The sequence below is a fragment of the Nonomuraea salmonea genome (genome assembly GCF_042428605.1).
Taxonomy (GTDB): domain Bacteria; phylum Actinomycetota; class Actinomycetes; order Streptosporangiales; family Streptosporangiaceae; genus Nonomuraea; species Nonomuraea salmonea.
In genome coordinates, this window is sequence record NZ_JBHMCF010000028.1 from 1 (window position 1) to 55,709 (window position 55,709).

52 protein-coding genes, 2 tRNA genes, 1 rRNA gene, 4 pseudogenes and 1 riboswitch (1 of these 60 running past the window's edge) are annotated in these 55,709 nt (G+C 70.2%); of the genes and pseudogenes, 27 read left to right on the top strand and 32 right to left on the bottom strand.

What is annotated here, in order from left to right:
- The 7 genes from ACFFR3_RS23780 to ACFFR3_RS23810 all read right to left on the bottom strand — a co-directional run.
- Window positions 1–62 (bottom strand): 16S ribosomal RNA (locus ACFFR3_RS23780); the annotation flags it as partial.
- Between the two features lie 454 nt (window positions 63–516).
- Entirely contained in the window at window positions 517–3,090 is a 2,574-nt protein-coding gene (locus ACFFR3_RS23785; protein ID WP_379483871.1) for a valine--tRNA ligase, read from the bottom strand.
- Window positions 3,091–3,163: 73 nt separating this feature from the next.
- Window positions 3,164–4,447: an ATP-dependent Clp protease ATP-binding subunit ClpX gene (clpX, locus tag ACFFR3_RS23790; protein WP_043640058.1), complete on the bottom strand. Its 1,284-nt coding sequence runs from the start codon at window positions 4,445–4,447 to the stop codon at window positions 3,164–3,166.
- Window positions 4,448–4,631: 184 nt separating this feature from the next.
- Window positions 4,632–5,255, bottom strand: a complete 624-nt coding sequence (locus tag ACFFR3_RS23795; RefSeq protein ID WP_364381435.1) for an ATP-dependent Clp protease proteolytic subunit — start codon at window positions 5,253–5,255, stop codon at window positions 4,632–4,634.
- An 11-nt stretch (window positions 5,256–5,266) separates the two neighbouring features.
- Entirely contained in the window at window positions 5,267–5,899 is a 633-nt protein-coding gene (locus ACFFR3_RS23800; RefSeq protein ID WP_043640066.1) for a ClpP family protease, read from the bottom strand.
- A 340-nt stretch (window positions 5,900–6,239) separates the two neighbouring features.
- Complete coding sequence (gene tig / locus ACFFR3_RS23805; RefSeq protein ID WP_345387976.1) at window positions 6,240–7,625, bottom strand: trigger factor; 1,386 nt, start codon at window positions 7,623–7,625, stop codon at window positions 6,240–6,242.
- Between the two features lie 179 nt (window positions 7,626–7,804).
- Entirely contained in the window at window positions 7,805–8,671 is an 867-nt protein-coding gene (locus ACFFR3_RS23810; RefSeq protein ID WP_345387979.1) for a Sco1979 family transcriptional regulator, read from the bottom strand.
- A gap of 234 nt (window positions 8,672–8,905) precedes the next feature.
- Here ACFFR3_RS23810 and ACFFR3_RS23815 point away from each other — a divergent pair, with 234 nt between their 5' ends.
- On the top strand, window positions 8,906–9,382 hold the full coding sequence (locus ACFFR3_RS23815; RefSeq protein WP_355420232.1) for an ATP-binding protein: 477 nt from the start codon (window positions 8,906–8,908) through the stop codon (window positions 9,380–9,382).
- A 16-nt stretch (window positions 9,383–9,398) separates the two neighbouring features.
- Here ACFFR3_RS23815 and ACFFR3_RS23820 read toward each other — a convergent pair whose 3' ends face one another.
- The 4 genes from ACFFR3_RS23820 to ACFFR3_RS23835 form a co-directional block, all read right to left on the bottom strand.
- A complete protein-coding gene (locus ACFFR3_RS23820) occupies window positions 9,399–9,899 on the bottom strand; it encodes a DinB family protein (protein WP_345387987.1) in 501 nt (166 codons plus the stop codon).
- 24 nt (window positions 9,900–9,923) lie between these two features.
- Window positions 9,924–10,616, bottom strand: coding sequence for a hypothetical protein (locus ACFFR3_RS23825; protein WP_379483872.1), 693 nt, complete (start codon window positions 10,614–10,616; stop codon window positions 9,924–9,926).
- 7 nt (window positions 10,617–10,623) lie between these two features.
- Window positions 10,624–11,025, bottom strand: coding sequence for a DoxX family protein (locus tag ACFFR3_RS23830; RefSeq protein ID WP_345387995.1), 402 nt, complete (start codon window positions 11,023–11,025; stop codon window positions 10,624–10,626).
- Window positions 11,026–11,192: 167 nt separating this feature from the next.
- Window positions 11,193–11,269: transfer RNA gene (locus ACFFR3_RS23835), tRNA-Pro, on the bottom strand.
- An 89-nt stretch (window positions 11,270–11,358) separates the two neighbouring features.
- Between ACFFR3_RS23835 and ACFFR3_RS23840 the strand changes: the two genes are divergently transcribed.
- The 3 genes from ACFFR3_RS23840 to ACFFR3_RS23850 all read left to right on the top strand — a co-directional run bounded on the left by ACFFR3_RS23840 (window position 11,359) and on the right by ACFFR3_RS23850 (window position 13,525).
- Window positions 11,359–11,429 (top strand) — tRNA-Gly (locus ACFFR3_RS23840).
- Between the two features lie 127 nt (window positions 11,430–11,556).
- Window positions 11,557–12,210 carry a nucleoside/nucleotide kinase family protein gene (locus ACFFR3_RS23845; RefSeq protein WP_364381427.1) on the top strand — a complete coding sequence of 218 codons (654 nt, stop codon included), beginning with the start codon at window positions 11,557–11,559 and terminating at the stop codon, window positions 12,208–12,210.
- A 4-nt stretch (window positions 12,211–12,214) separates the two neighbouring features.
- Window positions 12,215–13,525, top strand: a complete 1,311-nt coding sequence (locus ACFFR3_RS23850) for a TrpB-like pyridoxal phosphate-dependent enzyme (protein WP_379483873.1) — start codon at window positions 12,215–12,217, stop codon at window positions 13,523–13,525.
- A gap of 48 nt (window positions 13,526–13,573) precedes the next feature.
- On the opposite strand, the gene ACFFR3_RS23855 is transcribed toward ACFFR3_RS23850, so the two are convergent.
- Window positions 13,574–13,651, bottom strand: coding sequence for a 50S ribosomal protein bL37 (locus ACFFR3_RS23855; RefSeq protein ID WP_372513659.1), 78 nt, complete (start codon window positions 13,649–13,651; stop codon window positions 13,574–13,576).
- A gap of 154 nt (window positions 13,652–13,805) precedes the next feature.
- On the opposite strand from ACFFR3_RS23855, the gene ACFFR3_RS23860 reads away from it, so the two are divergent.
- The 4 genes from ACFFR3_RS23860 to ACFFR3_RS23875 all read left to right on the top strand — a co-directional run bounded on the left by ACFFR3_RS23860 (window position 13,806) and on the right by ACFFR3_RS23875 (window position 18,741).
- Window positions 13,806–14,582, top strand: a complete 777-nt coding sequence (locus ACFFR3_RS23860; protein WP_345388001.1) for a DeoR/GlpR family DNA-binding transcription regulator — start codon at window positions 13,806–13,808, stop codon at window positions 14,580–14,582.
- A complete protein-coding gene (galT, locus tag ACFFR3_RS23865; RefSeq protein ID WP_379483874.1) occupies window positions 14,579–15,652 on the top strand; it encodes a galactose-1-phosphate uridylyltransferase in 1,074 nt (357 codons plus the stop codon). Before ACFFR3_RS23860 ends, galT begins: the two co-directional genes overlap by 4 nt.
- A 71-nt stretch (window positions 15,653–15,723) precedes the next feature.
- Window positions 15,724–15,862, top strand: a riboswitch (cyclic di-AMP (ydaO/yuaA leader).
- Between the two features lie 5 nt (window positions 15,863–15,867).
- A complete protein-coding gene (locus tag ACFFR3_RS23870; RefSeq protein ID WP_364381417.1) occupies window positions 15,868–16,824 on the top strand; it encodes a coiled-coil domain-containing protein in 957 nt (318 codons plus the stop codon).
- Between the two features lie 600 nt (window positions 16,825–17,424).
- A complete protein-coding gene (locus tag ACFFR3_RS23875) occupies window positions 17,425–18,741 on the top strand; it encodes a DUF2716 domain-containing protein (protein ID WP_379483875.1) in 1,317 nt (438 codons plus the stop codon).
- Window positions 18,742–18,840: 99 nt separating this feature from the next.
- Here ACFFR3_RS23875 and ACFFR3_RS23880 read toward each other — a convergent pair.
- Window positions 18,841–19,273, bottom strand: a pseudogene (locus ACFFR3_RS23880) (LuxR C-terminal-related transcriptional regulator); the annotation flags it as partial.
- A pseudogene (locus ACFFR3_RS23885) lies at window positions 19,271–19,414 on the bottom strand (ATP-binding cassette domain-containing protein); the annotation flags it as partial. The pseudogenes ACFFR3_RS23880 and ACFFR3_RS23885, both read right to left, overlap by 3 nt.
- Window positions 19,415–19,579: 165 nt before the next feature.
- Between ACFFR3_RS23885 and ACFFR3_RS23890 the strand changes: the two are divergent.
- Window positions 19,580–20,368, top strand: a complete 789-nt coding sequence (locus ACFFR3_RS23890; RefSeq protein ID WP_364381411.1) for a hypothetical protein — start codon at window positions 19,580–19,582, stop codon at window positions 20,366–20,368.
- Between the two features lie 22 nt (window positions 20,369–20,390).
- Here ACFFR3_RS23890 and ACFFR3_RS23895 read toward each other — a convergent pair whose 3' ends face one another.
- Window positions 20,391–21,695: a M50 family metallopeptidase gene (locus ACFFR3_RS23895; RefSeq protein ID WP_379483876.1), complete on the bottom strand. Its 1,305-nt coding sequence runs from the start codon at window positions 21,693–21,695 to the stop codon at window positions 20,391–20,393.
- Between the two features lie 153 nt (window positions 21,696–21,848).
- Here ACFFR3_RS23895 and ACFFR3_RS23900 point away from each other — a divergent pair, with 153 nt between their 5' ends.
- Window positions 21,849–22,445 (top strand): LuxR C-terminal-related transcriptional regulator, encoded by a 597-nt coding sequence (locus ACFFR3_RS23900; RefSeq protein ID WP_345388022.1) that lies wholly within the window; start codon window positions 21,849–21,851, stop codon window positions 22,443–22,445.
- 128 nt (window positions 22,446–22,573) lie between these two features.
- Here the strand turns inward: ACFFR3_RS23900 and ACFFR3_RS23905 are convergent, their stop codons facing one another.
- The gene (locus ACFFR3_RS23905) at window positions 22,574–23,689 is read right to left on the bottom strand and encodes a PP2C family protein-serine/threonine phosphatase (RefSeq protein ID WP_345388025.1); all 1,116 of its coding nucleotides are present in this window, start codon (window positions 23,687–23,689) and stop codon (window positions 22,574–22,576) included.
- Between the two features lie 118 nt (window positions 23,690–23,807).
- On the opposite strand from ACFFR3_RS23905, the gene ACFFR3_RS23910 reads away from it, so the two are divergent.
- Window positions 23,808–25,037 carry a GNAT family N-acetyltransferase gene (locus ACFFR3_RS23910; RefSeq protein ID WP_379483877.1) on the top strand — a complete coding sequence of 410 codons (1,230 nt, stop codon included), beginning with the start codon at window positions 23,808–23,810 and terminating at the stop codon, window positions 25,035–25,037.
- A 33-nt stretch (window positions 25,038–25,070) separates the two neighbouring features.
- The gene (locus tag ACFFR3_RS23915; RefSeq protein ID WP_345388027.1) at window positions 25,071–25,217 is read left to right on the top strand and encodes a hypothetical protein; all 147 of its coding nucleotides are present in this window, start codon (window positions 25,071–25,073) and stop codon (window positions 25,215–25,217) included.
- Here ACFFR3_RS23915 and ACFFR3_RS23920 read toward each other — a convergent pair.
- Complete coding sequence (locus ACFFR3_RS23920) at window positions 25,214–25,681, bottom strand: ribose-5-phosphate isomerase (RefSeq protein WP_345388030.1); 468 nt, start codon at window positions 25,679–25,681, stop codon at window positions 25,214–25,216. The genes ACFFR3_RS23915 and ACFFR3_RS23920 overlap by 4 nt on opposite strands.
- Before the next feature lie 98 nt (window positions 25,682–25,779).
- Here ACFFR3_RS23920 and def point away from each other — a divergent pair, with 98 nt between their 5' ends.
- Window positions 25,780–26,265, top strand: a complete 486-nt coding sequence (gene def, locus ACFFR3_RS23925; protein WP_345388033.1) for a peptide deformylase — start codon at window positions 25,780–25,782, stop codon at window positions 26,263–26,265.
- A gap of 9 nt (window positions 26,266–26,274) precedes the next feature.
- Window positions 26,275–27,006: an SDR family oxidoreductase gene (locus tag ACFFR3_RS23930; protein ID WP_364381397.1), complete on the top strand. Its 732-nt coding sequence runs from the start codon at window positions 26,275–26,277 to the stop codon at window positions 27,004–27,006.
- Here ACFFR3_RS23930 and ACFFR3_RS23935 read toward each other — a convergent pair.
- Together ACFFR3_RS23935 and ACFFR3_RS23940 are read right to left on the bottom strand one after the other, a co-directional pair.
- The gene (locus ACFFR3_RS23935; protein ID WP_379483878.1) at window positions 27,003–28,406 is read right to left on the bottom strand and encodes an aldehyde dehydrogenase family protein; all 1,404 of its coding nucleotides are present in this window, start codon (window positions 28,404–28,406) and stop codon (window positions 27,003–27,005) included. The two genes, ACFFR3_RS23930 and ACFFR3_RS23935, sit on opposite strands and share 4 nt — an antisense overlap.
- A gap of 101 nt (window positions 28,407–28,507) precedes the next feature.
- A complete protein-coding gene (locus tag ACFFR3_RS23940; RefSeq protein WP_345388036.1) occupies window positions 28,508–29,128 on the bottom strand; it encodes a mycothiol-dependent nitroreductase Rv2466c family protein in 621 nt (206 codons plus the stop codon).
- A gap of 89 nt (window positions 29,129–29,217) precedes the next feature.
- Between ACFFR3_RS23940 and pepN the strand changes: the two genes are divergently transcribed.
- The 3 genes from pepN (at window position 29,218) to ACFFR3_RS23955 (ending at window position 34,287) form a co-directional block, all read left to right on the top strand.
- Window positions 29,218–31,761: an aminopeptidase N gene (gene pepN / locus ACFFR3_RS23945; protein WP_364381390.1), complete on the top strand. Its 2,544-nt coding sequence runs from the start codon at window positions 29,218–29,220 to the stop codon at window positions 31,759–31,761.
- Window positions 31,762–31,845: 84 nt separating this feature from the next.
- Window positions 31,846–33,135 (top strand): serine/threonine-protein kinase, encoded by a 1,290-nt coding sequence (locus ACFFR3_RS23950; protein ID WP_379483879.1) that lies wholly within the window; start codon window positions 31,846–31,848, stop codon window positions 33,133–33,135.
- Between the two features lie 201 nt (window positions 33,136–33,336).
- A complete protein-coding gene (locus ACFFR3_RS23955; protein WP_345388045.1) occupies window positions 33,337–34,287 on the top strand; it encodes a hypothetical protein in 951 nt (316 codons plus the stop codon).
- Between the two features lie 136 nt (window positions 34,288–34,423).
- Here ACFFR3_RS23955 and ACFFR3_RS23960 read toward each other — a convergent pair whose 3' ends face one another.
- The 3 genes from ACFFR3_RS23960 to ACFFR3_RS23970 all read right to left on the bottom strand — a co-directional run bounded on the left by ACFFR3_RS23960 (window position 34,424) and on the right by ACFFR3_RS23970 (window position 36,624).
- On the bottom strand, window positions 34,424–34,786 hold the full coding sequence (locus tag ACFFR3_RS23960) for a TPM domain-containing protein (RefSeq protein WP_345388048.1): 363 nt from the start codon (window positions 34,784–34,786) through the stop codon (window positions 34,424–34,426).
- A 91-nt stretch (window positions 34,787–34,877) separates the two neighbouring features.
- Entirely contained in the window at window positions 34,878–35,165 is a 288-nt protein-coding gene (locus ACFFR3_RS23965) for a hypothetical protein (RefSeq protein WP_345388051.1), read from the bottom strand.
- A gap of 52 nt (window positions 35,166–35,217) precedes the next feature.
- Window positions 35,218–36,624, bottom strand: coding sequence for an amidase (locus ACFFR3_RS23970; RefSeq protein ID WP_379483880.1), 1,407 nt, complete (start codon window positions 36,622–36,624; stop codon window positions 35,218–35,220).
- A gap of 140 nt (window positions 36,625–36,764) precedes the next feature.
- Here ACFFR3_RS23970 and ACFFR3_RS23975 point away from each other — a divergent pair, with 140 nt between their 5' ends.
- The 5 genes and pseudogenes from ACFFR3_RS23975 to ACFFR3_RS50320 all read left to right on the top strand — a co-directional run.
- Window positions 36,765–37,592 carry a nuclease-related domain-containing protein gene (locus ACFFR3_RS23975; protein WP_364381380.1) on the top strand — a complete coding sequence of 276 codons (828 nt, stop codon included), beginning with the start codon at window positions 36,765–36,767 and terminating at the stop codon, window positions 37,590–37,592.
- Between the two features lie 151 nt (window positions 37,593–37,743).
- Entirely contained in the window at window positions 37,744–39,582 is a 1,839-nt protein-coding gene (gene ilvD, locus ACFFR3_RS23980; RefSeq protein WP_364381377.1) for a dihydroxy-acid dehydratase, read from the top strand.
- A gap of 91 nt (window positions 39,583–39,673) precedes the next feature.
- The gene (locus tag ACFFR3_RS23985; RefSeq protein ID WP_345388059.1) at window positions 39,674–40,117 is read left to right on the top strand and encodes a sunset domain-containing protein; all 444 of its coding nucleotides are present in this window, start codon (window positions 39,674–39,676) and stop codon (window positions 40,115–40,117) included.
- Between the two features lie 64 nt (window positions 40,118–40,181).
- A complete protein-coding gene (locus ACFFR3_RS23990; RefSeq protein ID WP_364381371.1) occupies window positions 40,182–40,685 on the top strand; it encodes a helix-turn-helix transcriptional regulator in 504 nt (167 codons plus the stop codon).
- Window positions 40,686–40,757: 72 nt separating this feature from the next.
- A pseudogene (locus ACFFR3_RS50320) lies at window positions 40,758–41,576 on the top strand (serine hydrolase); the annotation flags it as partial.
- A gap of 48 nt (window positions 41,577–41,624) precedes the next feature.
- On the opposite strand, the gene ACFFR3_RS24000 reads toward ACFFR3_RS50320, so the two are convergent.
- The 3 genes from ACFFR3_RS24000 to ACFFR3_RS24010 form a co-directional block, all read right to left on the bottom strand.
- Window positions 41,625–41,834, bottom strand: a complete 210-nt coding sequence (locus ACFFR3_RS24000; protein WP_345409330.1) for an FmdB family zinc ribbon protein — start codon at window positions 41,832–41,834, stop codon at window positions 41,625–41,627.
- Between the two features lie 18 nt (window positions 41,835–41,852).
- Window positions 41,853–42,650 (bottom strand): GNAT family N-acetyltransferase, encoded by a 798-nt coding sequence (locus ACFFR3_RS24005; protein WP_345388064.1) that lies wholly within the window; start codon window positions 42,648–42,650, stop codon window positions 41,853–41,855.
- A 68-nt stretch (window positions 42,651–42,718) separates the two neighbouring features.
- Window positions 42,719–43,225 carry an HNH endonuclease gene (locus ACFFR3_RS24010; RefSeq protein WP_345409331.1) on the bottom strand — a complete coding sequence of 169 codons (507 nt, stop codon included), beginning with the start codon at window positions 43,223–43,225 and terminating at the stop codon, window positions 42,719–42,721.
- Between the two features lie 283 nt (window positions 43,226–43,508).
- Between ACFFR3_RS24010 and ACFFR3_RS24015 the strand changes: the two genes are divergently transcribed.
- The gene (locus tag ACFFR3_RS24015; RefSeq protein WP_345388066.1) at window positions 43,509–45,566 is read left to right on the top strand and encodes a prolyl oligopeptidase family serine peptidase; all 2,058 of its coding nucleotides are present in this window, start codon (window positions 43,509–43,511) and stop codon (window positions 45,564–45,566) included.
- A gap of 98 nt (window positions 45,567–45,664) precedes the next feature.
- Here the strand turns inward: ACFFR3_RS24015 and purU are convergent.
- Window positions 45,665–46,519, bottom strand: a pseudogene (purU, locus tag ACFFR3_RS24020) (formyltetrahydrofolate deformylase).
- Between the two features lie 175 nt (window positions 46,520–46,694).
- Between purU and ACFFR3_RS24025 the strand changes: the two are divergent.
- Genes ACFFR3_RS24025 through ACFFR3_RS24040 form a run of 4 tightly spaced genes read left to right on the top strand, consistent with a single transcriptional unit; the run spans window position 46,695 to window position 49,180 of the window.
- The gene (locus ACFFR3_RS24025; protein ID WP_345388068.1) at window positions 46,695–47,645 is read left to right on the top strand and encodes an inorganic phosphate transporter; all 951 of its coding nucleotides are present in this window, start codon (window positions 46,695–46,697) and stop codon (window positions 47,643–47,645) included.
- Between the two features lie 23 nt (window positions 47,646–47,668).
- The gene (locus ACFFR3_RS24030; RefSeq protein WP_355420143.1) at window positions 47,669–48,301 is read left to right on the top strand and encodes a DUF47 domain-containing protein; all 633 of its coding nucleotides are present in this window, start codon (window positions 47,669–47,671) and stop codon (window positions 48,299–48,301) included.
- 22 nt (window positions 48,302–48,323) lie between these two features.
- Window positions 48,324–48,662 (top strand): ArsR/SmtB family transcription factor, encoded by a 339-nt coding sequence (locus ACFFR3_RS24035; protein WP_345388072.1) that lies wholly within the window; start codon window positions 48,324–48,326, stop codon window positions 48,660–48,662.
- Window positions 48,659–49,180 carry an NUDIX domain-containing protein gene (locus tag ACFFR3_RS24040; protein WP_345388075.1) on the top strand — a complete coding sequence of 174 codons (522 nt, stop codon included), beginning with the start codon at window positions 48,659–48,661 and terminating at the stop codon, window positions 49,178–49,180. Before ACFFR3_RS24035 ends, ACFFR3_RS24040 begins: the two co-directional genes overlap by 4 nt.
- Window positions 49,181–49,227: 47 nt before the next feature.
- Here the strand turns inward: ACFFR3_RS24040 and ACFFR3_RS24045 are convergent, their stop codons facing one another.
- From ACFFR3_RS24045 to ACFFR3_RS24070, 6 genes are all read right to left on the bottom strand, one after another.
- Entirely contained in the window at window positions 49,228–50,001 is a 774-nt protein-coding gene (locus ACFFR3_RS24045; protein WP_345388077.1) for a hypothetical protein, read from the bottom strand.
- Window positions 50,002–50,155: 154 nt separating this feature from the next.
- The gene (locus ACFFR3_RS24050) at window positions 50,156–51,301 is read right to left on the bottom strand and encodes a pyridoxal phosphate-dependent aminotransferase (RefSeq protein ID WP_379483881.1); all 1,146 of its coding nucleotides are present in this window, start codon (window positions 51,299–51,301) and stop codon (window positions 50,156–50,158) included.
- Between the two features lie 70 nt (window positions 51,302–51,371).
- Window positions 51,372–51,824, bottom strand: a complete 453-nt coding sequence (locus ACFFR3_RS24055; RefSeq protein ID WP_345388082.1) for a hypothetical protein — start codon at window positions 51,822–51,824, stop codon at window positions 51,372–51,374.
- Between the two features lie 31 nt (window positions 51,825–51,855).
- On the bottom strand, window positions 51,856–53,574 hold the full coding sequence (locus tag ACFFR3_RS24060; RefSeq protein WP_345388084.1) for a tetratricopeptide repeat protein: 1,719 nt from the start codon (window positions 53,572–53,574) through the stop codon (window positions 51,856–51,858).
- 197 nt (window positions 53,575–53,771) lie between these two features.
- A complete protein-coding gene (locus ACFFR3_RS24065; RefSeq protein WP_379483882.1) occupies window positions 53,772–55,025 on the bottom strand; it encodes a DMT family transporter in 1,254 nt (417 codons plus the stop codon).
- Between the two features lie 300 nt (window positions 55,026–55,325).
- On the bottom strand, window positions 55,326–55,709 hold the 3' portion of the coding sequence (locus ACFFR3_RS24070) for a GNAT family N-acetyltransferase (RefSeq protein WP_345388090.1). Its footprint extends 105 nt past the window's final position; only the last 384 of its 489 coding nucleotides appear in the window; its start codon lies beyond the right edge, outside the window; its stop codon occupies window positions 55,326–55,328.

Consider the following 55,709-nt stretch of genomic DNA (forward strand, 5'->3'; position numbering starts at 1 on the left):
ACTTGCATGTGTTAAGCACGCCGCCAGCGTTCGTCCTGAGCCAGGATCAAACTCTCCAAAAAATGCTTGAAAAGAAGTCCTGGCCAACACTCATGTCCACATGAATGTCAACCAAAGGAATCCGTCAAAAATATGACGGGGTTGTGCATCATGCACTGGCTTTTAACACACTGTTGAGTTCTCAAGAAACGGACGCGTACATCCGCACCAGAATCTTTGGGGACCCCAGTGCGCGAGGCGCACATTTCGTTTCCTTCAGATTACCAGATCCGGACGAATCTTGTCAAACCGCCCGATCCGGGATCTTCCGGACTTCGCCCCTTCCGAGGCAACCCTGCTAACTTACTCCAACTTTCGGCTCTTGTCCAACCGCGTGGCGGACGCAACCCGAGGGTTGAGGTTCGTTCACTGGGATGTCAGGACCGATCGGCCCTGCGGTTGAAAACTCTAGCAGCCTCTGAGGCGTGGAAGGTCCACTCTCCGGTAACGAATGAACCTTCCCTGCGTGCGTACCGTCTAAACACCGAGAGCGGCGAGCTGCGCCTCGAGGCGGTCGATGTCCGCCGACGCCTGCTCGGCGCGGCTCCTGACCTTGGCCACCACGTTTTCTGGCGCCTTGGCCATGAACTGCTCGTTGCCCAGCTTGGCCGCGACCTGAGCGGCCTCCTTACGGGCGGCCGCGAGGTCCTTCTCCAGCCGCTTGCGCTCGGCCGCGACGTCGATGGCGCCGGCGGTGTCGAGCTCAACGCTCACGCCGCTCACCGTCAGGCGCGCGGTGGTGCTGAACGACTCGCCGGGCTCCGTGAGGCGCAGCAGCGAGCGTACGGCGCTCTCCTGGCCCGCCAGAGACGTGCCGGCCAGCCCCAGCCGCGCAGCCACCTTCTGACCCGGCTTGAGCCCCTGATCGGAGCGGAACCGGCGGACCTCCGTCACCAGCTCCTGCAGCGCCTCGATCTCCGCCTCGGCGGCGGGGTCGGTGTAGCGCGGGTCGGCCGTGGGCCACGGGGCCACCACGATCGACTCGCCCCCGGTGACGGCCCGCCACAACTCCTCGGTCACGAACGGCACCAGCGGATGCAGCAACCGCAGCAGCGCGTCGAGCACGTGACCGAGCACCAGCCGGGTGTGCTCCAGGCCCTCACCGAGCTGGATCTTGGCCAGCTCGAGGTACCAGTCGCACACCTCGTCCCAGGCGAAGTGGTAGAGCAGGTCGGACGCCTTGGCGAACTCGAACTCCTCGAACGCCGCGTCGGCCTGCGTGACCACCGTCTGCAGCCGCGACAGGATCCACCGGTCGGCCGCCGTCAGCTCTGCGCCCTCCAGCGACCCCACTGCCGCGCCGTTCATCAGGGCGAAGCGGGTGGCGTTCCAGATCTTGTTGCAGAAGTTGCGCGAGCCGGCCGCCCACTCCTCGCTCACCGCGACGTCGGCGCCGGGGTTGGCGCCGCGCAGCAGCGTGAAGCGGGTGGCGTCGGCACCGAAGCGATCGACCCAGTCGAGCGGGTCGACCACGTTGCCGAACGACTTCGACATCTTCTTGCCGTATTGGTCGCGGACCATGCCGTGCAGCGCGACGACACGGAACGGCGGCTCGCCGTCCATGGCGTACAGGCCGAACATCATCATCCTGGCGACCCAGAAGAACAGGATGTCGTAGCCCGTCACCAGCACCGAGGTCGGGTAGAAGCGCTCGAGCTCGGGCGTGTGGTCGGGCCAGCCCATCGTGGAGAACGGCCACAGGCCGGAGGAGAACCAGGTGTCGAGGACGTCGGAGTCCTGGACGTAACCGGCGGGCGGCTCCTCGTCGGGGCCGACGCAGACGACCTCGCCGCCGGGGCCGTACCAGACCGGGATGCGATGGCCCCACCACAGCTGGCGGGAGATGCACCAGTCGTGCATGTCGTCGACCCAGTCGAAGTAGCGCTTGGCCATCTCCGGCGGGTGGATGCGGGTGCGCCCGTCGCGTACGGCGTCGCCCGCGGCCTTGGCCAGCGGCGCGACGTTGACGAACCACTGCAGCGACAGCCTCGGCTCGACCACCGTCTTGCAGCGTGAGCAGTGGCCGACGGAGTGGACGTAGGGGCGCTTCTCGGCGACGACGCGGCCCTCGGCGCGCAGCGCGGCCACCACGGCCGGACGCGCCTCGAAGCGGTCGAGCCCCTCGAACGGCCCGTGCGCCGTGATCACGCCGCGCTCGTCCATGACGGTGATCGACGGCAGGTCGTGCCGGCGGCCGATCTCGAAGTCGTTGGGGTCGTGGGCGGGGGTCACCTTGACGGCGCCGGTGCCGAACGACGGATCGACGTGTTCGTCGGCGACCACCGGGATCATGCGCCCAGTCAGCGGCACCTCGACCATGGTGCCGATCAGGTGGGCGTAACGCTCGTCGGACGGATGGACGGCCACGGCGGTGTCGCCGAGCATGGTCTCGGCGCGGGTGGTGGCCACCACGATCTCGTCGGAGTAGCGGATGGAGACGAGCTCGCCTTCGTCCTCGCTGTGCTCGACCTCGATGTCGGACAGCGCGGTCAGGCAGCGCGGGCACCAGTTGATGATGCGCTCGGCGCGGTAGATGAGCCCGTCGTCGAAGAGCTTCTTGAAGATCGTTTGTACGGCCCGCGACAGCCCCGTGTCCATCGTGAACCGCTCGCGCGACCAGTCGACGCCGTCGCCGAGCTTGCGCATCTGGCCGAGGATCCGGCCGCCGGACTCCTCCTTCCACTCCCAGACGCGCTCGACGAACGCCTCGCGCCCGAGGTCGTGCCGCGACTTGCCCTCTTTGGCCAGCTCGCGTTCGACGACGTTCTGGGTGGCGATGCCGGCGTGGTCCATGCCGGGCAGCCAGAGCGTCTCGCGCCCCTGCATGCGGGCGCGGCGCGTCAGCGCGTCCTGGATGGAGTGGTCGAGGGCGTGCCCGATGTGCAGCACGCCCGTCACGTTGGGCGGCGGGAGGACGATGCTGTACGGCTCGCGCGAGCTGCCCGGGTCGGCGCGGAAGTAGCCTTCGGATACCCAGCGCTCGTAGCTGCGGGTCTCGACGTCGGCCGGGGTGTATTGAGTAGGCAGCTCTGGCGTTGTCACAGTGACCAATTCTAGGGAGACGGGAAAGCGGAACGCCCCATGGCCGGTGACCACGGGGCGTTGCCGATCTGACTGGTGGCGCTCAGGCCGACTTCTCGCGTGGTGTGCGCTGCTGCTTGGCGGCGAGCTGGTCGCGCGGGACGAGGGTCGGGATCGCGTGCTCGATGACCGACTCGCGGGTGATGACGACGCGGGCGACGTCCTGCCTGGAGGGCACTTCGTACATGACGGACTGGAGCACCTCCTCCAGGATGGCGCGCAGGCCGCGGGCGCCGGTGCCGCGCAGGATCGCCTGGTCGGCGATGGCCTCGAGGGCGCCGTCGGTGAACTCGAGCTCGACGCCGTCGAGCTCGAGAAGCTTGCGGTATTGCTTGACGAGCGCGTTGCGGGGCTCGGTGAGGATCTGGATGAGCGCCTCGCGGTCGAGGTTGTGCACCGAGGTGATGACCGGGAGCCGGCCGACGAACTCGGGGATCATGCCGAACTTGAGCAGGTCTTCCGGCATCACGTCGCCGAAGATGTCGGCCGTGTCGACCTCTTCCTTCGAGCGGATGATGGCGTTGAAGCCGATGCCCTTCTTGCCGATGCGCGACTCGATGATCTTTTCCAGACCGGCGAACGCCCCACCGCAGATGAACAGCACGTTGGTGGTGTCGATCTGGATGAACTCCTGGTGCGGGTGCTTGCGGCCGCCCTGCGGAGGCACCGAGGCGGTGGTGCCCTCCAGTATCTTCAGCAGCGCCTGCTGCACGCCCTCACCGGACACGTCGCGCGTGATCGACGGGTTTTCGCTCTTACGGGCGATCTTGTCGACCTCGTCGATGTAGATGATGCCGGTCTCGGCCTTCTTGACGTCGTAGTCGGCGGCCTGGATGAGCTTGAGCAGGATGTTCTCGACATCCTCGCCGACGTAGCCGGCCTCCGTGAGCGCGGTGGCGTCGGCGATGGCGAAGGGTACGTTGAGCATCTTCGCCAGGGTCTGCGCCAGCAGCGTCTTGCCCGAACCCGTGGGCCCGAGCAGCAGGATGTTGCTCTTGGCCAGCTCGAGGCCGTCGTCTCTGCCCCGGTCGCCCGACTGCACCCGCTTGTAGTGGTTGTACACCGCCACCGAGAGAGCCTTCTTCGCCTTGTCCTGACCGATGACGTAGGCGTCGAGGAACTCGTAGATCTCCCTCGGCTTGGGCAGGTTGTCCCACTTGAGCTCGGAGGACTCGGACAGCTCCTCCTCGATGATCTCGTTGCAGAGATCGATGCACTCATCGCAGATGTAGACGCCTGGACCGGCAATGAGCTTTTTGACTTGCTTCTGACTCTTTCCGCAGAAAGAGCACTTCAGCAGGTCTCCCCCGTCGCCGATGCGTGCCACCCCAGATACTCCTTTGCGTGGGACCGCCCTGCTCACGAGAGCAGTGTCTCCGGACATTCTCCGGACTAGGCCGAACCGCTCAGGTTTCGACGTTACCGTCTTCTGGGCCCTCAGTGAGCCCCCTAGCGGCGAGTCGCACCGGAACGTGCCCTATTGGGCAGCGCCCCGGTGCGTCACGTCTCGTCTAGGAAGCCACGGCCTGAGCTCGCTTCTTCCTGGACGGGATGATGTCGTCGATCAGACCATACGCCTTTGCCTCGTCCGCGTTGAGAATTTTGTCGCGTTCGATGTCCTTGCGGACGTCGGCGGAGGGCTTGCCCGTGTGCCGGGCCACGATGTCCTCCAGCAGCGTGCGCATGCGGAGGATCTCGCGGGCCTGGATCTCGATGTCGCTTCCCTGGCCGCCGCCCTCGGTGGACGGCTGGTGGATCAGCACCCGGGCGTTGGGCAGCGCGAACCGCTTGCCCGGGGTGCCGCCGGCCAGCAGCACGGCCGCGGCGGACGCGGCCTGGCCGAGGCAGACGGTCTGGATCTCCGGCCGGACGAACTGCATCGTGTCGTAGATCGCCGTCATGGCGGTGAAGGAGCCACCGGGCGAGTTGATGTAGATGCTGATGTCACGGTCGGGGTCGAGCGACTCCAGCGTCAGCAGCTGGGCCATCACGTCGTTGGCCGACGCGTCGTCGATCTGCACTCCGAGGAAGATGATGCGGTCCTCGAAGAGCTTGTTGTACGGGTTCATCTCCTTCACGCCGTATGACGTGCGCTCGACGAAGGAGGGGAGAACGTAACGGCTCTGGATGTTCATGTCAGCTCCCCCTAGGAGACCGGGCCCGCGGAGGGCACCTGACGCGCGCTGCGCACCACGTGGTCGATGAAGCCGTAGTCCTTGGCCTCCTCGGCCGTGAACCAGCGGTCACGGTCGGAGTCGGACTCGATCTGCTCCAGCGGCTGCCCGGTGTGGAACGCGATGCGCTCGGCCAGCGTCTTCTTCACATAGAGCATCTGCTCGGCCTGGATGGCGATGTCGGCGGCGGTGCCACCGATGCCGCCGGACGGCTGGTGCATCATCACCCGGGCGTGCGGCAGAGCGTAGCGCTTGCCCCGCGCCCCGGCCGTGAGCAGGAACTGCCCCATCGATGCCGCCATGCCCATCACCACAGTGGAAACGTCATTGGGCACGTATTCCATCATGTCGTAAATGGCCATGCCGGCACTCACCGAGCCACCCGGCGAGTTGATGTAGAGCGTGATGTCGCGCTCGGGGTCGTCGGCCGCGAGCAGCAGCAGCTCGGCGCAGATGCGGTTGGCGATCTCGTCGTTGACCTCCTGCCCGAGCACGATGATGCGCTCGCGGAGCAGGCGCTGGTAGAGCTGGTCCTCAAGCCGGAAGGCGGAGCCGTTCTCACGGCCTCGAGACTCAGGCTGATAGAAGGTCGGCGGGCTGGTCACAGCGTCACCTTCCGATGCGTCGTAATCGATTGGCTTTGCTTGTGACCTTAACGCGCGCTGCCTACAGCTCATGCCCGGTCCCTGGTGCTGTTCGCTGACGGCGCATGTTCGGGCGTCGCGTTTGCCGTTGTTCCCGGCGGCTTTCGTGTCCTTACGCGCGGTTCCGCGGGAGCGCCGAGACGGCCCCTGAGACGGCCCTGAGGCGGTCGCACACCCGAGTCGGCCCTCGTACGCCGTCCGCGCCCGCGGCGCGTGCTGGGCTGCCTCAGCGCCGGTGGAGGGCGGGCACGCGAAAGCCCCCGGGAGGTTCCGGGGGCTTTCGCGGGAAGCGGGTGAGGCGTCAGGCCTCGGGCTTGGCGTCCTCGGCGGACTCGTCCTCGCCCTCCTCGACGACCTGCTCACCGTTGATCTCGGTGTAGATCGCCTTGAGGTCGACCTCGTTGCCGTCGGTGTCGACGACCTTGGCGGCGTCGCCCAGGACCGACTTGGCCTTGTCGCGCACGATCTCGACCATGGCCAGCGTCAGCTGGTCGTTGTCGGCGAGGTGCTGGGCCAGCTCGTTGGGCTGCACGCCCATCTCCATGGCGCGGCGCACGACGAAGTTGGTCAGCTCCTGCTCGGAGACGCCCAGCTCCTCGGCCTTGACGATCTTGTCGAGCACGAAGCCGACCTTGATGGCGCGCGCGGAGTTCTTCTCGAACTCCTCGAAGCGCTCCTCCTCCGTCGTCTGGTAGAGGCGGAAGAAGGCGTCGCGGCTGAGGCCGCTCTCGGCGATCTGGTGGTCGAGGTTGTGCTTGCGGGCGTCGACCTCGGCCTTGAGCGCGCTCTCGGGCAGCGGGATGTCGATCTTGTCGAGCAGCGCGTCGAGGGACTTCTCGCGGGCCTGGACGACCTGGTCGATCAGCTTGTTGCGGCGGGCCTGCTCGCGGATGCTGGCCTTGAGCTCGTCGAGCGTGTCGAACTCGCTGGCGAGCTGGGCGAACTCGTCGTCGAGCTCGGGCAGCACCTTCTCCTTGACCGACTTGACGTTGATGATCACGTCGGCTTCGTCGCCGGCGTTCTCGCCGCCGACCAGCTCGGTCTTGAAGCTCTTCTCCTCGCCCGCGGACATGCCCTCGAGCGCGGTGTCGAGGCCCTGCAGCACGGAGCCGGCGCCGACCTCGTAGGAGACCTCGTTGGCCTGCTGCTCCTCGATGTTCTGGCCGTCGATCTCGGCGCGCAGGTCCATCACGACGAAGTCGCCGGTGGCGGCGGCCCGCTCGACGCCGGTGAGCGTGGCGAACCGCTGGCGCAGCGCGTCGAGCTGGGTGTCGACGTCTTCGTCGGAGACCTCGGCGGAGTCGACCGTGACCTCGATGCCCTGGTAGTCGGGGACGTCGAAGTTGGGCCGGATGTCGACCTCGGCGGTGAACTCGATCTGCTCACCGTCGTCGATCTTCGTCACTTCGATGTCCGGCTGGCTGACCGGGAACACGTCGACCTCGTCGACGGCCTGGCCGTACAGCTTGGGCACCGCGTCGTTGAGGGTCTCCTCCAGCACTACCGCCCGGCCGAAGCGCTGCTCGATGATGCGGGCCGGAACCTTGCCAGGCCGGAACCCGGGGACGCGCACCTGCTGCGCGACCTTCTTGTACGCCGCATCCATGCTCGGGCGCAGCTCGTCGAACGGCACCTCGACAGTGAGCTTGACCCGGGTCGGGCTGAGCTCCTCGACAGCGGTCTTCACGGAATGGTCTCCTTGATCAAGCTACGAGTGATCGCGGGCGCGTCCATTCGGTACGGCTCACGCGCCGCGCCCACATGAGCGGTGTTGGGCATGCTCCGCCACGGCGGCATCCAACGCCGATGGCCAGTCTAGGGCAGATGCACACCCAACCACGACGCCACCGCTGTGAGAAACGCGGGTCAGAACTCGTCCGCGATCGTCCTCAACAGCTCGATCGTCTCATCCGGGGTGGTGCTCACGGCGCACAACCGCTCCATCACCTCGGTGTATCGGTCCACATCCTCACGCTTGTCCAGGTAGAGCGCGCTGGCCAGCTGCTCCACGTACACGACGTCGGGCAGGTCGGTGTCGGGGAAGCGCAGGATGCTGAACGCGCCTCCTTCCGCGCTGTGCCCGCCGAAGCTGAACGGCATGATCTGGATGGTGATGTTCGGCTGGCGCATGAGGTCGATGAGGTGCTCGATCTGCGCCTTCATCACCTCGATCCCGCCGATGGGCCGCCTGAGCGCGGCCTCGTCGATCACCGCCCAGAAGACGGGCCCGTCGGGCCTGTCGAACATGCGCTGGCGTTCCAGACGCAGGTCCACCCTCCTGGCGATCTCCTCCGCCCCGATGCCCGCCGCCCCGGCGGTCACCACAGCCCTCGCGTACTCCTTGGTCTGCAGCAGTCCCGGCACGAACTGGACCTCGTAGGTCCTGATCCTGGCGGCGGCCTCCTCGAGGCCGACGTACGCCTGGAACCACGTGGGCAGGACGTCGTTGAACCGGTGCCACCAGCCCGGCTCGTTGGCGGTGGAGACCAGATCGAGTACGGCGGCACGGGCCTGCTGATCGATGACCCCGTACAAGGTCAGCAGGTCCGCCACGTCGCGTTCTTTGAACCCCACTCGGCCGAGTTCCATCCGGCTGATCTTGGATTCCGACCCGCGGATGATGTGGCCGGCCTCCTCGCGGGTGACGTTCTTCGCTTCCCTGAGCTTGCGCAGCTGGGAGCCCAGGAGGATGCGCAGCGCCGTCGGCCCGGAACCCGGCTGGTTCTGCGTCACTTTGCCTCCTATCAAGGTCCGCACACACAGTGACACCCCACTGCCGGGTATGACAAGGTCTCAACCGGGTGTCCGATTCCATGGCTTATGACCCGAAAATGCCGCTTGCTGCTGCACATTGCACCTGCACGTGCATTTGGGTCTTGCAGCTGCCGCGTTCGTGACCCATGATGGCTTAGTGCATATTGGGCTATACATGCACTAACCAAGGCTTTACGGGGAGGTATCGGCAGCATGGTGGAGGACCCTCTGGCCACTGCCGACTGCCTGCAGATCACCCGTGAGGTGGGCTTCGACCACCTGCTCATGGGCGGCAAGCCGTACACCACCGCCTGCCCGCTCCCCTTCCAGGCCGACTCGGTCAAGACCGCGCGGGACGTGACCCGCTCCACCTTGCGCGGCTGGGGGCTGCACGAGCTGAGCGACGACGCCGCCCTGGTGGTCTCCGAGCTGGTCACGAACGCCGTCAGGTACGCGATGTACGCGGCGGGGAGGCGCGAGATCGAGCTCTTGCTGATGCGCGTGACGCCGCACGTGCTGCTGGCCGTGGCCGACCCGAGCGACGAGGTGCCGACGCCCAAGGAGCCCGACTTCATCTCCGAGAACGGGCGCGGGCTCTACATCGTCGAGACCTACAGCCAGTGCTGGGGCTGGGACCCGCTGGCGCGCGGCGGCAAGGCCGTCTGGGCGCTGTTCCGCGCCGACGCCTGAACCGCCGCTCTCTCCGCTAGTCGCCTATCACTCCGTCGATGCGCTCGCGCAGCAGGTCGGCGTGGCCGTTGTGGCGGGCGTACTCCTCGATCATGTGCACCAGGATGTAGCGGTGCGTGCAGTCGCGTCCCTTGCGGTCGCCGACGGCGTCGAGCGGCTTGGCGGCCGAGATGGCGCGGGCGTGCTCGATCTCCTCCTGCCAGGTGGCGAACGCCTCCTTCACCGAAGCGGTGTCCACCTCGGTGAAGTCGGCGTCGTTGTCGCGGTCCTTGTCCCAGAGCTTGGGCAGGTCCTCGCCGTTGAGCACGTTGCGGAACCAGACGCGTTCGACGTGGGCCATGTGCCTGACGAGGCCGAGCAGGGACAGCTCGGACGGCTCCGCCGCGCGCAGGCGCAGCTGGTCGTCCGTGAGGCCGGCGCATTTGACGGCCAGGGTGCCGCGGTGCCATTCGAGCCAGTTGTCGAGCGTGGTGCGCTCGTCGCCGGTCAGGGGAGGGATGGTTCTGGTGTCGGTCACGCTGACCGACCTTATCCGGATTTATCACCATTCCTGGCGCTGCAGGATGCGGGTGGCGGCCTCGCGTACGGCGTCGTCCCTGACGTTCTCCACGAACTCCTCCGGCGTGTCGCCGCACACGTGGCGCAGGGCGGCGGAGGCGTCGAGGAGCGAGGCGATCAGCGGGCGCTGGGCGGTCAGGCGGCGCGGCCGGCCGGCGCCGTCCGCCAGGCAGCCGTGCCTGCCCTCGTACACGAAGGGGGGCGGCAGGCGGGTGCCGTCCTCCAGGGTGAGGGGGTCGGTGAGCGGGCGGCGTACGTAATTGGGCTCGGTCAGGTCGAGTGCGGCGAGCTGCCGCTCGTCCAGCCACAGCACGAACAGCCTTGAGCTCTCGCCCGGCGTCCGTACGGGTGCGGCCGGGACGTAACCCCACCTGCTGACGTGCGCGGAGACGCCGGGGGCGATGCCCGGCACGTCGGCGAGCGCCATGGGGACGACCGGGCGTACCCCGTGGTTCACGAACTTCCTGCGGAGCTGGCCCGGCGCGGCGTTGGACCCGACGGCGACGACGCGGTGGCGGGCCTCCAGCGGCGCGCACCCGCGCGCCGCCAGCAGCTCACCGGCCGCCCGCCACTCCCCCGGCACGTACGCGTCACCGTCCAGCACCCCCGACCTCTCGGGAATCCGGCCCGGGTACGTCAGCGGCGCGGCCATCGGGTCGTCGGCGAACAGCTCCATGGCCCCCTCAGCGCCCGGCGACCAGCGCCCGCAGGCGCGCCGTCGCGTCCCTGCGACCCCAGGCGATCACCGCGCACAGGACGAGCACGGCGAGCGGCAGCACCGGCGGCCCGCCGAACAGCAGCACCTCCGTCAGCGCCGCGCACGCCGTCAGCGCCACGAGTGCCGGCGCCGCGACGCCCGCGAGCACCGGCACCACGAGCCCTGCCGCCCCGGCCACCTCCAGCACCCCGGTCAGGTGACGAAACCAGTCACCCCACCCGATCGCCTCGAACGTGGACGCGGCCGGCTCGCTCCCGGTGAACTTCCCCAGCGCACTCATGATGAAGAACCCTGCCATGGCGACCTGCAGCACCCAAAGCACGACATTGGCGACCCGTCCGGAGCCGCGTCTCTGTACGACCGTCATGCTCTCTCCCCTCGATCGGCTACCTCCGACGCTAGGAACATCGGCGCCTGGGGAGAATCGCGCCAGCTACCCGATGGGGTGCACCTTCCTCCACCGTTCTGCTCAAAGGCCTGTTGTGCTCCTCAAGCACAAAGAGGCCCCGCCCGGAACGGGAGGGGCCTTTGAGCTGGTCGGGGCGACAGGATTTGAACCTGCGACTTCTTGCTCCCAAAGCAAGCGCGCTGCCAAGCTGCGCCACGCCCCGTCTCGCCGAGTGCGCATACGCTCCGGGACTCCGGTACGCTTACGCCCTGACGACCGGATGAAGTCTAGACCAGAGTTCGACCGGTTCGCGCGGACGTAGCTCAATGGTAGAGCCCTAGTCTTCCAAACTAGCTACGCGGGTTCGATTCCCGTCGTCCGCTCTCCACGGCGAAAAGGCCAGGTCAGCCCCATCCGGGGTGCCTGGCCTTCCTCATGTCCGCGCCCTTGCTCGATTGCGGTGAAGTGGCCGGCGGCGTCATGAAAGCGCGGGCTCGTAAGGTGGAGGCGATGCGTGCGCGACCGATCTCCCGTGAGGCTCTCGTCGAGGAGCTGGCCGAGCTGATCTCCGGCCGTCCGGCCACCGAGTACGTCCGGGTGGCCGTCGACGGGGCGCCGGCGGCGCGGCCCGACGAGCTGGCCGACGAGCTGGTCGCGCCGCTGCGGCTGCGCGGACGGCCGGTGGTGCGGGTGTCGGCCGGCGACTTCCTGCGGCCGGCGTCGCTGCGGCTGGAGTACGGCAGGACCGACCCCGACGCCTTCTACGACGACTGGCTGGACGTGAAGGCCCTGCGCAGGGAGGTTCTGGACGCGAGCGAGACCGGCCGGGTGCTGCCCGCGCTGTGGGACAGCTCCATCGACCGGGCCTACCGGGCGGCGTACGAGGAGCTGCCGCCCGGCGGGGTGGCGCTGGTCGACGGGACGCTGCTGCTGGGGCGCGGGCTGGCGTTCGAGGTGAGCGTGCACCTGTGGCTGTCGCGGGGCGCGCTCGAACGCGGCACCCCGGAGGACGAGCGGTGGAAGCTGCCCGCGTACGAGCGGTACGAGCGCGAGGCCGACCCGCAGCGCAGAGCAGACGTGGTGGTGCGTTCGGATCATCCGGCACGCCTCGCCGTGCTGGTGCCCGACGGTACTGGTACGCGCGGACGCGGCGGCGCACACTGAGGCGATGATCCCCAGCAACTGGTACAACATCGTCCCTGACCTGCCCGCACCGCCTCCGCCGCCGCTGCATCCCGGCACGCGGCAGCCCGTGGGCCCCGACGATCTCGCGCCGCTCTTCCCGATGGAGCTGATCGGGCAGGAGGTGAGCGGCGAGCGGTTCGTGCCGATCCCGCAGGAGGTGCTGGACGTCTACCGGCTGTGGCGGCCCACGCCGCTGATGCGGGCGCGCCGGCTGGAGAAGGCGCTGGGCACGCCGGCCAGGATCTACTACAAGTACGAGGGCGTCTCCCCGGCGGGCTCGCACAAGCCGAACACGGCGGTGCCGCAGGCGTACTACAACGCGCGCGAGGGGGTGCGGCTGCTCACCACGGAGACGGGCGCGGGGCAGTGGGGTTCTGCGCTGGCGTTCGCGTGCTCCCAGTTCGATCTGGAGTGCCGGATCTGGATGGTCCGGGCGTCGTACGACCAGAAGCCGTACCGGCGCTCGCTCATGCGGGTCTACGGCGCGACCGTGCACGCGAGCCCCTCCCCCATGACCGGGGCGGGCAGCAAGGTGCTGGCCGACGACCCCGACTCGCCCGGCAGCCTGGGCATCGCGATCAGCGAGGCGGTGGAGGTGGCCGGCGCGAACCCCGACGCCCGCTACGCGCTCGGCTCGGTGCTCAACCACGTGCTGATGCACCAGACGGTGATCGGCGAGGAGGCGCTCGCGCAACTGCCCGAAATGCCGGACCTGGTGATCGGCTGCACCGGCGGCGGCTCGAACTTCGCCGGCCTGTCGTTCCCGTTCCTGCGGGAGAAGCTGGCGGGGCGGCTGGCGACGGAGTTCAGGGCGGTCGAGCCGGCGGCCTGCCCGTCGTTCACGCGCGGCGCGTACGCCTACGACTTCGGCGACACGGCCGGGTTCACGCCGCTGCTGAAGATGCACACGCTGGGCCACTCGTTCGTGCCGGACCCGATCCACGCGGGCGGCCTGCGCTATCACGGCATGTCGCCGCTGCTGTCGCACATGTACGAGCTGGGCCTGTTCGAGGCGGTGACCCGGTCGCAGCGGGAGTGTTTCGCGGCAGGCGTACGGTTCGCGCGCACCGAGGGCATCCTGCCGGCGCCCGAGCCCACGCACGCGCTGGCGGAGACCATCGCCGAGGCGCTGCGCTGCAAGGAGAGCGGCGAGGAGAAGGTGATCCTGACGGCGCTGTGCGGTCACGGCCACTTCGACCTGGCCGCCTACGACCGCTACCTGGCCGATGAGCTGGAGGACTACTCGCTGCCGCAGGAGCGCATCGACCTGGCGCTCACAGAACTGCCCGGATAGACCGCCGGGTGGCCGCGCGGGCGGCCACCCCGCAGGTCATCGCGCAGGTCATCGCGCGGTGGGGCGCTTGCCGTGGTTGGCCTTCTTCTTCTTTCGTGCCCTGCCCTTACGTGCGCGTCTGGCCATGAGTTCGCCTCCACGTGATCGGCACCGCTTGATCGGCACCCGTTGGACCTTCAACGTCTCCCGGCACGCTGACCAGCGCAAGCGTTCCGCACGAACTAACATTCCCCAACAAATCCGTGTCATAATTTGGTGGAATGTGTTGGAAGGAGCGGGTGTGCTCGCACAGCAGCGCCAGCAGGCGATCCTCGAACGCGTCCGCAGCAACGGCGGCGTACGGGTGGCCGACCTCGTACGCGAGCTCGGCGTCTCCGACATGACCATCAGGCGCGACCTTGAGGTGCTGGCCGAGCGCGGCCTGCTGGAGAAGGTGCACGGCGGCGCGACCGCCCTGGGCCCCGGCTCGACCGAGGAGCCCGGCTTCACCGCCAAGTCGGCCCGCCAGCAGCAGGAGAAAGAGGCCATCGCCCGGCAGGCGGCCACGCTCGTCCGCCCCGGCACGGCCGTCGCGCTGTCGGCGGGCACCACCACGTGGGCGCTGGCGCACCACCTCATCGGCGTGCCCGAGCTGACCGTGATCACCAACTCGATCCCGGTCGCCGAGGTCTTCCACCGCAACCCGCGTGCCGACCGCACGGTCGTGCTGACCGGTGGCGTACGCACGCCGTCCGACGCGCTGGTGGGGCCGGTCGCGGTGGCCGCGATCCGCCGCCTGCACGTCGACACGCTCTTCCTCGGCGTGCACGGAATGAGCGTGCGGGCCGGGTTCACCACGCCCAACCTGCTGGAGTCGGAGACCGACAGGGAGCTGGTGGCGGCGGCGACCCGGCTGGTCGTCCCCGCCGACCACACGAAGTGGAACACCGTGGGCATCAGCACGATCGCGGAGCTGAGCGAGGCCGACGTGGTCGTCAGCGACGCGGGCCTGCCCGAGGAAGCACGCACTGAGCTGGCCGAACGGGCCGGCGAACTGATCATCGCGGAGGGCTCGTGAAGCGCACCATCACCCATCTCGCCGACGGACGGGAGCTGATCTACTTCGACCGGCGCGACGACGCCGACAGGAGCGCGATCGACCGCCGGCCGCTCGAGCCCCGGCCGCCGGCCTCCGAGCTGCGCTACGACCCGCTGACCGAGGAGTGGATCGCGATCGCGGGGCATCGGCAGACGCGGACGTTCCTGCCCACGGGCGGCACGGCCGAGTGCCCGTTGTGCCCGTCGACCGACGAGCGGTCGACGGAGATCCCGTCGTACGACTACGACGTGGTCGTGTTCGAGAACCGCTTCCCCTCTTTTTCCGGAAATTTCGGGACTTATGAGGATGTGGGCGGGCTGAGTGAGGTCCGGCCGGGAGTGGGGCGGTGTGAGGTGGTGTGCTTCACCTCCGACCACGACTCCTCCTTCTCCCGGCTCTCCGACGACCAGGTGGAGCTGGTCATGGAGGCGTGGGCCGACCGCACGGCCGAGCTGTCCGCCATCGAGGGCGTCGAGCAGGTCTTCTGCTTCGAGAACCGGGGCGAGGAGATCGGCATCACCATCGCCCACCCGCACGGCCAGATCTACGCCTACCCGTACGTCACGCCCAGGACGAAGCTGCAGCTCGGTGCGGCGCAGCGGTACAAGGGCAACCTGTTCGCCGACGTGCTGGCCGCCGAGCGGGCCGCGGGCACGCGGGTGGTGGCCGCGAACGAGCTGTGGACGGCCTTCGTGCCCGCCGCGGCGCGCTGGCCGTTCGAGGTGCACATCTATCCGCACCGGCAGGTGCCCGACCTGGCGGCGCTGACGGAGGCGGAGCGGGCCGCGTTCGCGCCGCTCTACACCTCGGTGCTGCGGGCGTTCGACGGGCTGTTCGGGGTCGTGATGCCGTACATCTCGGCCTGGCACCAGGCGCCGGTGCGTACGGGGAGGGAGCTGGCGTACCTGCACCTGGAGCTGTTCAGCATCCGGCGGGCGCCGAACAAGCTCAAGTATTTGGCCGGCTCGGAGTCGGCGATGGGGGCGTTCGTGAACGACGTACGGCCGGAGGAAGCGGCGCGTATGCTCCGGTCACAGATAGATCACTAATAGATTTCTACTTAAGGTCGCATGACTCGTGATCTACCACTAATATCCCCATATGCGGCGGCCGTAACCCGGCCGACCGCCCGCCTAATCCCGGGCGCGTCGCCCGGGAGCCGGGGACCCAATCCGCACCTTGGGGTGAATCCGCGACAGCGGTAGGGAGCTCCATGCCCGAACCCGTCAGCTAACCCGGCCGGCAGAGGGAGAGGAACTCCTACGTGGCGGCTTCGTCCCCCGCGAAACTTGCCATCGGTCTCGTCACCGCCGCCGCCCTCGCCATCCTCCCGGCGAACGTCGCGGCGGCCGCGCCCAAACCGACCGAGTCCGAGCTCCGCGCCCAGCTCAAGCAGCTCAACAACAAGGTCGACAAGCTCATCGAGAAGTACAATCTCAAGCGGGTCGAGCTGGCCGAGGCGCAGGAGGCCGCCAGGAACGCGCAGGCCAAGCTGGCCGCCGCCGAGCAGACGCTGGCCGCGGCCGAGCAGCGGGTCGCCGAGATCGCCCGCCTGCGCTACCAGAACATCGACCCGTCGCTGCCCGGCTTCATGCTGCCCAGCAACGGCGGCAGCGCGGCCCTGCTCGAACAGCTCACCGCCGAGCAGCAGGCCGTCGTGCAGAGCGTGGCCAAGGCCCGCGACGAGCGCAAGAAGGCCAGCGAGGAGGCCGCCGCACTGACGGCCAAGATCAAGTCGGACGCCGCCACGGTCGCCGGCCAGCGCGGCGAGGCCGAGGACGTCATCAAGGACATCGAGAAGAAGCTGCAGGACCTGGTGCCGGTCGCCACGGGCCGCAAGTCCAACGGCACCTGGGCGCCCGAGCTGCCCGGCGGCACCGACAACATCACCCCGCGTACGCGGCTGATGAAAGCCCAGGTGGAGAAGAACTTCGCGCTGCCGTTCACGGTCGGCTGCTTCCGCGGGGGCTCCAGCGGCGAGCACCCGCTCGGCCGGGCCTGCGACTTCATGATGAGCACCGGCGGCAGCATGCCCACGGCCGCCAACAACGCGCTCGGCGACCGCCTCGCGGAGTGGGCGCTGCAGAACAAGGACAAGCTCGGCGTGAAGTACGTGATCTGGAAGCAGCGCATCAACTCCGGCAGCGGCTGGCGCACGATGTCCGACCGCGGCAGCATCACCGAGAACCACTACGACCACGTGCACATCTCGATGAACTGAAAGAGGGACGAATAGCATCTGATGGGCTATTCGCGCATTTGAAGAAGGCATTTGAGCTGGTCATCGTCCTGCCCGGGTGACCTTCATCGAGGTTGTTGTGCACGGCCGTCTGCCTGCTGACTTCGAGGTTCGCCAGACGGATCTCGCATCAGATGCGAGCATGTCGCATCTGGTGCGAGGTGGTACTCAGGGTGAAACGGGTCCTGCTACCCGCGCACCCAGGCCAAGGTAGTCTGCTCCGACTGCGGCGAGCTGGCCCCACCCTTCGTGGTTCCGGGCGGCCGAGGTGTCCTGTGCGATCTGTGGTCGGCGCGACTGTGGTCGGCACACCGGCATCGGTGATGCTCCGGCGTGCTTTAGTTGCATGCTCGTCGATCGCGTGGACGCCCTGCTCACGGGGCCTGACGGGAGCAGGCCGCGAGGAGTCAAGAACCGGCACCGGCTCCTGTCGTGTACAGCCAGGCCGTCGAGAGCTAAGGGTCTGAATTACACCAGCTCGTGGACATATGTACCTTGGTTCCTGCAGGATTCAACCTCGATCATTCGAGGAGGCGGCCCTCATGCGTGAGCGGCATATGAGTTGACCAGGACTGAGTAGAGGTGGATGACGTGGCCGAAGCGCCTGAGATGCTGCTGTCTGTCTTTGAAAGCCAGTTACGAGGCCTCGTTCCGCAGGACCTGCCATGGGGAGCCGTCGTCGAGCGGGACGGGCCGCTGGTGCGCACCCACTATGGCACCCACGGGACCGTCGACCACACCGGTCCAGCCAGCGACGACCTGGCGGAGTTGATCCGTCGACAGCAGGACCTCTTCGCCGCGCGCCACGAGCCAATCGAGTGGAAGGTCTACGCTCACGACTCTCCGCTACTCGGCGAATCGCTGCGGGCCGCGGGTTTCATCCCCGGGCCGGAGCGCACCGTTCTCGTGGCTGACATCGCGGACGTCCCGTCGCTCGAACTCCTTCGGCCGGGCATGCAGGTACGGCACCCTCTCTCCGGAGAACGTGAGCGACTCTCCCGTAGGGCCGCGGCCGCACCCGATCAACGACGGCCGCTCTCGGAGATGGAGGCCGACGGAATGGCCCGCGGGACGGGATCGGAGATGGAGATCCTGGTGCTGGAGTACGACGGGCGAATCCTGGACGCGCTCTGGATCGAACGCGTGGGCGGCACCGACTTCGCAGCCATCGGAGGCATCACCGGCCCCCGCCGCGAACTACTCCAAGCCGCGGCCGCATGGGCCGAATGGCGTGGTCTACGCGTGTTCCGGCCCCGTACGCCGCGATATCTCGTAGCCGAAGCGCCCGACTCGCTGGTGCCCGCTTACGTCACCACGGGCTTTCATGAGATCGCCCAGGTGAGCACCTACCGATGGGCGCCCGCAGGTGAGCCGGCCACTGACCGTGCCACGAAGCAACTCCTGTCCGACCCCGAGCACGACGAGATCTGGAAGCGGTTCGAGACCCGGTTCGAGGTGACCTATGAGACCGCCGATCGCGGCATCATCGAACCTCCAGACTCCGCCACCTGGCTTCTCGCCACCGTCGAGCGCTCGAACGATCCCTTGCTGACCCAGGTGGAGGAGGTCATCAAGCGCGGCATACGCGCCGGCGCTCGATCTGGAGATCGACTCTACTGTCTCAAGTGGCACATCAGCGGGTCCCGTATGGATCCGCTCCGTGCCGGTGAGCCAGGTCAACCACTCTGGGCAAGTTACGCCTACCTCGTCGATGAACACGTCATCCAGGTCACCAAGGACCTCAGGATGGGCACGTTCGGCAACTGGCGCGAAGCCTCCCTGTGTGTCTTCGGCGAGGAACTCCTGGCACACGTGGACGAAGAACTGACCGCGCTGCTCGGCACCGTCCTGCGACGCGGTGGGCGCCCGATCGGCAACGTCTGGAGCTTCGGTCCCTGACGACATGCCGCCCGCGCGGATTCAACCCGACAAAGGCCGATCGGAGCAGCTGCCATTCCCACACTCTGAAAAGACTCTCCGCCACTACGGGGGGAAGGGTCAGGGCTGTTCAGGCGCGCGTGGGACGAGCAGCCCCCGGTTGAACGCCTCGGTGACGGCGGCGGCGCGGTCCCCCACGCCGAGCTTGGCGCAGATGTTCAGAAGGTGGCTCTTGACCGTGGCCTCGGTGATGAACAGCCGGGCGGCCGCCTCACGGTTGGTGTTCCCGGCTGCCACGAGTTCGAGGACCTCAAGCTCACGCCGGCTGAGCAGTTGCGGCGCGGGCGGCCTGACCCGGTTCATCAGCCGTGCCGCCACCGAAGGGGACAGCACGCTCTCGCCCTTGGCGGCGGCCCGCGCACCCCGCAGCAGGTCCTCCCGGGAGAGTCCTTGAGCAGGTACCCGGTCGCACCCGCCTCGATCGCGGGAAGGACGCGGGTGTCGGTGTCGTAAGAACCAGCACACGCGCGGTGACGCCGAGCCTGGTCAGCTCCACGGTCGTGGTCTTGCCGGCGCCGTTCGGACCGAGGATGCCGAAGATCTCACCCTCCTGGACGGTGAGCGAGACATCATCGACCGCGATCTTGTCGTCGTAGCGTTTGTGGAGGTCGCGTACCTCGATCACTGGTGGCATGCGCGCGTCCTTCCGTGGTCGGCCCATCGGTGATTGGCGCATTCAGCGTGCTACGACCGGCACCTCCGCCACCATCGGGCAGGAGACGCGCATGACGAAAGTGGCATCCCGTACCTGCCGAACGGCAGATGCGGCGGTCTTCTCCCGCACGCCAGGGTGAGCGCCATGTCATCGATCACCCTCACTCCCCCGTCGGTCCACACCAACGCCTGGTTCCCCGGGCGGCTCCTCGGTGGCGGCGCCCTGGTGCTCGGCCCGCTCCTGTGGTTCGCCGGGCTGGCGCTGCGCCATCTGGCGTGGAGCACGGCGGACTTCACGCCGGAGCAGCGGGCGTCCTTCGCCGCGCAGCCGTTCGCCGCACCCGAGCAGCTGGCCGCGTACGTCGTGAACCCCGGGCTCGCCACGGCCGGGTACGCCCTCTACACGGCAGGCGCCATCGTGCTGTGCCTGGCCTTCGCCACGCTGGCCAGGGTGGTCGCCACGCGCTCGCCACGGGCGGCCCTCCTGGGCGGCGCGCTGCTGGTCGTGGGGCTGTTCTCGCGCCTGTACTGGGCCGGGGTGGACGAGACGGCCCTGCGGCTCATCGGGACGCTCGGGCTGGAGCGGACGACCGGGATCGTCATGGACCTGTACGCGGACATCTCCTACGGGCCCTGGCGGGTGCCGGTCTCGGCCGCCTTCGGCCTCTACCTCGGGACGCTGGTCCTCGGCGCGGCCGCCTTCCGTTCGGGCGTGTTCGGCACCGGGCGGCTCGCGCTGTTCGTGTTCTCCGGGTGGCTGTGGACCGGCGTGCTGAAGAGGAGCGAGCTTGTCGACGGCGTCCTGTCGGGCGCCGCCCTGTGCCTGGTGCTGGTGCCGTTCGGGATCACGGTGCTGCGCGACGCCGTGCCCGAGCTGCGGGTGCAGGCGCGACCTGCCGGGGAGCGGGCGCGGCTGCGGGTGCTGAGCTGGTGACGCCCAGCGGACCACCAAGGGGTCAGTTCGTCAGCGTGAGCGGGTTGACCAGGTCGGCGTAGACGAGCAGGCCCGCCATGATGATCATGACGATCGCCACCGCGTACGTCACCGGCAGCACCTTCGCGATGTCCACATAGGCGGGCTCCGGCCTGCGCATGATCCTGGCGTAGGCCCGCTTGATGCCCTCCCACAGGCCCCCGGCGATGTGGCCGCCGTCGAGCGGCAGCAGCGGCAGCAGGTTGAACATGCCGATCGCCAGGTTGAAGCCGGCCAGCAGGTTGACGAAGATGGCGATCTTCTTCTCGGTCGACAGGTCGGAGGCGAGGATCTCGCCGCCCATGCGGCCCGCGCCGACCACGCCGACCGGGCCCTCGGGGTCGCGCTCCTCGCCGGAGAAGGCGGCGTGCCAGACGCCGACCATCTTGTTGGGCAGGTTGAGCAAGGAGCTCGCGACCCTGACCGACAGGTCGCCCATGTAGCCGACCACCTGACCGATGCTCTGCTTCTCCATGACCTCGGTGGGCAGCACGCCGAGGAAGCCGACGTTCTTGTCGATCTTCGTCGGGTCGTCGAGGTTGGGCCGGTCTTGGGCGATGAGCGTGACGTCGAGCGTCATCGGCTTGCCGTCGCGGACGATGCCGACCTTGGCCGGGCCGGGGCCGTGGGAGCGGATGAGCTTGGTGGCGTCGTCCCACGAGGTGATCTTCTTGCCGTCGAAGGCGACGATCTCGTCGCCCGGCTTCATGCCGGCCTGGGCGGCCGGGGTCGGCTTGTCGGCGGGCGTGCACTGCGCGCGCTGCTCGGAGATCGGGATCACGCACGTGTTGGTGTCGGGCGAGACGATCGGGGCCCAGGTGGGCAGGCCGATGCCGACCAGCAGGATGCTGAAGAAGACGAAGGCGAGCACGAAGTTCATCGCCGGGCCGCCCGACATGATGATGACCTTCTGCCACCACTTCTTGCGGTAGAAGACGCGCTCTTCGTCGCCCGGCCGCACCTCTTCCTGGGCGGCGTCGCGGGCCGACTCGATGAGGCCCTGAAACGGCCCGGTGGCGGTGCTGCGCACCTTGGTCGGGTCGTCGCCGGGACGCGGCGGCAGCATGCCGATCATGCGGATGTAGCCGCCGAACGGGATCCACTTGATGCCGTATTCGGTCTCGCCCTTGCGCCGGGACCACGCGGTGCCGCCGAAACCCACCATGTATTGGGTGACCTTGACCCCGAAGAGCTTGGCGGGGACCAGGTGACCGAGCTCGTGCAGCGCGATGGAGACCATCAGGCCGAGGAGGAACAGGATGATCCCCACGGCGTAGAGCCAGTTCATCTAGACGCGCTCCCGGCAAACGATAAGGACAGACGAAAGGTCCGACAGCCCCAGAGTAGTCGAACTCGCCACGCCGCACGGCGTACCGCTTTTGACGGGCATTGACAGGGTGCGATCAGACGATCACCCTAAGAGACGACGGAGGGGGACGTCTTGATCCGCATACTGATCGCCGAGCACCTTCCCTTGGTGCGCCGTGGTCTGCTCGCCACGCTCGGAGCCGAGCCCGACATGCGGGTGGTGGCCGAGGCAGGACACGCCGACGAGGTGGTCCGTGCGGCGCTGGACGCCGATCCTGACGTGGCGGTCGTCGATCTCGACCTTCCAGGACGGCCGGCGAGCGCCCTGCTCGCCGAGCACGCGCCCCGCTGCGGGGTGCTGCTCCTGTCGGCCGCCCCCAACCCGGCCCAGGTCCGCGAGGCGCTGGCGGGTCGCACGCTGGGCTTCATGAGCCTGTGCGTACGCCCCGAGCACCTGACGGAGGGCGTGCGCCAGGTGGCCGCGGGCCATCGGGCGATCGAGGCGGAGCTGGCCGTGGCCGCGCTGGAGTGCGCCACCAACCCGCTGACCAGGCGCGAGCTCGACGTGCTGCGCATCGCGGCGGGCGGCGCCCGTTCGACGGAGATCGCCGACGAGTTGTTCCTGTCGGTCGGCACCGTGCGCAACCACCTGTCGCGCATCATGTGCAAGACGGGCGCGCGCAACCGGCTCGACGCGGTGCGCATCGCGAGCGACTGCGGCTGGTTGTGACGGGAGGAGCCGCGTGACGGGACCCGGTGGAGCCGCGCCGCTCCGCCGGGGCCCGACCCCCTAGAGGATCTCAGCCGGGCGGCGTCCGCTGAAAGTGACCAGTGTCACGACTCGTCCCGTGTGAAACGTCACGGTCGCCAGATGAGCACCAGCGCGCAGTCGTCGTTGTGGCCGGAGGCCATGGCGTTGACCAGGGCCCTGGCGCCGTCGCGGAAACCCGACGGCAGCAGCCGCTCGGCCTCGCCGAGCAGCCGGTCGAGCCCGGCGTCGATGTCGCGGCCGGGCTGCTCGATGAGGCCGTCGGTGAACAGCAGCAGCGCGTCGCCCTTGCGCAGGGTGCCGCTGTCGGGCTCGCAGTGCAGGTCGGGCACCACGCCGAGCACGACGCCCTTGGCCGAGGCGACCTGCCAGTTGCCGGTGCCGGCGTCGAACTTCACGACCGGCGGATGCCCGGCCGAGGTGATCGTGTAGTCGCCGGTGGCGAGGTCGAGTCGCAGGTGCACGGCCGTGACGAAGCCCTCGTCGCCGCGCTGCCTGTGCAGGTAGGCGTTGCAGGCGGGCAGGAAGTCGTCGACCGAGCCCAGCAGGCCGCCGAACGTGCCCGACAGCAGCAGCGCGCGGGTGCCGGCGTCGACGCCCTTGCCGGAGACGTCGACCAGCGCGATCTCGACGAAGTCGCCGTCGCGCATGGAGACCAGGAAGTCGCCGCCGAACGACGAGCCGCCCGCCTGCTTGAGCACGACCTTCGCGCCCCAGTCCTTCGGCAGCTGGGGCAGCTCACCCTGGCTCTTCAGCCGGTCGCGCAGCTCCAGCAGCATGGCGTCGCCGCGCAGGCCCTGGACGCCGAGCTTGCCCCTGGTGCGGGCCATGAGCACGGCGAGCACGGTGGTGAACAGGATCGTCACGCCGAGCCCGAGCCCCACCCGGCCCGCGCCGAGGTTGACGGCGACGTAGCCCAGCGAGACCCCGACGCCCACCAGCAGCTTGATCAGGCTGCGCAGCCGGAGCTGGAGCCCGCCGACGAGCGTGACGAGAATGAGCAGCGACGGCGAGAACCACTCGTTGGACACCTCGGCCGCGAGGAACCCGATGACGAGCGCCAGCACGATGAGCGTGATGAGCAGGTTGCGGTCACGGGCGATGAACACGCGCCGGACGAAGCGGACGACGTGCACGAGGAAGGGCACCCGCACCAGGGCGGCGCGGACCCGTGGCGGGATCAGCGGCGCCGGACGGGAACTCATGATGCGCCTGACTGTATCGGTCTGACCCCTGTTTGGGCAGCCCACTTGACCAACGCCTTGATCATTAAGCAGGTATATTCGGTGGCCTCACCCCTTTGCCCGCTCCTACCGTGGACGGATGACGTACCCGATCCGTCCGATTGACGAGTCCGAGTTCCCGGTCTACAGCCAGGTGCTCGAAGAGGCGTTCGGGTGGGCGCCCCATCCCGCCATGATCGAGCGGGCCAAGGCCGAGACGGAGTTCGACCGCACGCTCGCGGCCTTCGACGGCGACCAGATGGCCGGCGTCACCTCCGTCTACAGCTTCACGATGACGGTTCCCGGCGGGCAGCTGCCCGTCGCCGGGGTGACGGCCGTCAGCGTCCTGCCCTCCCACCGCCGGCGCGGGGTGCTGTCCGCACTCATGCGCAGGCAGCTGTCCGACATCCGTGAGCGCGGCGAGCCCGTGGCCGCGCTCTACGCGTCCGAATCCCTCATCTACGGCCGGTACGGCTACGGCAGGGCCTCCACCAGCCTGCCGTTCCGCATCGACACCCGCCGCTCGGCGTTCGTGCGGAACGCTCCCCAGGATCCGTCGCTGCGGATCAGGGTGGCCAAGCCCGCGCAGGTGCGCGAGGAGCTGGAGAAGCTCTTCGCCGCCGTCGTCACGCGGCGCCCCGGCCGCTACGAGCGCAACGCGCACCACTGGACGGGCATCCTGGCCGACGAGGAGGCCGACCAGGCGGGGCGCGGCCCGCTGCGGGCGATCCTGGCCGAGGACGACCAGGGCGTGCGCGGCTACGCGTTGTTCCGCATCAAGTCGTCGTGGGACGAGAACGACATCCCGGCGGGCACGCTGATGCTGGGCGAGCTGGAGGCGGCCGACCCGGCCGCGTACGCGCTGCTCTGGCGCAACGTGCTCGACCGCGACCTGGTCACCCGCGTCGAGACGTACGGCAGGCCGGTCGACGACCCGCTGATCGCGCTGCTGGCCGACCAGCGGCAGGTCCGCGCCCGGTGGGCCGACGAGCTGTGGGTGCGCGTGGTCGAGGTGGACAGGGCGCTGTCGGCGCGGTCGTACGCGGCGCCGGTGGACGTGGTGATCGAAGTCGAGGACGACGTCTGCCCGTGGAACGCGCGGCGCTGGCGGCTGACTGCCGACCTGACCGGCGCCACGTGCAAGCCGGTGGACGACGAGCCGGACGTCACGCTGCCGGTGGCCGCGCTCGGCTCGGCGTACCTCGGCGACGGGATGCTCGGCGAGCAGCTGCAGGCGGGCCTGCTGCGCGAGCACACCGCGGGCGTCGTGCACAGGCTGGCCACGGCGATGTCGTGGAGCCCGAGGCCGTGGACGGGGCTGGTCTTCTGACCCGCCCGGCGATCCTGACGTAGGCTCGACGGCATGGCCTTGCAAAGTCTGCAGATCACGCCGGTCGTCGCGATGCGCGCCCGCGACGTGTCGCGACCGTCGAAGAACCAGCAGGAGGCCGCCGACAGGCGGCCCCTGCGCGACGAGATGCCCAGGCGCGAGGCCAAGCGCAAGGGCTAAGGGAGCGAGGGCAGCTGGCCGATGGTCTCGTAGGAGGTCAGCTGCGCGATGCGCCTGCTGTGGCGCTCGCTGCCGGAGAACGAGGTCGACAGGAAGACTTCCACGAACCTGGTGGCCTCCTCGGTGGAGTGCATGCGGGCGCCGACGCTGACGATGTTGGCGTTGTTGTGCTCGCGGGCGAGACCGGCCGTCTCCTCGCTCCAGGCGAGCGCGGCGCGGATGCCGCGCACCTTGTTGGCGGCGATCTGCTCGCCGTTGCCCGATCCGCCGATCACGATGCCCAGGCTGCCCGGGTCGCCGGCGACGCCTTCGGCGGCGCGCAGGACGAACGCGGGATAGTCGTCCTCGGCGTCGTAGACGAAGGGACCGCAGTCGGTCACCTCGTGCCCGTGGTCCTTCAGCCAGGACACGAGGTGGTTCTTGAGCTCATAGCCGGCATGGTCGGCACCGATGTAGACACGCACGGTGCCAGTCTTCCACAGCCCCGGCGAGAGGTTCCCGCTCGGTAGAGTAAGGACTCCTATGCACATCCAATCCTTACACGAGAGGCGAGAGCAGAGTCATGCGAGAGATCCGGGCCCTCGGCGACCCCGTCCTGCGCACGCCCGCGGAGCCGGTGACGGACTTCGACCGCGAGCTGCGCAGGCTCATCGAGGAGATGTTCCAGGCCATGTACGCGGTCAACGGCGTCGGCCTGGCCGGCCCGCAGATCGGCGTGTCGCGGCGGTTGTTCGTCTACGACATCGCGGGGCGGAAGGGACACGTGATCAACCCGGTCCTGACCGTGGACGACCCTGAAGAGGTGATCGACGAGGAGGGCTGCCTGTCGGTGACCGACCGCGGCACCCGCAAGCCGCTTTATGCGCCGGTCGCGCGCGCCGCGGGCGTGTCGGTGGAGGGGCTCGACCGGTTGCAGCGGCCCGTACGCCTCAAGACGCGCGGCTCGCTGGCCCGCTGCATGCAGCACGAGACCGAGCACCTCGACGGCAAGCTCTACATCGATCGCCTGCCGCGAACCGAGGCCCGGACGATCATGCTCAAGGCGTAGCTTGGCGGCATGAGCGTACTTTCCGGCAAGGGCGCACTGGTCACCGGCGGCTCCAGGGGCATCGGCAGGGCGATCGTCGAGCGGCTGGCCGCCGACGGCGCCGAGGTCGTCTTCTGCTACCAGAGCTCCGCCGAGGCGGCCGAGCAGGTCGCCAAGGAGACGGGAGCACACGCCGTGCGCGCCGACCTCGGCGACGAGGAGGACCTGCGGCGGCTGTTCGCCGAGGCGGAGGCGCGGCTGCCCGGCCTCGACATCCTGGTCAACAACGCCGCCACCGCCGAGGCCCAGAAGCCCATCGACGCCATCACCGGCGACGACTACGACCGGGTGTTCGCGGTCAACGCCAAGGCGGTCTTCCTGGCGATTCAGTGGGCGGGCCGGGTGATGCGCGACGGCGGGCGCATCGTCAACGTCTCCTCGCTCAACACGCGGGTGCCCGCCCCCACCCTGGCCCTCTACTGCGGCAGCAAGGGGGCGATGGAGCAGTTCGCCAAGGTGGCGGCGCGCGAGCTGGGCGGGCGCGGCATCACGGTCAACGTGGTCTCGTCCGGCGCCACCGACACCGACATGCTGCGTGGCGCCAACCCGCCGGAGGCGCTGGCGCAGACGCCCGCCATGACCGCGCTGGGGCGGCTGGGCAGGCCCGACGACATCGCGGCCGTGGTCGCGTTCCTGGCCGGCCCCGACGGGCGGTGGGTGACCGGCCAGAACATCCTGGCCACGGGCGGCCTGGTCGTCTAGAGCTGCAGTGACTTGATCTCCAAGAACTCCTCCAGGCCGTGCTCGCCCAGCTCGCGGCCGAGGCCCGACTGTTTGTAGCCGCCGAAGGGGGCCATGGGGTTGAACCGGCCGCCGTTGACGGCCACCTGACCGGTGCGCAGGCGGCGGGCGACGTCGAGTGCGCGCTCGTCGGTGCCCGCCCAGACCGCCCCGGCCAGGCCGTAGGGAGTGCCGTTGGCGATCTTGACGGCGTCGTTCTCGTCGAAGTACGGGATCAGCGACAGCACCGGGCCGAAGATCTCCTCCTGCTCGATCGTCATGCCCGGCTCGACGGCCGCGAAGACCGTGGGCTCGACGTAGTAGCCGCGCTCGTACGGCCGCTCGGTGCCGCCCGCCACCAGCCTGGCGCCCTCCTCCTGGCCCCGGTTGACGTAGCGGGTCACCCGGTCGCGCTGGGCGGCCGAGACCAGCGGCCCGATCTTGGTGGACTCGTCGAAGGGGTCGCCGACGCGGTAGCCGCGGGCCAGCTCGACGGCCAGCCCGACGGCCTCGTCGTACTGGTCGCGCTGGACGAGCATGCGGGTCCACGCCGAGCAGGTCTGGCCCGCGTTCACGAAGCAGTTGGCCACGCCGACCTTGACCGCGAGCGGCAGGTCGGCGTCGGGCAGGATGAGGTTGGCGGACTTGCCGCCCAGCTCCAGCGCCACCCGCTTGACGGTCTCGGCGGCGAGCGCGGCCACCCGGCGGCCCGCCGCGGTGGAGCCGGTGAAGGAGACCATGTCGACGCCCGGGTGGGCGGCCATGGCCTCGCCGACGACCGGCCCCCGGCCGCTGACCAGGTTGAACACCCCCGGCGGCAGGCCCACCTCGTCGAAGATCTCGGCCAGCGCGTACGCGGCGAGCGGCGCCACCTCACTCGGCTTGAGCACCACGGTGCAGCCGGCGGCCAGCGCGGGCGCGACCTTGCACACGACCTGGTGCAGCGGGTAGTTCCACGGCGTGATGGCGGCGACGACCCCGACCGACTCCTTCACGATCAGCGAGTTGCCGACCCGCGACTCGCGCGGGTGGCTACCGGCCAGCTCGGCGTAGGAGGCGAGGACGGCGGCGGGCGTGAGCGTCTGCACCTTGAGCGCGAACCCGAGCGGCGCGCCCATGTCGGTCGCGATGGTCTTGGCCATGTCGTGCGAACGCTGTCTCAGCAGCTCGGCGGCCTCGGCGAGCAGTCTGCCGCGCTCGGCGGCGGGCGTGCGCGACCACTCGGGGAAGGCGCGCCCGGCCGCGGCCACCGCCGCCTCGACGTCATCGGGCGTGCCGGCGGGCACGTGATCGATGACGTCTTCGGTGGCCGGGTTCACGACCTCGATGGGTTCGTCGGATGCCGATGCGGTCCAGGAGCCGCCGATGTACAGCTGACGCATGGACCCATCCTGACAGCGACCCGGCCCGGGATGCGAGGGCTCATCCGCACTCGGGGATAAGCCCTTTACACCGCGACCCGCTTTTCTTCTTCCCGGAGTGGTCAGTCGAACTGCGGGCGCTTGGTCCTGGTGCGCTTGAGTTCGAAGAAGTCGTGGTACTGGGTGACCATGAGGACGCCGTCCCAGAGCTTGCCCGCGTCCTCGCCACGAATGATCTTGGTGATGACCGGGCCGAAGAAGGCGTTCTGGCCGACGCGGATGATCGGGGTGCCGACCTCCTCGCCGACCAGGCCGATGCCCTCCTCGTGGGAGGCGCGGATGGCCGGGTCGTAGTCCTCCGAGCGCATCTCGTCGGCGAGCGAGCGGTCGAGGCCGACCTCGTCGAGCGCGCCCTCGATGACCTCGCGCAGCCGCTCGGACTCCTTGCCGAGGCCCTCGTTGTGCAGGCGGGTGCCGAGCGCGGTGTAGAGCGGGCCGATGACCTGCTCGCCGTGCTTGGCGGCGGCCGCGGCGACGACGCGTACGGAGCCCATGCCCTTGGCGGCCCGCTCGAGGTAGTCGGCGGGGACGTCCTTGTCCTCATTGAGGAAGTAAAGGGACATCTGCCGCCAGCGCGGCTCGATCGGCCTGACCTTCTCGACTTCGAGCAGCCATCGTGAGGTGATCCAGGCGAACGGACAGGCAGGATCGAACCAGAGATCCACGGGAATCTTCTCTGTCATGTCAGCCCGTAACCTGAGGTGGTTCGGGTCCTATTCCCGGCGTGGCAGGATACGGACAACCCCGACGAAGTGGTGAAAAGGAGCGCAAGTTGGCAGGCAACCTGACCCGGGACGAGGCTCGTGAGCGCGCCCGGCTGTTGACGGTCGAGTCGTACGACGTGGCACTCGACCTGACCGAGGGAGACGAGCGCTTCGAGAGCGTCACGAAGGTCCGCTTCACCAGCACGGCCCCGGGGTCGTCCACCTTCATCGACCTGCACGGCGCCGAGGTCAGGCGGGTCACGCTCAACGGCGAGGACCTCGACGTCAGCGCCTATGACGCCGGGCAGGGGCGCTTCCCGCTGCTGTCCCTGGCCGCCGCCAACGAGCTCGTCGTCGACGCCCGCTGCAGCTACATGCGCACCGGCGAGGGCCTGCACCGCTTCGTCGACCCGGTCGACCAGAAGGTCTACCTGCACAGCCAGTTCGAGACGGCCGACGCCCACCGCATGTACGCCTGCTTCGACCAGCCCGACCTCAAGGCCGCCTTCAAGCTCACCGTGCTGGCGCCGGGCGACTGGGAGGTCGTCTCCAACGCCGCCGCCGAGACGGTGAGCGACGTTCCCGGGCAGACCGCCAAGCGGTGGGAGTTCCCGCCCACGCCGGTCATGTCCACCTATATCACCGCGCTCGTCGCCGGGCCGTACCACAAGGTGACCTCCGAGCACGACGGCATCCCGCTCGGCATCTACTGCCGCGCCTCGCTCGCCGAGCACCTCGACGCCGACAACATCCTCGAGGTCACCCGGCAGGGCTTCGACTTCTTCCACCGCGTGTTCGGCGTGCGCTACCCCTTCGGCAAGTACGACCAGCTCTTCGTGCCCGAGTTCAACGCCGGCGCCATGGAGAACGCGGGCTGCGTGACGTTCCTGGAGGACTACGTCTTTCGCTCCCGCGTCACCGACGCCGTCGTCGAGCGGCGCGCCGAGACGATTCTGCACGAGATGGCCCACATGTGGTTCGGCGACCTCGTCACCATGCGCTGGTGGGACGACCTGTGGCTGAACGAGTCGTTCGCCACCTACATGTCGGTGCTCGCCCAGGCCGAGGCCACCCGGTGGGGCGGCGGCGCGTGGACGACGTTCGCGAACGTGGAAAAGGCATGGGCCTACCGCCAGGACCAACTGCCCTCCACCCACCCCATCTCCGCCGACATCCCCGACATGCAGGCGGTCGAGGTCAACTTCGACGGCATCACGTACGCCAAGGGCGCCTCCGTGCTCAAGCAGCTCGTCGCGTACGTGGGGCTGGACAACTTCCTGGCCGGCGTCCGCGACTACTTCGCCGAGCACGCCTGGGGCAACACCGAGCTGAAGGACCTGCTCGACGCTCTTGAGCGCACCTCCGGGCGCGACCTGTCGGCCTGGTCGAAGGAGTGGCTGGAGACCTCCTGGGTCAACACGCTGCGGCCGGAGTTCGAGGTGTCCGGGGGCCGCTTCACCAAGTTCGAGGTGCTGCAGGAGGCTCCCGCCGACTACCCGACGTTGCGCTCGCACCGCATCGCGATCGGCCTGTACTCGCTCTCCGGCGGCACCCTCACCCGCACCAAGCGGGTCGAGCTGGACGTCGTCGGCGCCCGTACCGAGGTGGCCCAGCTCGTCGGCGAGGAGCAGCCCGACCTGGTGCTGCTCAACGACGACGACCTCACCTACGCCAAGATCCGCCTCGACGACGCCTCCCTGCGCACGCTCGTCGACGGCGGCATCGCGAAGATCACCGAGTCGCTGCCGCGCGCCCTGTGCTGGTCGGCGGCCTGGGACATGACCCGCGACGGCGAGATGCCCGCCCGCGACTACGTCAGGCTCGTCGTCTCCGGCGCGGCCACGGTCACCGACATCACGGTCCTGCAGGCCGTGCTGCGCCAGGCCAGGCAGGCCGTGCAGCAGTACGCCGACCCGGCCTGGCAGCCCGAGGGCCTCGCGCTGCTGGCCACCGAGCTGCGCGCGCTGCTCGGCTCCGCCGCGCCGGGCTCCGACCACCAGCTCGCCTTCGTGCAGGCGTTCGCGGGCGTCGCCACCTCGGGCGGCGACCTCGACCTGATCCAGGGCATCCTCGACGGCACCTCGGTGCCCGACGGGCTGGCCGTCGACACCGACCTGCGCTGGACGCTGCTGCAGGCGCTCGTCTCCGGCGGCCGGTGCGGCGAGGCCGACATCGAGGCCGAGCTGCGGCGCGACCCCACGGCCACCGGTGAGCGCTCGGCCGCCACGTGCCGGGCCGCCATCCCGACGGCCGAGGCCAAGGCGGCGGCGTGGGAGCGCATCGTGGGCGGCGAGCTGGCCAACCACATCGCCAGGGCCACCATCGGCGGCTTCCAGGACCCGCACCACATCGACCTGCTGGCGCCGTACAGGGAGAAGTACTTCGCCGAGGCCGGGCGCATCTACAAGGAGTGGACGTTCGACCAGGCCTCGACGTTCGCCGTCGGCTGCTTCCCCTCGTTCCTCATCGAGCCCGCCACGGTCGAGGCCGCCCAGCGCTTCCTCACCGAGGCGCAGCCGCCGCAGGCGCTGCGCAGGCTCATCCTCGAGGGCGCCGACGGCGTCGGCCGCGCGCTGCGCAACCGGGAGAAGGACGCCGCGGCGGCAGGTTGATCGGTCACAGCCGGTAGGCCTCCGTGGCCTACCGGCTACATCGAGTTGACGATGGCACCCCGGGTGCGGTGTTAGCCTCGAACGGTGCTAGGCGCGGGGACCACCCTCAACGACCGCTACGTGCTCGGCGACCGTCTCGGCGGCGGCGGCATGGGCGAGGTGTGGCGTGCCGACGACACCGTGCTCGGGCGCACGGTCGCGGTCAAGGTGCTGATGCCCGCGCTCAGCGAAGACCCGACCTTCATCCAGCGTTTCCAGAACGAAGCCAGGGCCATGGCCACGCTGCGCCACCCCGGCGTCGTCGACGTCTACGACTACGGCGTCTGCGAGGTCGAGGGGCGCCGGGTCAGCTTCCTGGTGATGGCCTACGTCGAGGGCGAGTCGCTCGACCGGGTGCTGCGGCGCGGGCCGCTCGGCGTCGAGACCACCATGCGGCTGGTCGCCGAGGTCGCCGAGGCGCTGGCCGCCGCCCACGCCCAGGGCATCGTGCATCGCGACGTCAAGCCGGCCAACCTCATGGTCAGGGCCGGTGGGGGCGTGGTGCTCACCGACTTCGGCATCGCCCACTCCGCCTCGGCGGGGCAGCTCACGGCCACCGGCACCATGCTCTGCTCGGCCGGCTACTGCGCTCCCGAGATGGCCACCGCCAGCGACGTGACGCCCGCGGTCGACGTCTACGCGCTGGGGGTGGTGGCGTACGAGTGTCTGAGCGGGGAGCTGCCGTTCCAGGGCGACACTCCCGTACAGATCATCTTCAAGCACCTCAACTCCCCCGCGCCCCGGTTGCCCGACAGCGTGCCGCCCGGGCCGCGGCAGGTCGTCACCAGGGCGCTGGAGAAGTCGCCCGACGCGCGCTGGCAGTCCGCGCCGCAGATGGCCGAGGCGGCGCGCAAGGCGCTGAGCGCCCCCCGCGAGCTGCCCGCGCCGCGGCGCCGCAACAAGACGCTGCGGGCCGGGCTCACCATGCTCATCGCCGTCATCGTCACCGCCGTCGTGGCCGGGACCGTGTGGTGGCGTCCCGCCGAGCCGACGAGCGGCGGCGCCAACGTCTCGCCGCCCACCTTCCTCGGCACCCCGGTCGACATCGTGCCTCCCACCCCCACGGCCACCCCCAGGCGCCCCACGGCCCAGCCCGTCCGGCGCTCCCCCACCCCGAAACCGTCGGCGACGAGCACCCCCGCGCCCAGCGTCTCCCACCCGACCACCACCCCCACCACCCCGACCCGCACCCCCAGCTCCCCGCCCACGACGCCGCCAGAGCCGACCCCGACGGAGGAGCCGACGACCCCGCCAGGCCCGGAGGAGCCGACGTCGGAGCCCACGGTCAGCAAGCCGACGGGCGAGATCCAGTGCATCCGCGCCCCCTGCCCCTAACCAGGCCGCCAGCCCCTTAGCGGGCGTCCCGCCCTCGCCCACGTTTTCCGGCTCCTTCCCGCACCTCTTGTGAGCGTTCCGAGCCTCTCCTGTGCTTGTCCGGGGCGCCTCGCCCTGCTCCTGCGCTCAGCCGGGCGTTGCGGGCGGGGGATCGAGGGGTGTATGTCCGTCATCGGGCGCTGATCGTGAGAAAGTCGTCGCGTGGACTCGACTCGTGACCTGTTCATCGCCCTTGCCCGTCGTTACGCCTTCGCCGATCTCGGTGCGCTCGCGCCCGCCGGGGAGATCGAGGAGGTGTGCGAGTTCGGGCACCGGTTGCTTTCGCTGGACGCCGAGGACTTCGCGGCCGAGGCGCGGGTGGTGCCCGCCGACCTTCGGCGGCGTGCCCGGGCTTGCCACATGCCGCAGACCCCGCGCGAGCAGCCGCGCGGCGCCCTGGAGTCGCTGCGGCCCGCGTACGGGCTGCTGCTCGAGGTCATCGCGGCCCGCTGGCACCGGCGCGAGCTCAGCCCGATGATCGCGGCCGTGCACATCGCCAGCGAGTACCTGCCGTTGCTGGCCTTCGAGCCGCAGCTCGGGCACGCCGGCGATCCGGCGCGGTGGCCTGAGGGGCTGAGCGCGGTGGGCAGCCGGTTCGGGGTGATCGGGGATCGGGAGTGCGATCACACCAAGTCCGAGCAGTCCGCCACCAACCGGACGTTGCGCGTTTCCGTGGAGCCGGCCGCGGGGTGGCGGGCGTACTTCGACCGGCAGCACAGCCAGGTCGCCGGGGCGCTGGCCGTGTGCGTGGCCGCCTGCCGCAACCCCTGCACGGCCATGCACTGGATCGATCCCGAGCCGCGCGCCGACCTGGAGACGCGGGCCCGTACGGCGCTGACCTTCGCCGAGACCCCGCTCGTACGGCTGCGGCACGCGGCGCCGGTCGGGCACGGGTTCGGGGTGCCGTCCCCTGAGGAGGTGCTGGACGCCTGGGAGCGCAGCCGGGCCTCGCTCGACAAGAACGCGGTGGGTGCGGCGGCGCTCAAGGACGACGGGTTCCCGCTGCCCGGCCTGCCGTCGCTGTTCTCGGCGGTCGCCGACGCGCCCATCGAGCCCGCGACGCTGCTGGAGGGCGTCAGCCGCCACATCGTCACCTTGCTCGAACGGCTCTGAGCGCGCTGCCTTCTCTGGCCCCGCTTCCGGGCTGTGAGTGACCAGTCCGGCGGAGCGGGGCGACCAGAGCGTGGACGTCCCGGCGGCGTGGGTGCTCCCCCTGCGGGCCGGCTTCGGTGTGGCGGGGCGAGTGGGGTCAGCGGCGGGCGGTGGCGTGTTCGCCGAGGGCGGCGATGCCGTACAGGAGGCCGCCCGCCAGGTCGCCGACGCTGAACGCCGTGGCCATCGACATCGCGACCAGCCGGCAGGCGCCGTCGCTCAGGCGCCGCCTCGCGTTCTCGCCGGTGACGATCTCCAGGCCGCGTCCGTTCAGGTCGACGAAGATGACGACGGCGTCGGGGGCTTCCGTGCCGAGTGCGGCGTGGAGGCGTTCGGCGAAGTGGCGCCGGCCGCCGGCGGATTCGCCGATGAAGAGGCCGAAGCGCAGGCCGCTGCGCCGCTCGGCGGTGTGCAACGCCTGCCGGATGTCGTCGGCCTGTGCGGCGGTCAGTCCTCGCATGACGTACCTCGCCAGGTGGTGGGACGGGCGGCGATCAGCCTTCGGCCGGTGGTGCGGCGGGCCAGGGATGTGGGGAGGTGGGGCATGGGGGTCACCAGCCGGCGGAGGCGCCGCCAGTGCGGGCGCTGGGTTCGGCGGTCTCCGCGGCGGTCACCCAGTCGTGTTCTGGGACGTCGGCCCACTCCGGTACGCGGTCGGCCAGCGCCAGGCCGGAAGTGCTCACCCCGCGTTCGCTCCTGGAGGGGCCGCCCAGCCAGATGGGGCCCGAGCGGGGCCGGGCGGAGCCGCGGCCGGGGAGCAGGACGAGCAGGGTGATCAGGACGAACAGCCCCATGGACGCCCCGATGAGGAAGAGCAGGATCTCTGCCGCGCTGTTCACAACAAGACCGTAATCCTCGCCGCCGGGTCCGGCCAGACCCGCCGCGGGTGTCTTACCAGACCGGGGGCCGCCGGGAGCCCCAGAAGCCGCCCTTGGCCGCCTCCACCTGCGCCGACAGGGAGATCAGCAGGCCCTCCTCGCCGATCCGGCCGGCCAGCATGACACCGATGGGCAGCCCGCCGGCGCTCCAGTGCAGGGGCAGGTTCACGGCGGGCTGGCCGCTGACGTTGTAGATGGCGGGGAAGGCGGCGAAGCGTTTCATCCGCTCGAACGTCTCCTCCGGGTCGTCCACGTCCTCGAACCAGCCGACGGGCCGGGGCGGCTGGGTGACGGTCGGGGTGAGGACGGCGTCGTAGGCGTTCGTGATCTCCAGGGCGGCGCGCGTGGCGAGCTGGAGCTGCGCCTGGGCCTGGAGGAAGCCGGGCGCCGAGGTGGCGTGGCCGCGCCGGCGCAGCCAGCGGGTGAGTGGCCGCAGCAGGTGCTCGTTCTCCTCGGGTACGGGGTGCATGCAGGCGAAGGCGTACCAGAGGGTGACGAACGTGGGCACCACGTCGGGCCCGAAGGGACGGCGGATCTCGACGACGTCGTGGCCGAGGTCGGCGAGGGTCTTGGCGGCCTCCTCGTACGCGGCCAGCACCTCGGCGTCGACCTCCGCCTCCGGCACGACGGGCTCGGCGTAGCGGGCGATGCGCAGCCGGCCGGGTTCGCGGAAGGCGCAGGAGAGGAACGTGCCCTCGTGCGGCGGCGCCAGGTAGAGGTCACCGGGCACGTTGTGGGCCATGACGTCGAGCAGGGCCGCGGCGTCGGCGACGGTACGGGCGATGGGCCCGTTCGTGGACAGACCGGCGAGGTCGGGGATGATCGGCGCGAAGCTGATGCGCCCGCGCGTGGGCTTGATGCCGTACAGGCCGCAGACCGAGGCGGGGATGCGGATCGAGCCCGCGCCGTCGCTGCCGTGGGCGGCGGGGGCGAGCCCGGCGGCCACGGCGGCGGCGGCTCCCCCGCTGGAGCCGCCCGCCGACGTGCGCGGATCCCACGGCGAGCGGGCGGGCGGCCCGACGGAGGTCTCGGTGTAGCAGGGCAGGCCGAACTCGGGGGTGGCGGTCTTGCCGAGCATGATCGTGCCGGCTGCGCGCAGGCGGGTGACGACGGTGTCGTCGACGGGTGCGACGAAGTCACGGTAGGTGGCCGAGCCGAAACGGATCGGCACGTCCTTCACCAGGTTAAGATCTTTGACCGGGATCGGCACTCCGGCGAGTGGCCCGTCGGGCAGCTCGCGTTCCAAGCTGCGTGCCTGGTCGACTGCCTGTTCGCCGGTCACGGTCACGTAGGCGCCGATGCCCGGATCGATGCGTTGGATCCGGTCGAGGTAGTGCCGCGTGAGCTCGACGGGCGAGATGTCGCGCGAACGGATGGAGCGGGCTTGGTCGAGCGCGGACAGCTCGTGGAGTTCAGGCACGTTCGGAACCCTTGGACATCTCTAGAGAAGAACAAAAGACATACCCCGAAAACATGCGTGGAACACGATGAGCCGGGCCATAAAACTATGGACACGACAACACTAGGAATCGATCGAAACCCCGGGCTACGGTGAGTTGCGTGGACTCCGACAACCAGCGTGAAGACGGTCACAACGCCTCACCCATCTGGGTGAGCGACCGGCCAGAAAGCGAGCAGACCGCCGCTGCGAGGCCTTCGGCGCCCACCTCCACGTACGCGCCGGTCGAGCGCGCGTCCGTGCGCAGCCTGCTGCAACAACCACGGGTCCGCCGCCTGCGCAACCGCGCTCTGGTGGCGGTGGCCGTCGGCTTGGCGGTGGGCTTCCTTGTGCACGACTGGCGGATAGGGGTGACCGCGGGCGTGATCGCGGCCATCCTGGAGGCGGTCTACCGCTCGCGGTCCCACTCGTCCGTGCCGGCGTGGCGGCGCTCGTCCGTCGCGGAGCGCCGCACCGAGGCGCAGTTGAAGAAGCTCGAACGCAGCGGCTACCGCACGTTGCACGCCCGTGCGATCCCCGGCAGCGAGGCGCAGATCGACCATCTCGTGGTGGGCCCGACCGGCGTGTACGCGGTCGACTCCGAGAAGTGGGATCGCCGGCTGCCCGTACGCGTGCAGATGGGCAAAAAGCTCTTCCACGGCCCCTTCGACATGAAGCCCCGGCTCACCGAGGCCAAGTGGGAGGCGACGGAGGCGAGCAAGCTGATCAGCGAGATGTTCGGCCGGGAGATCTCGGTCGTGCCGTCGCTGGCCATCTACGGCCCGCCGGTCCCGTGGAAGATCATGACCATCCGCGACGTGGACGTCTACCAGGGCGATCGCGCCCGTAAGTGGATCACGAAGCGCGAGCGGGCGCTGACCGCCGCCGAGATCGACCGCATCTACGACATCGCCGCGCAGGTGCTGCCGCCGCGCTACGGCGAGGGCTGACCGACCAGACGTCGACCGGCCGCCCGTCTCGATCACCGAGACGGGCGGCCGGTTTTTTTCACGCCGGGATGTCCGGCGTCTGGACAGTCGTCTCATGTACCGGGCGGTGGCCGTACCATGTGAAGACTCACCAAGCGATGGGAGAAGCCCAATGCCCGCCCTCAGGTCACGTACAGTCACCCACGGCAGGAACATGGCCGGTGCCCGGGCCCTGCTCCGGGCGACCGGCGTAGCCGGGAGCGACTTCGGTAAACCCATCATCGCCGTAGCCAACAGCTTCACCCAGTTCGTCCCTGGCCACGTGCATCTGCGCGAGGTGGGCGACGTGGTGTCCGCGGCGATCAGGGAGGCGGGGGCGATCCCCCGCGAGTTCAACACGATCGCGGTCGACGACGGCATCGCCATGGGCCACGGCGGCATGCTCTACTCGCTGCCGTCGCGCGAGCTGATCGCCGACGCCGTCGAGTACATGGTCGAGGCCCACTGCGCCGACGCGCTGATCTGCGTCTCCAACTGCGACAAGATCACGCCGGGCATGCTGCTCGCCGCGTTCCGGCTGAACATCCCGACGGTCTTCGTCTCGGGCGGCCCCATGGAGGCCGGCAAGACGCCCGGCAAGAAGCTCGACCTGATCGACCCGATGATCGCCTCCGCCGACGACTCCGTCTCCGACGCCGAGCTGCTGGAGATGGAGGAGAACGCCTGCCCGACCTGCGGCTCGTGCTCCGGCATGTTCACCGCCAACTCCATGAACTGCCTGACCGAGGCCATCGGCCTGGCGCTGCCGGGCAACGGCACCGTGCTGGCCACCCACAAGGCCCGCAAGCAGCTCTTCGAGGACGCCGGCCGGCAGCTCGTCGAGATCACCCGCCGCTACTACGAGGACGGCGACGAGTCGGTGCTGCCGCGCTCGATCGCCACCCGCGCCTCGTTCGAGAACGCGATGGCCCTCGACGTCGCCATGGGCGGCTCCACCAACACGATCCTGCACCTGCTGGCCGCCGCCCGCGAGGCGGAGGTCGACTTCGGGCTCAAGGAGATCAACGAGATCTCGCTGCGGGTGCCGTGCCTGTGCAAGGTCGCCCCGGCCACCGACAAATACCACGTCGAGGACGTCCACCGGGCCGGTGGCATCCCCGCCATCCTGGGCGAGCTCGACCGGGCCGGGCTGCTGCACCGCGACGTGCCCACGGTCACCGGCGGCACGCTGGCCGACGTGCTGGCGGCCTGGGACGTGCGCTCGCCGTCGGTCAAGCCCGAGGCCGTCGAGCTGTGGCACGCGGCGCCCGGCAACGTCCGCACGGTCAAGGCCTACTCCCAGGACAACCGCTGGGACACCCTCGACCTCGACCGCGAGGCCGGCTGCATCCGCGACCGCGAGCACGCCTACACCGCCGACGGCGGCCTGGCCGTGCTCTACGGCAACATCGCGCGTGACGGCGCGGTCGTGAAGACGGCCGGCGTGGACGAGTCGATCTGGACGTTCAGCGGTCCGGCCGTGGTGTTCGAGTCGCAGGAGCAGGCCGTCGAGGGCATCCTCGGCGGGCGGGTCAAGGCCGGCGACGTGGTCGTCATCCGGTACGAAGGCCCCAAGGGCGGCCCCGGCATGCAGGAGATGCTCTACCCGACGTCCTTCCTCAAGGGCAAGGGCCTGGGCAAGGCGTGCGCGCTGGTCACCGACGGGCGCTTCTCCGGCGGCACTTCCGGCCTGTCCATCGGCCACGCCTCACCCGAGGCGGCCGAGGGCGGGGCGATGGCGCTGATCGAGGACGGCGACATCATCGACATCGACATCCCCAACCGGGGTCTCGAGCTGCGGGTGCCGGAGGACGAGCTGGCTCAGCGCCGCGAGCGGCTGCTGGCCGAGCTGGGCGGTTACCGGCCGCGCGACCGCAACCGGCCGGTGAGCGTGGCGCTGCAGGCGTACGCGGCGATGACGACGTCCGCCTCCACGGGCGCCTCCCGCGACCTGACGCAGCTCTCCCGCTGACACACCGACACGAAGGACCCCCGTCGCACTGCGGCGGGGGTTCTCGCGTCTCCGAGGGAACCGGCCCACGTGGTCCGGCATCTCATCCCACATGAGGTCATATCTGCGCGCGAGCGCGTGGCTGGCCGCGTTCGTCGCAGGCGTGCCCGCGCTGTGGCTGGTCGCGGTGGTCGTCGCGTTATGGGGATGGTCGTGGGTGGCGTTCGCGGTTCCCTATCTGGGGCTGTTCGGCCTGGCCTTCCTCGTGGGCCTGCTCCCGCTCGCGCTGCTGCGCTTCCGGCCGGACTGGCTGCGGGCGCTGGCGGCGGCCGCGGTCGTGTACGCGCTCGCGTCCTTCACGCCGGTGGTCGCCGAGATGACGCGGTACCCGTACCACGTGGTCAGGTGCGGTGGCCTGCCGGTCGTCGCCTCCGGCTTCATGGCCGCCATGAGCTACAACGTCCCCGGCGACGAGTTCTACACGACGCCGCTGCAGGACCGGTTCTTCTGCACGGAGGAGGAGGCGAGAGCCGCCGGATACCGCCACTATCCCTGACGCGAGGGGTGTCCTTCCGGACAGGTTTTCGAAAAATGTCGGTCGTCATCTCTATTGTTGGGGTATGACGACAGTCGTGAAGCACGATACTCGCCCGCTGACGACCGCCGAGATCGCCGCACTCGCACTCTCCCTCGCCCACCTCGGAGCGGGGCCCCAGGCCGTCACCGCACGGCGTGGCCTGCAGCACGCATTCGAGCACCTCGACCTCGACGACGACGTCATCGCCACCACGCTCACGACCCTCACAGAGCCGCTGCCTGCCGACGTCGCCGCGCGGGCCAGGCTCATGGCCGACGCCATCACCAGCCGGCTCAACGTCCGCCTGCACTACCGCGACGCCTCTGGCCGCGTCACCGCGCGTGACGTGGAGCCGGTGACGTGCCTCGTGCACCGCGAATACTGGTACCTCGTCGGCGTGTGCAGGATGCGCCGGGCGATCAGGGCGTTCAGGTTCGACCGCATCATCGCGGTCGAGCCGACGCTCACACCGTCCAGGCCGCACCTCGCCGACCGGTTCCTGCCGTTCCAGCGCCGCAAGCGGCGCGCCTCCAACACAGCTGCCTGACCCGGGAGAACTGGCCGGGGCTTGACTCCGCTCGCCCCGGCCGTTGGGGTGACGGCTGGCAGGCTCCCGCACATGCGCGTACGGGAGTTGTCGCTGTTCGCCGCCCTGCTGGTCACCCTCCCAGGCGGCCCGGGGCCGCCTGAGCCACCCCCGAGCCTTCCTGTCCTGCACGCCCCCGAGCCGGGCGAGGGTTCGCCGCCCACCGACGTGTGGCGAGCCCTCGACCTCAAGCTGGAGCGCTACCTCGGCGGGCGGCCAGGCAGGGCCGCGCTGGCCGTCCACGACCGTACGACGGGCGTCAGGTACGCCTTCCGCGAGCGCGCCTCGTTCCTGCTGGCCAGCGTCGCCAAGGTGGACATCCTGCTGGCGTTCCTGCTGGACGGGCACGACCGCCGGCTCAGCGCGCACGAGCGGCGGCTGACCTCGCGGATGATCCGGCAGAGCGACAACGACTGCGCCCGCGAGCTGTACGCCGCGATCAGCGGCGCGCCCGGCCTGGCGCGGACGCTGCGCCGGCTGGGCGTGCGGCACACCACGCCCGGCGCGGACACGTCGTGGGGCTACACGCGCAGCCGGCCCTCCGACCAGGTGGAGGTGCTGGAGCGGCTGGTCGTGCCCGGCGGGCCGCTGCCCGACCGCGAGCGCCGCTACGCGCTGGAGCTGATGTCGTCGGTGGAGCCGGCGCAGGCATGGGGCGTCAGCGCGGCGGCGGCCGGCGGCGAGGTGGCGCTGAAGAACGGCTGGCTGCCCGCCGCGCGGCACGACGGGCTGTGGACGGTCAACAGCGTGGGCCGGGTCATCGTCCCCGGCCACGACCTGCTCATCGCCGTGCTGTCGGAGCGCAGCCCCACCATGGAGGCGGGCGTCACGACGATCGAACGACTGTCGAGAATCGCGGTCACCGCCCTCACGGAACAGCCGCCGGCGGGTGGGGCGGGGCTAGGAGGCGCAGCAGCCACCGCCGCAGCAGCCACCGCCACCGCCGCCCTTGGGCGCGGCGGCGCTGCCCGTCATCGAGACGGTGGACAGCAGCTTCACCGTGTCGTCGTGCCCCTCGGGGCAGGCGGCCGGGGCGTCGGAGGCCGACATGGGACGGGACACCTCGAAGGTGGAGCCGCAGGCGCGGCACCGGAAGTCGTAACGCGGCATGCAGCCATGGTAACCGCGTCAGGCGTAGACGACATGGCCGTAGTCGCCGACCGGTTCGTAGCCGATGGCCTGGTAGATGGCGTTGCTGGTGGGGTTGTCAAGGTCGGTGAAGAGCACGACCTGCGCCTGGCGCTCGTCCGTCCCCGTACGGCTGGCGTACGCCGTGACGGCGGCGCCGTAACCGCGGCGGCGGCGTGAGGGCGGCGTGTAGACGGGACCGATGCGGCACACCCCGCCGCACGACGGCGAGAGCCCGGCCAGCGAGACGGGCGCGCCTTCGTCCTCCCACACGAACAGCTCCCTGCCCGCCAGCCGCCTGGCCACCCGCTCGACGACGTCGCCCTCCGGCATGCCGGTCTCTTCGCCGAAGGCGTGATACCAGCTCACCAGGAGCGGGAAGTCGCCGGGCACACAGGCACGGCCCTGGCCGGGAACGTCGGGGACGGTGAGCGTGCCGAGGCGGTAGAGCCGCTCCGACACCACCCGCGCAGGCTCACCGAGCAGCCGGACGGCCGCGTCGACCACGTCGAGCGGCCCGACCAGCACCGGCAGGTCGCCGCCGAGCGCGTCCACCAGCGGGGCGACCGCCTCGACGGGCACCGAGAAGAGCCCGACGGGATGCGGCGGCGTGCGGAAGACCGCCCCGCGCACCTCGCCGCCGGCCGACCACCAGCCGAAGAGTGGATCCTTGGCCGGCATGCCGGCCCGCAGACCGGCCAGCACCGTCAGCGGGACGGTGTTGCGCACCGGGTCGCCGAGCAGGAACGGCTCGGCGACCGCGGCGTACGCCTCGACGTCGGAGGTGAAGGTCCACATGCCTGTCCATGCTGTCAGGCGGTGGCCGCCACCATCAACGCCGCACTCGACGCCGTTTCACACCCGGCTCATGCGGCCGCTTCGAGGTAGGGCGCCCATTGCGGGTCGCCGACGAGCGAGGCGCCGATGAGCCGCCAGTGGGCGCCCCGTGGCACCGCGGGGTGCACGCGCAGCGTCCACCCCAGCTCCTCCAGATACTTGTCGGCCTTCCTGTGGTTGCACGTGGTGCACGAGGCGACGCAGTTCTCCCAGGTGTGGGCGCCGCCCCGTGACCGGGGGATGACGTGGTCGATCGTCTCGGCCTTCTGCCCGCAGTAGGCGCAGCGGTAGTCGTCGCGCCGCATGAGGGCGGCCCTGGTCAGCGGAATGCGGGAACGGTAAGGGATGCGGACATATCTCCGGAGCCTGATGACCGAGGGCACGTCGAGCGTGCGGCTCGCGGAGCGCAGCACCGCTCCCCTGCCGTCGCGGTGGACGACCTCGGCCTTGTCACGCAGCACCAGGACGATCGCCCGGTGCAGCGACAGGGTGGTCAACGGCTCGTAGGTGGCATTCAGCAGCAGGACCTGGCGCATCATCGGGCCTCTCCCTGCTGCGCGCGTATCAAAGGGGACATGCCGTGGCATGTCCCGGCTGTCGGCCCCTCCTGGGGCACTCGTGCTTCCGTCACGTGGACCTCCGCCGGACGGTCCGACGGGTGGTCACCACGGCACCGTCCTGTCACCAAGTCTGGCGTTTGCACCGCGGTCCCCGCCACCCCAAAAATCTCTGTCCGGAATGACCAGAGGGACGCACGGTACGTTTTATGCCCGCTCGACCAGCACTTTACGCATGCCCGTTGGCAGTAGGGTTCGGTCCATGACGCGAGAGCCGTACCCGAGCGCACGCCGCGAAGACACCGTCGACATCCTGCACGGAACCCCTGTCCCCGACCCCTACCGCTGGCTCGAGGACCCGGACAGCCCCGAGACCAAGGGATGGCTGGACGCGCAGGCCGAGCTCTATGCCAGGGAGCGGGGGCCGCAGCGGTTCAAGAGCCGCATCGCCGAGCTGCTCAGGTCCGGCTCCGTGGGCGCGCCTGTCTGGCGTGGCGAGCGTCGTTTCTTCTCCCGCCGCACGCCGGACCAGGAGCACGCGGTCTACTACGTGGTCGATCCCGACGGCACCGAGCGCGCGCTGATCGACCCGATGGAGCTCGACCCGTCGGGGCTGACGACGCTCGACGCGGTGCAGCCCGACAAGGAGGGGCGGCTGCTGGCGTACCAGATCTCGGTGGGCGGCGACGAGGAGTCGGTGCTCTACGTGATCGACGTCGCGACGGGCGCTCGCGTCGAGGGGCCGATCGACCGCTGCCGCTACTCCCCCGTGGCGTGGCTGCCGGGCGGTGAGGCGTTCTACTACGTGCGCCGGCTGCCCGGCATCGAGGTGCCCGAGGACGAGCGGCAGTTCCACCGCCGCGTCTACCTGCACCGCGTCGGCACCTCCACCGAGGACGACGTGATGATCTTCGGTCAGGGCATGAAGATGACCAACTACTACGGCGTCTCGGTCTCCCGCGACGGCCGCTGGCTGCAGGTGTCGGCGTCCGAGGGCACCGCGCCGCGCAACGACCTGTGGGTGGCCGACCTGACCGAGTCGCCGATCGACCGGCCTGAGCTGCGGGTCGTGCAGGAGGGCGTGGACGCGCAGACGGGGCTGGTGTTCGGCCGCGACGGCCGGCTCTACGTGCACACCGACCGCGACGCGCCGCGCGGCCGGGTCTGCGTCACCGACCCCGCCGAGCCGGGCTACGAGAGCTGGCGCGACCTCATCCCCGAGGACCCCGAGGCGGTGCTGACCGACTTCGCGATCCTCGACGACCTCGACCGCCCGGTCATGCTGGTGGGCTGGACCCGCCACGCCATCAGCGAGATCACCGTGCACGACCTCGCGACGGGCGAGCGCGTCGGCGAGGTGCCGACGCCGGGGCTCGGCTCGATCGGCGGCATCGTCGAGCGTCCCGAGGGCGGCCACGAGGCGTGGTTCGGCTACACCGACAACACCACGCCGCCCACCGTGCAGCGCTACGACGCGCGGACGGGCGAGACCACGCTGTGGGCGGCCTCGCCTGGCGTGGTGGAGGTGCCGCCGGTCCGTACGGAGCAGGTGGTCTACCGCTCACAGGACGGCACCGACGTCCGCATGCTGATCATCTCGCCCGAGGGCGAGGCGTCCGGCCCGCGGCCCACCATCCTCTACGGCTACGGCGGCTTCGGCCTGTCCATGACGCCCGGCTACTCCGCCACGGTCCTCGCCTGGGTGGAGGCCGGCGGCGTCTACGCCATCGCCAACCTGCGCGGCGGCGGCGAGGAGGGCGAGGAGTGGCACCGCGCGGGCATGCTGGCCCACAAGCAGAACGTGTTCGACGACTTCCACGCCGCCGCCGAGCACCTCATCGCCACCGGCGTCACCACGCGCGAGCAGCTCGGCATCTCCGGCGGCTCCAACGGCGGCCTGCTGGTGGGCGCCGCGCTGACGCAGCGCCCCGACCTGTACGCGGCAGTTGTCTGCTCGGCCCCGCTGCTCGACATGATCAGGTACGAGAAGTTCGGCCTCGGCGCCACCTGGAACGTCGAGTACGGCTCGGCCGACGACCCCGAGCAGTTCGGCTGGCTGCACGGCTACTCGCCCTACCACCACGTCAAGGAGCAGGTGGCCTACCCGGCGACGCTGTTCACGGTCTTCCAGTCCGACACCCGGGTGCACCCGCTGCACGCGTGGAAGACGTGCGCGGCGCTGCAGCACGCCTCGACGTCCGACCGGCCGGTGCTGCTGCGCAACGAGGCCGAGGTGGGCCACGGCGCCCGCGCGGTGAGCAGGTCGGCGGACCTGTGGGCCGACACGCTGACCTTCCTCGCCAAGCACACCGGGCTATAGCCTCGAAGGCATGAGCGAGCTGGGGACGGTCATCGTCGAGGCCGCCCCCTCCTCGCGTACACCCGCACCGACCCCTGGTTCTTCGGGACGTACCGGCCCTAGCGCGGGAAGATGATCGTCTTGTGGCCGTCGAGCAGCACCCGCTGCTCGGCGTGCCATTTGACCGCCCTGGCCAGCGTCACGCACTCGACGTCGCGCCCCATCGCCACCAGGTCCTCGGGCGAGTGGCTGTGGTTGACCCTGACCACCTCCTGCTCGATGATCGGGCCCTCGTCGAGGTCGGCCGTCACGTAGTGGGCGGTCGCGCCGATGAGCTTGACGCCGCGGTTGTGCGCCTGGTGGTAGGGCTTGGCGCCCTTGAACGACGGCAGGAACGAGTGGTGGATGTTGATGGCCCGGCCCGCCAGCTTCGCGCAGAGCTCCTCCGACAGCACCTGCATGTAGCGGGCCAGCACCACCAGATCGACCTGATAGTGCTCCACCAGCGCCATCACCTCGGCCTCCTAGCGCGGCTTGGTCTCGGGGGTGACCGGCAGGTGGTGGTAGTCGACGCCGTTGGACTGCGTGAGCGGCCGCAGGTCGGGGTGGTTGGAGACGACGGCGGCGATCTCGATGTCGAGCGCGCCCGACCGTACGCGGTAGAGCAGGTCGTTGAGGCAGTGATCGAACCTGCTCACCATGATGAGCACGCGCGGCTTGCGCGCGACGTCGCGCAGCCTGAACTCCATCGCGAAGTCGGGCGCCAGCGCGGCGAACGCGGCGTTGAGGTCGTCCTCGCCCAGCGGCGAGGAGAACTGCACGCGCATGAAGAAGCGCTGCCCCACCCTGTCGCCGAACTGCTGGCTCTCGATGATGTTGCAACCGCGTCCGGCGAGCAGGCCGGAGACGGCGGCCACGACACCGGGCCGGTCGGGACAGGACAGCGTCAGGATGTATTCGGCGGGGCTGGTCATCGCTTCACTCTCGGGCTGTGGGCGGTCACGTCGAGGGTACCTGGGAAGTCTTCGAGCAGTGATGCTGTTACTTGCGTTTCAGGGTAGTTAGTCGGTTGCAACCCGGCCCGATACCGTAGGTGACTTCTATGGTGTCCCGCCGCAGGCAGGCGGGGCGGAGATGGAGCATGTGCCTTTGGAAGCCGTCGTACTGTTCGTGGTGGCCGGTCTCTTCGCCGTCGTGTCAGGGATCAATGACGGAGGCGCGCTCGTAGCGACAGGGCTCAAGCTGCCGACCGTGCGACCGGTGACCGGGGTCCTCGTCCTCGTCGTGGCCGTGGCCGTCGTGCCGCTGCTCACCCATCAGGTGGCGCTGACGTTCGTCAACCGGCTGGCCTCCTTCGACGAGCCGGGCGCGCGCATCGCGATGACCATCGCGGTCGTCGCGGCGCTCATCGTGGTGACCACGCTCAGCGCGAAGGGCCGCCCGACCAGCCTCACCCTGGCCGTCGTCGGCGGGCTCACCGGGGCCGGCCTCGGCTGGGGGCTGCCGGTCAACGGCGGCTCGGTCGCTCTGGTGCTGGTCTTCGGCGTCGCGGCGCCGATCGTCGGCGGGCTGCTGGCGTGGGTGCTGATCCGGGTGCTGGTCGCCGCCACCACGGCCCGCGGGCTGTGGCGCTGGCACTGGGCCGGGTTCCTGCTGCAGACGCTGGCGTACGCCTCCAACGACGCCCAGAAGATGCTGGCCGTGTTCATGGTCGCGGCCGGGTTCAGCGGGGCGCCGGTCACGTACACGGTGCTCGTCGCCGCGCTGTTCGGCATCGGCACGATGTACGGGCTGCCGAGGGGCGGCCGCACGCTGAGCAGGGAGATCATCGTCTCCCGGCCCGCGCACGGCGTGGCAGCCGAGCTGTCGGCTGGCACGGCGGTGATCGCGTCGGCGGCGGCCGGCATGCCGGTGAGCATGACCCAGGCCATCGCGGGCGCGCTCATCGGCGCGGGTGTGGCGCAGGGCGGCGGGCGGGTGCGCTGGTACGCCGCGGGCAAGATCGTGGCGGCCTGGCTGCTGACGCTGCCGGCCAGCGGGCTCCTCGGCTGGGGACTCGCTCTTCTGATGAAGGGATTCGCGGGCGTGAGGTGGACGTGACGGTCTTCTTAGTGGGGGGTGCCGTGAAACGACTGAGGCGGATCAAGGACCTCATGACCGGGCGCATGGACAGTGCGCTCACCGAGGCGTTGCTGGGCCAGCTCGAGGCCACGAAGGAAGGCGCGTGGCTGGCCATGGCGATGATCGGCGGTGAGGTCGGCAGGACGGGCGCGCACGAGCAGATGCGCTCGATCGAGCACCTCGGCGACGAGGAGCGGGCCCGCCTCATCGACGAGCTCAAGACCGCCCTCGTCACCCCCATCGACAGGGAGGACCTGTTCCGGCTCTCGCGCTCGATCGACGACGTGCTCGACTCGCTGCGCGACTTCGTCCGCGAGTCGCACCTCTACCGGGTGCCCGACCAGATCCGTTTCACTCCCCTGCTCGACCAGGTCATCGTGGGCATCGACGCGCTGGAGAACGCGGTGCGCGACCTCGCCTCCCGGCCGTCCGTGGTCGCCCAGGACGCGCTCGAGGCGAAGAAGGCGGGCGGGGCGATCAGGCGGATGTACCAGTACGAGATCTCCCGCATCTTCTCCGGCGAACTGACCGCCGAGGCCATGAAGCAGCGCGAGCTGGTGCGCCGGCTGGAGATCGTGGGCGTGGCCATCGGCGAGGCGGCGGACGCGATCGCCGACGGCGCCATGAAACGGTGACCAGGTAGGATGTTCGACTGACATGGAACAACACGTCCGGAGCAGGACCCGCGGCCTCACGCACACCGCGCCCGCCGAGGTCACGCTCCAGGCCGCCCTCGACGCGCTCGCCGACCCGATCCGCCGGCGCATCGTGCGTGAGCTGGCCGGGGTGCCCGACTGGGAGCGGGCCTGCGGCACGTTCAACCACCTGCCGGTCGCCAAGTCCACGCTCAGCCACCACTTCGCCGTGCTGCGCGGCGTCGGGCTGCTGGAGCAGCGCGACGAGGGGGCGCGGCGGCTCAACCGGCTGCGCCGGGCCGAGTTCGACGAGCGGTTCCCCGGGCTGCTGACGCTGGTCGTCGGCGAGGAGGGACCGTGAGCGAGGTCCAGGACACTCCCGCCGCGCGGGTCGTCTGCCTCGACCGTGACGGCCGGGTGCTGCTCATGCACTGGTACGACCGGGTCGCCGGCGCCGACCTCTGGGAGCCGCCCGGCGGCCGGCTCGAACCCGGCGAGACGCCGCTCGACGCCGCCAGGCGCGAGCTGACCGAGGAGACCGGGCTGCCCGGCGCGGCGGTGTCGGAGCGGATGGTCGAGGTCGAACGCGACTTCACCTGGCTCGGTGTCCGTTACGTCCGGCGCGAGCCGTTCTACCTGGCCCGCTTCGACGAGGCCCGCCCCGAGGTGGTGCCCGGCGCGCTGACCGACGAGGAGCAGGCCGGCCTGCTCGGTCACCTGTGGGCCGAGGAGCTGCCCGTAACCGTCGACCCGCCGCACCTCGCCGAGATCGTCGCACTGCTCACCCGCGATCCCGGTGGCCCTGAGGCCCAGCGGCTCTCCCGCGGCCCCGATGACCCTGAGGCCGAGCGGCTCTCCCGTGCCCCTCGACGGGCCTGAGGCCCAGCGGCTCCCGCGGCCCCCGGCGAGCTCAGGTCCGGGCGCGGTCAGCCGTGGCCCAGCTCGGCCATCGTCCGCGTCATGAGGCCGCGCAACAGCTCGCCCGCCACCTTCTCGTGGCGGTCCTCCACCGACAGGCCCGTGGTGACGCGCTCGCGGTAGACCTCGCGCTCGTGCGCGTCGGTGTAGGGCAGCGCGGTCATCGCGACGACGACGCTGGCCCTGCTGCCCCCGTGGGGCAGGACCGCCACCGCGTGCGTACGCAGGCACGTCTCGTCGGGCCCGCCGTACCAGCCGCACTTGACCGCGGCGCCGGGCCGGCCCACGGCCACGCGGGCCCCGAACGTCTGCGAGTCGGGCACCTCCGCCATCCAGCCGAGCACCGCCTCCGCCACCGGGTCGCCGGTCGCGGCGGCCTGGGCGAGCACCGCGTACGCGGCGGCCACCTCGCCCGCCGCGACCTCCACCGAGCCGAACCGCGACGGGTCGCCGTTGGGCGGCTCCCAGCGCACGCCGGTGCGCTCGCACAGGTCGTCGAGGATGACGCGGGGCCCGACCGACAGCCACAGGCCGAGCGTGTCGGTGTTGGAGGAGACGACGACCGCGGGCTCGGCGTGCCTGCGCCACCGCTCGGCGTCGGCGATGCGGCCGGCCGCCACCCAGGCGTACAGCGGCTTGAGCAGGGAGGCGCAGCGCAGCCTGGTCAGCCCTGAGCCGACCGCGACCGTGCGGGGCGGCGGCCCGCCGTAGCCGCGCCTGATGCCCGCGGCCTGCGCGCCGGCGCCGTGATCGAGGCCGTCGAGCAGCTCGTTGAAACTCACCCGCCAACCGTAGACCCACCGGCCGCCTGCTCCCGCCATGCCGCGCGCTCTCACTCCGGGACCTCATTCCAGGGCCTCGTTCCAGAGCCTCGTTCCAGAGCCTCGTTCCAGAGCCTCACTCCAGGGCCTCGTTCCAGAGCCTCACTCCAGGGCCTCACTCCAGGGCGGCGGCGAAGCGGGAGCGCAGCTCGGACAGGCGCTTGACGGGCTCGTTGCTGAAGACCAGACGGACGTACCGGGGCGCCACGTGCTCGCCCCACGCCGTCATGGGGGTGGCGGCGATCCTGCCGCGTTCGAGGAGGCGGGCCGACAGCTCGGGCGCGGACAGGCCCATGACCTCGGCGTCCACCAGGCAGGACCAGCCGCCGCCGGCCCGTACCAGCGGCAGGTCGGCGAGCTGCGCGGCCACCGTCTCGTGGCGCGCCTGGTACTCGGCCACCGCCTCGGCGACCCCGGACGGCTCCCTGAGCGCGGCGGCGGCGCCGAACTGGTGGAAACCGCTGGCCACGGTCGTGTTGTAGATGCCCGCGACCATGATCCTGGACATGATGCCGGCCGGGCCGGCCACCCAGCCGATCCGCCAGCCGATCATGCGGTACTCCTTCGACATCGAGCCGATGATGATCGTCCGCTCGCCCAGGCCGTCCACCCGGCACGGGTTGATCAGTGGGTGGCCGTCGAAGACGATGCGCTCCATGGCCGCGTCGTAGATCAGGTACGCGCCGGTGCGCTCGCACACCTCCGCCACCGCCGCCCAGTCGTCATGGTCGAGCACCACGCCGGACGGCATCGACGGGCTCATCAGCAGCAGCGCCGCCGCCGTCCGCACCTGCGACAGCGCCTCGCGGTCGAGCCGCCAGTGGCCGTCGTGGACGCGCAGCGGCACGAGATGGGGGCTCGCGCCGGACAGGCGGACGCGCTGGAGCAGGCCCGCGTACGTCGGGTCGGTCAGCACCACCGGGTCGCCGGGCTCGGTGGTGGCGAGCAGCACCGGCATGACCGCCGACGTGCCGCCCGAGGTGATCGTGATCTGGCGCAGCGGGTCGTAGCCGAGCCCGGTGCGCCGCCGCAGGTCGTCCGCGACGGCCTCGCGCAGCTCGGGCAGGCCGGTGAAGGGCAGCCAGCTGTTGCCCGTGCCCTCCTCCAGCGACCTCCGGGTGGCCTCGACGGCGGCGGGTGGCGGCGGGACGTCGGTGTCGAGGTTCTCCAGGCGCAGGACGTCGGGGTCGGCGCCGGCCTCGGCCGCCACCCGGTCGATGTCGAACGGCTGGACGTGCGTGAAACGGGAGTTGGGGCGCATGGCAGCACCTCCGTGAAGGAAGGGGTTCCGTATACGGAACGTCCGTCATCAGGGGGCTGCTGTCAAGGGGTCACAGGTCGTACAGGGCGAGTGCGGCGGCCAGCGCGGCGGGTATCAGGGCGGCCACGACGGTGATCGCGGCGATCCGCGCCCCACGCGCCGCCCTCGGCTCCGTCATCAGGGCCGCCAGCGCCCCCGCCGCCGCGAACGCCGCGCCGGTCGCCAGCACGTGCGCGAGCGTGGACGTCCACGACGGCACGGCCTCCCCCGCGATCCTGATCACCACGAACGTCCCCGCCGCGACCAGCGCCACCCGCCGCCCCGGCCGCACGTCCACCCGGTCCAGCGCGTACGCCGCGCCCGCCAGCCCGGCCAGGCTGATCACCACGAGCACGGCGATCGACGGCACCAGGCATCCCCGGTCCGCGCACCCGACGCCCGTCCAGGCCAGCCGCACACTGGCCCACCACCACACGCCGAGCACCCCGCACACCGTCGCGGCCCGCCCGATTCGCCCCGTCATGCCCCTCATGCTGCCACCTGGCCGGCGGAGGTCAGGGCTGGGCGGCCCGGTGATCGTCGGCCTCGGCCTCCGCGTGGCGGCCGAGCACGCGCAGGACGACGGCGCGGTTGGCGTACAGGTCGGGCTGGGGCTGCAGGGCGATGGCCCGGGTGAGGTCGGCGATCGCGCCCTCCAGGTCGCCGGTCGCGTAGCGCAGGATGCCCCGGTTGCCCCAGGCGGCGGCGAGGTCGGGGGCGCCCTCGACGGCGCGGTCGAGCGCGTCGGCGGCCTCGGCCAGGCGCCCGGCTGCCGTCTCCAGCTGGCCGAGCACGGTGAGCAGGTGCGGGTTGCCTGGCGCGAGCGCCAGCCCCGCCTCGACGTCGGCCCTGGCGGCCTCGTCCCGGTCGAGCGCGGCCAGCAGGCCCGCGCGGTTGATGTAGGCGTCGAGGTAGGAGGGGTCGAGCTCGATCACGTGCCCCAGGTCGGCCAGGGCGCCGTCGGTGTCGCCCCGCACCGTACGCAGCTCCGCCCGGTTGTAGTACCCCTCGGGCAGCGGCGGCCCGGCGTCGATGGCGCGCTCGAAGTCGGCCAGGGCCTCGTCGTGGCGGCCGAGCCGGAAGAGCAGGTTGCCGCGTTCCAGGTAGTAGTCGGGGAAGCCCGGGTCGAGGGTGATGGCGGCAGCGTAGTCCTCCAGCGCCTCCTTGACCTGCCCGCGCCCGGCCAGCAGCTGGGCCCTGTTGGCCAGCAGCACCATCCGATGCACGGGGTGCCGCGCGCCGAGCTCCCCGGCCAGCTCGATGGCGGACTCGACGAGGGCCAGCGCGGCGTCCGCCCGGCCTTCGCGCAGCTCGACGAGCGCCAGCCCGTTGCGGTCGAAGCCGAGCTTGAAGGCACGTTCTGCGGGGTCGGGCAGCAGGCGGGAGACGGCGATGGCGAGGTTGAGCCAGGCGCGGGCGCGGGTCAGGTCGCGCCGGGCGGGGTCGGGGTGGCGGGCGTCGAGCATGGCGGTGCCGTACGCGGCGGCGGCGTGCATGGCCGGGTCCTGGCTGACCAGGCGGACGCGGTCCCAGAGGGCGCGAGCCTGCGCGGTGCGCCCGAGGCCGCCGAGCGCGGTGGCGGTGCGCTGCGCGAAGCGCCACCACAGGTCGCCGCCCTGCTCCGTGGCCGCCATGCCGAGCTCGCCCAGCTCGGCCACGGCGTGCAGGAATCCCTCGCGCATGCACCGGTCCACGAGCTCCCACAGCTCGCCCGGGTCGCGGTGATCCAGCGGAGGTTCAGGGCCGCCGGAGTAGAGGGTGATCGCCAGGATGGCGGGCGGCACCCGCCGCATCAGCACGTCGATCAGCTCGGTGTCGGTGGGGTCGGCGGCGGCGGCGTTGCACACCACGACGGACGACCCCGGCGGCACGGCGTCGCGGACGAACTCGGCGATCCCGTTGGCCAGCCGCAGCGTACGGCGGGGCGCGGGCACGAGGATGCGCTCCTCGTCGGTGAGCCCGGCGTCGATCGTGCCCCTCGGTGCCTTGACCCGCGCCTTCACCAGGCCGGCCAGCTCGGGCGCCGCCGCCAGGATCTCGATGTCGTGTGCGGCCACCAGATCGGGGAAGTCCCGCAGGGCCGCCGGCACCAGGTGGCTCAGCAGGGCGGCGGCGAAGGCGTAGGGGCCGCGCGGCCGTCGATGCGCGTCGATCATCGGCATCTCCGGCCGCGCGGCCCCGGTGCGGACGGGTGGATCGCCCAGGACCTTGAGGTGGGACCTCTCCTCAGTCACCCCTTGTGAATGACGCTGGAGGTCCCTGCGAGCCTCGCGGTACCAGGCTTGCGGACGACGATGCGCTTCATAACGTGCCTCTCCACTCGGGGTCAATCACCCATTATTAGGGCACCCCACCGAATAGCAAGGTTTATTCCGAATAAGTGGGAGGCTAATGGATAAAATGCACTTGCCTTTCGAATGGTATGTCTAACCTATTCGGAGCGAAACCACCGCTGCAATCCTGTGGTATGAGCCTGCTGCTCGGAATCCTCCATGAGATCACACAGGCACCGCCCGAGCAGCGTGACCGACTGGCAGCACCCAGGCCCGTTCTTGGCCCGCACGATGCGGGTGGCCCGGTTGAGCAGCCGTTCGAGGCTCGGCTCCGCGCCGCCCTTGAGGGAATGGGTCTGCCAGGGGCAGGACGCGGCGTCCGTACAGGCGCTGGCGGCGACATAGGGCACGGGCCCGCTCTGGAACCGCAGCCGGTCCTCCCGCTTGACCCGCTGCTCGGCCAGCACGTGCGCGGCCCTGCGGGCGATCGTCAGCAGGTGGCGCCGGCCACCGTCGCCACCTCCCGTCACGGAGCGTGACGGTAGCGCGAACAACGTCGCCCCGCCCATCAGCACGCCGCCCACGATCATGCCCCAGCCCATCGGCTCGTCGAACCAGATCACCGCGATCGCCGCCACCCACACGGGCTGGGTCGACATGAGGATCTGGCTCGGCATCGCCGACAGGTACTTCTGCCCGTACGAGCGGGCCAGGAAGCCCAGCGCGCACGACACCACGGACAGGTGGGCGAGGATCGTCCAGTCGGGCAGGCCGGCCGGCAGGGTGATCCCGTCGCGTACGGCGAAGCAGCCGGTCAGCACCCCGATGGTGAGCAACTGCACGGTGGTCAGCCCGTACGCGGGAAAGCCCGACGGCCGCTTGGAGAGGTGGGCCAGGAAGAGCGTGTGGCCCGAGTACAGCGCGGCGGCGAGGAGCGTGACCCCCAGCGCCGGCAGCGACATGTCGTCGGTGTTCATGCCGCGGACGAACGCGAACACCCCCATGCCGGCCAGCGCGAGCACCACCCCCACCCAGATCCGCCGCGCCACCCGCTGGCGGTACAGCACCAGCGTCAGGATCGGCGTGATGATGACGCTGCACCCCACCGCGAACCCCGACACCGCCGACGGCAGGCTGTCCAGCGCCACCGCCTGAGCCGCCTGCCCGACCCCGAACAGCACCCCCAGCAGCACGCCGTGCGACCAGGAACCCCACGACATCCCCCGCAGCCCCCGTGGCCTGATGGCGAGCAGCGTGAGCCCCGCGAGGAGATAGCGCTCGGCGAGCAGATCCTCCACCGGTAAACGGAGAATGAGGTCTTTCATCAGCGGGAACGCCGACCCCCATGCGGCGCTGACGAACAACAGAAGCACGGCTCCCAGTAGGGGGCGGGAAGCGGGCACACCTGCCATGGAGAAAGCATGGCACTACTATTCGCGACGTCAGATGTACAGGGAGCAGCCGGTGAGGCTTGCTTACACCTCAGTGGTAAGAGCCTCACCCGCAGGTTCGTACAACCTTATCCGCGGGGGCCGATACGGCATGATCGGACATTTCCTGCTTGGGATACGGCCTGGAATGCCGAGGCCGTGAAATGTCCGGAAATACAGCCGGCGGGCATGTCACGCCGGTGTTCCCAGGTGGCTTCACCGGGAAAGTCAAAGGCAGCGGCCCCAGGAGGGGGTGGATGGGGCCGTAGGGGATGGTGCCGGCTAGCGATCTATTACGGCGCGCGGGACCAGCCGTTTCTCGCCGTAGATCACAGTGAGATCGCCGACCCTCTCGCGGGAGAGCTCACGCCATCCGCGGCGCTGATAGAGCGCCAGCGCGGCCTCCTGGTTGAGCGTGGTGTCACCGCGCACGCGCTGGAAGCCGAGCTCCACCGCGCGCCGCTCGATCGCGGCCAGCATGGCCGCCCCGAACCCGCGCCGCTGGAACTCCGGATGCACCCGCAGCCTGCAGACCTCGGCCGTGGCGGTGTCGACGGGTTTCAGCCCGCCCATCGCCACGATCCGTGAGCCCACCTCGCCCACCAGGAAGTCGCCGCCGCAGGCGAGATAGATCTCCTGGATCCGCGGGAAGTCGTCGTCGTAGTA

Coding starts and splice junctions, on each gene's coding strand:
- ACFFR3_RS23825 (WP_379483872.1), bottom strand. CDS start 10,616: ATGGAGCTGTTCGCCGACGACCCGATGGCCGCGCCGCTGACGTACCCG.
- ACFFR3_RS24000 (WP_345409330.1), bottom strand. CDS start 41,834: ATGCCGCGTTACGACTTCCGGTGCCGCGCCTGCGGCTCCACCTTCGAG.
- ilvD (WP_364381377.1), top strand. CDS start 37,744: ATGCCCGCCCTCAGGTCACGTACAGTCACCCACGGCAGGAACATGGCC.
- def (WP_345388033.1), top strand. CDS start 25,780: ATGCGAGAGATCCGGGCCCTCGGCGACCCCGTCCTGCGCACGCCCGCG.
- ACFFR3_RS23910 (WP_379483877.1), top strand. CDS start 23,808: ATGACGTACCCGATCCGTCCGATTGACGAGTCCGAGTTCCCGGTCTAC.
- ACFFR3_RS23930 (WP_364381397.1), top strand. CDS start 26,275: ATGAGCGTACTTTCCGGCAAGGGCGCACTGGTCACCGGCGGCTCCAGG.
- ACFFR3_RS23960 (WP_345388048.1), bottom strand. CDS start 34,786: ATGCGAGGACTGACCGCCGCACAGGCCGACGACATCCGGCAGGCGTTG.
- ACFFR3_RS23935 (WP_379483878.1), bottom strand. CDS start 28,406: ATGCGTCAGCTGTACATCGGCGGCTCCTGGACCGCATCGGCATCCGAC.
- ACFFR3_RS23905 (WP_345388025.1), bottom strand. CDS start 23,689: ATGAGTTCCCGTCCGGCGCCGCTGATCCCGCCACGGGTCCGCGCCGCC.
- ACFFR3_RS23815 (WP_355420232.1), top strand. CDS start 8,906: ATGGTGGAGGACCCTCTGGCCACTGCCGACTGCCTGCAGATCACCCGT.
- ACFFR3_RS23830 (WP_345387995.1), bottom strand. CDS start 11,025: ATGACGGTCGTACAGAGACGCGGCTCCGGACGGGTCGCCAATGTCGTG.
- ACFFR3_RS23940 (WP_345388036.1), bottom strand. CDS start 29,128: ATGACAGAGAAGATTCCCGTGGATCTCTGGTTCGATCCTGCCTGTCCG.
- ACFFR3_RS23915 (WP_345388027.1), top strand. CDS start 25,071: ATGGCCTTGCAAAGTCTGCAGATCACGCCGGTCGTCGCGATGCGCGCC.
- ACFFR3_RS24010 (WP_345409331.1), bottom strand. CDS start 43,225: ATGCGCCAGGTCCTGCTGCTGAATGCCACCTACGAGCCGTTGACCACC.
- ACFFR3_RS24065 (WP_379483882.1), bottom strand. CDS start 55,025: ATGGCAGGTGTGCCCGCTTCCCGCCCCCTACTGGGAGCCGTGCTTCTG.
- ACFFR3_RS23850 (WP_379483873.1), top strand. CDS start 12,215: ATGATCCCCAGCAACTGGTACAACATCGTCCCTGACCTGCCCGCACCG.
- ACFFR3_RS23845 (WP_364381427.1), top strand. CDS start 11,557: ATGCGTGCGCGACCGATCTCCCGTGAGGCTCTCGTCGAGGAGCTGGCC.
- ACFFR3_RS23985 (WP_345388059.1), top strand. CDS start 39,674: ATGAGGTCATATCTGCGCGCGAGCGCGTGGCTGGCCGCGTTCGTCGCA.
- ACFFR3_RS23855 (WP_372513659.1), bottom strand. CDS start 13,651: ATGGCCAGACGCGCACGTAAGGGCAGGGCACGAAAGAAGAAGAAGGCC.
- ACFFR3_RS24015 (WP_345388066.1), top strand. CDS start 43,509: ATGACGCGAGAGCCGTACCCGAGCGCACGCCGCGAAGACACCGTCGAC.
- ACFFR3_RS23990 (WP_364381371.1), top strand. CDS start 40,182: ATGACGACAGTCGTGAAGCACGATACTCGCCCGCTGACGACCGCCGAG.
- ACFFR3_RS24005 (WP_345388064.1), bottom strand. CDS start 42,650: ATGTGGACCTTCACCTCCGACGTCGAGGCGTACGCCGCGGTCGCCGAG.
- ACFFR3_RS23890 (WP_364381411.1), top strand. CDS start 19,580: ATGTCATCGATCACCCTCACTCCCCCGTCGGTCCACACCAACGCCTGG.
- ACFFR3_RS24055 (WP_345388082.1), bottom strand. CDS start 51,824: ATGACGGGGCGAATCGGGCGGGCCGCGACGGTGTGCGGGGTGCTCGGC.
- ACFFR3_RS24035 (WP_345388072.1), top strand. CDS start 48,324: ATGGAACAACACGTCCGGAGCAGGACCCGCGGCCTCACGCACACCGCG.
- ACFFR3_RS23795 (WP_364381435.1), bottom strand. CDS start 5,255: ATGAACATCCAGAGCCGTTACGTTCTCCCCTCCTTCGTCGAGCGCACG.
- ACFFR3_RS23895 (WP_379483876.1), bottom strand. CDS start 21,695: ATGAACTGGCTCTACGCCGTGGGGATCATCCTGTTCCTCCTCGGCCTG.
- ACFFR3_RS24050 (WP_379483881.1), bottom strand. CDS start 51,301: ATGCGCCCCAACTCCCGTTTCACGCACGTCCAGCCGTTCGACATCGAC.